Here is a 52,659-nt window from a genome sequence, read left to right as displayed (position 1 = left end):
CGGTCCGACTCCGAGGCGTGCTCCACGAACAACCGCCCCGCCAAGCCCTCCAGCGCCGACCGGATCTGGTACAACTGCTGCGCCTCGGCCACCCCCAGGCTCGTCACCACCGTGCCCTGGTTCGGGATCACCGTCACCAGGCCCTCGGCCGCCAGCTCCCGCAACGCCTCCCGCACACTCGATCGGGAGACACCGGTGAGCTCGATCAGCTCCCGCTCGATCAACCGCTGCCCCGGCACCAACCGACGATCGATGATCGCCTGCCGCAGGTTCTCCAACACCTGCGCACGGATCGGCGAGGGATTGCGCTCGATGCGCATGATCTCGGCCATCACGCCCCCACCCATGCCTGGGTGATCGAGCCGATGTCGTCGAGGTCGTCGATGCCCTCCAGCAACCCGAGCAGGTGGGTGGCCCGCTCCGGGCCGAGCACCTCCCCGACGATCCGCTCGAATTGCTCGGTGATCTCGCGACGCCCGAGCCGGTAGTCACGAGGTTCGTCGTCCAGATCCACCTCGTGGACACCGGATCCGGTCCGTACGACGAGGCGTCCGTTGCCCATCCCGGCCGACGCCACGGCCGTCGTGGCTCCGCACAGGCGGAGGACCTCCGGGTCGTTGCGCTCCACGGTCTCGCGCAGGGTGACCCGTCCGGTCGCCAGCATGGTCGCCACGCCAAACTGCGTGGAGGCCAGGGCGTTGCACCGGTAGGTGAACGGCGGCCCGTCGAGGCCCCCCGAGCGCCGCGCGAACTCGTTGACCGCCAGGTCGATGGAGACGATATCGTCGGCCGCGACACCCTCGTGCTCGCGCAAGTGCTTGGCCGCGTCGATGAACGGCATGTTGAACCAGTTGGCCGGGTAGGGCTTGTAGACGAGGTCCAGGATCGACCAGGTGGACGCCTGCTTCACCACGTCGGCCGCCACGTCGAAGGCCTTCAGCCGGTCCGGGTCCACGCCGAAGAACATCCGGAAGAAGCCACCCGGCCCCTCGAAGGCCGACGTGGCCGCCTCGGCACCAGCCGCGGCGAGCTGGACGGCGGTGTGGGCATGCACGCCCACGAAGCCCTTGAGGTAGTGGTACTCGCCGGTGCCCTTCACGATGGACTCGGAGAGGCCGGCCGAGAACATCGCGGCCAGCCCGAGCGTGTGCGTCGTTGTCGGCTCGTCGAGGCCGAGCAGCCGCGCCGCTCCCGCCGCCGCGCCCACGGTCCCCAGCACAGAAGGCGCCTGACAGATCTCGTAGCGGATCGTCGGCATGAGCTCCATGGCCCCCAGGCCCATGGTCACCTGCATCCCGATCAGGAGTGCGTCAACGACCTCCTGGCCCGAGCTGCCCAACTCCTCGGCCATGGCCAGCACGATGGGGACGGTCGTCTCCGCGGGGTGCGTGGCGGTCGCCGCGTGGGTCTCCTCCTGGCCAAGCGCATTGAGGATCACGCCGTTGGCGAAGGCGGCCATGCCGGGGGCCAGCCGGGCACCGTCGACGATGACCGAGGCCGGGCCGGGGGCGGCGTTGCTGTGGGCGTACTGGACCGCGTTCTGCGCCGTGTCGACCGTGAGACCCCCGATGCCCGTGCCGACCGAGTTGACGAGGGCCGTGACGACGGCCTCCCTCACCCGAGCCGGCACCTGCGACCGGTCGAAGCCCACGATCCACGCGGCCAAGGCCTCCTGGACGTTCGACGTTCGCGTGCTCACAGCGCCACCACCGACTCGATCTCGGTCCGGTCCTGCCGGAACACCTCGGCATCCTTGGTCCACATCGGGGAGCCGCTGACCAGGCCGACGATGGAGTCCGCGAGCGCCAGGGCGAAGTCGATGTTCTGCTCGGCCACGACCATGGCCATGCCGGTGGCCCGCTTGAGGTTGAGCACGACCTCGAGAACGTCTTGCCGCGCCACCGGCGACAGCCCTTCCGACGGCTCGTCGAGCAGCAGCACGCGCGGACGCATGGCCAGGCCCCGGGCGATGGCGACCAGCTGCTGCTGGCCGCCGCTGAGTTCACCGCGCTTGCGGTCCAGCCACGGCGCCACGGCCGGCACCAGATGGAGCACCCAGTCGACCCGCTCGGCGGCCGCCTTTCGCCCGACGACCTCCTCGGCGCACAGACGCAGGATGTGACCGATCTCCAGACGCGGGAAGAGCCGGCGGGAGTCGGGCACGAGCGTGACCCCGGCCCGCGCGACCTCGTAGGTCTTGGCGCGGGACAGGTCGACCGTGGCCGCGGCACTCTCGAGCACGACCGATCCGGTCGCCCGTCCACCGAAGCGCATGATCCCCTGCAAGGTGGAGGTCTTGCCGGCGCCGTTGCGACCCACCAGGGCCACGGCCTCGCCGTGCCGGACGGTGAAGGTCATGTCGCGAAGCGCCCGGACACCGCCGTAGGACACGTTCAGCCCACTCACGCGGAACTCGCACCTAGCATCCTTGCCCAGCTTCTCGTCCACCGCGGCCGCGGTGAAGCGTCTCCGTGGCATCACGGGCGAGCCTCCTGTCTCGTCGTCGCGTTCATGCGCCGGCGTGGTATCCCAGGTAGAGTGCCCTGACCTCACTGTCGGCGCGGACGTCGTCGGGCGTGCCATCGGCGATCACCCGGCCCTGGTGCATGACGATCGCGCGTTGGGCGACCCGGAAGACGACGTCCATGTTGTGCTCGATGAGGATGATGCTGAGGCTCGGTCGCAGCGCGACGATGGTCTCGATGACCTCGCACACGTTCTCGGCCTCGCGGCTCCCCATGCCCGCCGTAGGCTCGTCCAGGAGCAGGATCTGGGGCTCGGCGCACAGCGTGGCGGCCAGCTCGACGAGCTTGAGGTCGCCCTGCCCCAGCTGCGAGACGCGCTGGGTGAGCACCTTCCGCAGCCCGAGCAGGTCGATGACCTTGGCTTCGGCATCGGTCAGCTCGAACTCCGACTTGACCTCGCGCAGCCAGCGACCCACACCGCGCCTGCGGGCGATCCGCGCCAGCGCCAGGTGCTCGAGCACCGTCATGCCGGGAAAGACCTGCGCCACCTGGTAGGTGCGACCAAGGCCCATCCGGGCGCGCACGTGCGGTCGCCGGCGGGCCACCGAGCGCCCCTCGATCCGCAGGTCGCCGGTGACCGACGCCTTACGCCGCAGGTCGCCGCAGATCGCGGAGACCAGGCTGGTCTTGCCGGCGCCGTTGGGTCCGATGACGGCCAGCCGCTCGTTCCGGGCGAGGGAGAGGCTCACGCCGCTGACAGCCTGGAACCCGCTGCGGTAGCGCACGTCGAGGTCGCTGACCGCCAGAACCTCCTCACCCGCGGTCACGAGCCCTCCCCCACGGCCTCGGGGGCTCTCGGCTCGGACGACTCCCGTCGCCGGTCGACCCGGGCCCGGCGTGTCATCCGCCGGCCGAGACTCCGGCGGGCGGAGTCCAACCCGCCCATCAGCCCGTCGGGAGCCAGCAGCACGATGATCACGACGCCCACTCCCAGCACGAGGTCCCATCCCACCGATCCCAGCGTGGATCCCGCCAGCTGATTCTGCGCGAGCGCCAGGATCGTGAACCCGATGAGAGGCCCCCAGTAGCTGTTGACCCCGCCGATCATGGCGGCCACGATCGCCGCGCCCGCGAACTGGAGGCCGAGGTAGCCGGTCGAGAAGAACGACTGCTGCTGGGCCAGGAGCACACCCGCCACTCCGGCAACCGCACCGGAGACCCCGAACATCGTCACCTGGATCATCACGACGTTCAGGCCCAGTGCCTCGGCCCGCTGACTGTTGAGACGTGCCGCGCGACCCACCATGCCGAAGCCGCTCACGTAGACGACGGCGAGGACGAGCATCACGACCGTCGCAACGATCAGGGAGTAGATCGTGAACGGCCACTGCATGAGCAGGTCCTGGCCGAAGACCGATCCCCGCGGGATGCCGGCGATGCCATCGGGACCACCGAAATGGCTCGACTTGTTGCCGTACTCGAACAGGAACTGGCCGAAGGCCAGCGTCAACATCGCGAACCAGAGGCTGGTGCTCCGTCGCAGCACCAGCGCTGCGAAAACCCACGCGGCGAAGCCGCCGACCACGCCTCCGAGGACGACGACCGACAGGGGCGACAGCTCCTTCTCCCGCAGCAGCGCCGCCGTGAAGCCGCCCATGCTGAAGAAGGCACCCTGGCCGAACGTCACGAGCCCACACCAGCCGTAGGAGACGCCCATCGCGAGCGCGAAGAGCGCCCCGGGGATGATCAGCATGAGCACGGACCCCAGGCCGGTGTTGACCCCGACGTTGTCGATCCAGGCCACGTACAGGCCCGCCACCACGACGATCAGGACCATCCGCACCCACAGGCTCTCGCCGGGGTGTGCCCACCAACGCGAGGGCACCACCGGCCTACTCACTGTGTCTCGCTCCGAAGAACCCGCCCGGCTTGAGCAGGATGGCCAGGCCCATCACCGAGTAGAGGACGTAGGGCTGAAGGTCGGCGGCGTACAGGCTGAACATCGCCACCAGGATGCTGAGCAGGAGGCACACCACGAGGGCTCCCCAGATCGACCCCAGTCCCGCCACCACGATGACGACGAACACCTCGACGACGATGCCGGCCCCGAGCCCGGAGTCGAGCGTGACCAAAGGGGCGAACAGCGCCCCCCCGAGACCGGCCAGGGCCGAGCCGAGAGCGAAGGCGAGCATCCGGATCGACCCGCTCCTCACGCCCGACGCCTCGGCCATGTCGCTGTCGTCGGACACGGCCTTGACCCGGCGGCCGAAGCCGGTGGAGTTCAGCAGCCACGCGAGGAAGGCAGTGATGACGGCGGCGACGACGATCAGGATCAGGTCGTAGAGAGGGACCACGACTCCCGAGCCCAGCGTCACCGTCCGGTCGATGGACTTCGGTAGGGAGGACGACAGCGGGAGCGTCCCGAAGAGCAGCGGGACGGCTCCGGTGATGGCCAGCAGGAGCCCGAACGTCGCGAGCAGGACCGGGACCTCGTCTAGCTTGACCAGGCGGTGGACGAGGATCACGTCGAGCAGCACCCCGAAGACCGCCATGGCGAGCGTCGTGATCATCACCGAGAGCACGAAGGCCGGGATCGTCGGCTGGAACTGCCCGAAGAGGGCCGAGTGGAAGATGAAGGCGCCGAGCATGACCATCGCGCCCTGGGCGAAGTTGATGATCCGCATGACCCCGAAGACCAGCGTCAGCCCGGAGGCCGCCAAGAACAGCAGGGCTCCGGCGCTGAGGCCGGAGATGACTGCCACGATGAAGGAGGACATCGAGCCTTCCTGACTTGTGATTCTCGGACCGGGAGCCGGCGGCTGGGGCGGGTGCCAGAGACCCGCCCCAGCCGGAACGGCCTGACTCAACCCTTGAGCTGCTCGGAGTCCTCCTCCGGCTGCCAGAAGTTGATGTCGTCCTGGGCCGGCACGAGCACCGACTTCAGCACCTTCAGCCCTTGCGGGGCCGACGGGTCGCCCACGGACTTCCAGACGACGACCGGGGTGTTGTACTGGTTGAGGCCGTCGATGTTGTGGATCTCGCCCGCCGGTGACTTGACGGTGACCTTGCCGAGCGCGTCGATGAGGCCCTTGGCGTCGGTGTCCCCCTTGGTCTCCTCGAGAGCCGCGATCGCCACCTGGACGGCCGTGTATCCCTGGTAGGCGAATCCGCTCGGCGGGCCGTCGTACTCGTCCTCGTAGGCCTTGACGAAGGCGGCGTTCTCCGGGGTGTTGACGGCGCCGTAGTAGTAGGTGAAGCCGTTCCACATCTGCGGCGAGGTGCCCTTCAGGGACCACGCGGTGAGGTCGAAGGCGCCACTGGTCGCGACGGCGGCGTACTTGTCGGTGAGGCCGTAGGGCTCGGCCCCCTTGAGGAAGGTGGTCGTGGCCGCTCCGAACGTTGACAGGAACAGACCCTTGCTCGACGCGTCACCGGCACCGGCGGCCAGTTGCGAGACCTGCGTGCGCGTGTCGGTCGCCGTTGGGTCGACGAGCACCTGCTGGTCGAGGCTAACGTCACCGCCCTCCGCCTTGATGCCGTCGTACACGCTGTTCCAGATCTGGAACCCGGTCAGGTTGTTGGTGCAGTAGAGGTCCCAGGTGTTGACGTCGGGGAACTCCTGCTTCATCGCCCGGCCGATCGAGCTGCCGATGGAAAAGTTGGTGCCGAAGATGTGGAAGGCGTTGTCCCGCTTGAGCGTGCTGACGATCTCGTTCGGCGAGCAGCCGGCGTAGATGGTGGGCTTGCCCGTCTGCCCGATCGCGTCGGCGGCACCCGCGCACGCCGCGCTCAGCGACCCGCCCATCAGAATGTCGCTGTCCTGCAGTGCGCGGACCGCGTTGATGGTGCCCGAGACCGACCCGTCCTGGTCGTCGTGGGTCTTCAGCTCCAGGTCGCGCCCGTCGACGCCCCCGTCGGCGTTCGCCAGCTTGACTGCCAGCTGGGCCCCCTGCAGGGTCTGCTGTCCGAAGCCTGCGTTGACGCCGGACAGGCTGTGGAAGAAGCCGATCGTGATGGGACCATCATCGTCGGAACCACTACTGCCGTCACCGCCGCCGCACGCACCCAGGGCGCCCACTGCGGTAATCGAGGCGAGCGCGAGGACGGCCCGCTTCCTGAGCTTCATGTTCGGTTTGGCCACAACGACCTCCAGGTTTCTTTCCTTGCGTGGGTGGTGCCTGACCCGAGCGGCGCGACGGACGAGTCGGTCTACGTCCGGTCGCTTACGGCGAACAGCGGCAACAACGGCCCATCCGGCCAGCGGGCGATGCGGAGATGGACCCGCTCGCCGGCCTTCAAGGAATCCAGGTCAGGCTCCTCCGGGTCGTCGGAGCTCGCCTTGACCAAGTTGGTGATCAGCTGGGGGCCCTCGACGAGCCGCACCAGTGCCACGTTGTAGGGGAGCCGGTCGTGGAAGTTCGGTCCGTACTCCATGTGGTAGATGACCCAGCTCATGACCTCGGCCTCGCCACCGGCGGTCTGCCACTCGAAGCGGCCGCTGAGGCATCGCGGGCAGTGGTCGCGCGGCGGCAGCCAGCGGTTCTCGCATTCCTGGCAGGCCTGGAACCGGAGGCTGCCCTCCTCGATCGCGGCCCAGTACTCGTCGCGCGGGGAGCGCACTGCAGCGGCCTGCTCGCTCATCGGCCGAGCACCAGGGTCGAGTGGGTCTGCATGATGCCTCCCTGGTTGCTGACGACGGCGAGGGCGGCGTCCTTGACCTGGTTGACCGAGGTCCCCCGGACTTGGCGCACCGCCTCGATGATGAGCTGCATGCCGGGCATCCCGGTCTCGGAGAGCAGGCCGCCGCTGGTGTTCACCGGGAGCTCGCCTCCCGGGCCGATGTTGCCGCCCTCGACGAACTTGCCGCCGTGCCCGGGCGGGCAAAAGCCGTAGGACTCGAGGGTGATCAGCAAGCAGATGGTGAAGCAGTCGTAGAGCTGGGCGACGTCGATGTCCTTGGGCGACACACCAGCCATCGCGAACGCCGTCTGGGCCGATACCACGGCTTGGGTCGTGGTCAGGTCGGGACGGGTGCGCACCTCCCACCCCGTATGGCCCTGGCCGAAGCCGAGGACCGGGACGGGATCCGGGACGTTCAGCTGGCGCGCGCGCTCGGCCGACATGACGACGATCGCCGCACCACCGTCGGAGACCAGACAGCAGTCGTCGCGGTGGAGCGGGTCCACCACCATGCGCGAGGCCTGGTGGTCGGCGACCGTGATCGGGCGACGCAGCTGGGCGTTCGGGTTGTTTGCTCCGTGGGCCCGACAGGTGACCGCGATCTCCGCGAGCTGCTCGCTCGTGGTGCCGTAGCGCTCCATGTGCTGGCGCGCGACCATGGCGAACCCGCCGGGCGGACCGATCCAGCCGAACGCCGCGTCGTCGCCCTGGGCCTGTTGGTAGGCGCTGCGCACCCCTGACTTCGGGTTGTCGGCGAAGCTGATGAGTGCGACGTCGCACTGCCCGGACTCGATCGCCATCGCCGCGATGGCGACGTGTCCGATGTTGGAGGCCCCGGCCTGGTCCATCACGCCGGTGATCTTCGGCTGGAGGCCGAGCGCCTCGGACAGCTTGTGCCCGTACATGTGCTCGAACTTCGAGGTCGGGAACTTGACCAGGACGCAGTCGACGAGGTCCTTCTCGATGCCGGCGTCCTGGAGCGCGGCGCGGCAGGCCTCCACGTTCATCGAGATGGTGCTGCGTCCCGGCAACGCGCCGAAGGCGGTGTGTCCCACCCCGGCGATGACGATCGAGCCTCGAGCAACGCTGATGACGCCACCTCTTCCCTGAGACGATGTGTCGGACGCTCAGTTTGTCTGACCGCCATACAAACTGACTGACGGACACATTTAACCCACCTGCAACTTGGCCGTCAATAGGCCGACACGAACCCCGCTCTCACCGGGGCCGGAGGGCCTGCGTCAGGTCCTCGATCGGCAGCGGCCGCTGCGCCCCGAGTACGATGGCCAACCGGCGGGGCGCGTCGCGCGGCCAGGCGCCGGCGGCCAGCGCCTCGAGCTTGGCGAGCATCGCCTCGACCGTCGCGCGGTGACGCCCGCTCCAGTCCACCTCCGCGGCTCGTGTGCTCCCGTCCCGCGAGGTCACCTCGATCAGCGAGAGCACGCGGCCGCTCTCCCCCTGCACTTCGACCCGTCCGGACAGTTCGGCGACCACCGGATCGGCGTACCGGTCGACGACGGTGGAGAGCGCGTCCATGGGAAGGCCGGCGAGTGCGGCGGCGACGCAGAACTGGATGCTCTCCTGCGCCTGGTACATCGAGGCGTAGGGGCCGGCCTTGTCGGCCGGCGGGAAGTTCTTCACCCAGTCCGGTACCACCACCCGCACCCGGACCACGTCTTCGACCCGCACTCCTTGCTCGACGAGGGCAAGGGCACTGTCGACGGCGGTGATCTTCCCACCGCTGATCGGGTAGGGCTTCGCGGCGACACCGAGGACCAGCCAGCCCGTCGGCCGGGTCAGCGGTACCTCGCCCGTCACGTCCGCGACCGCGCGCAGGAAACCGAGGTCGCCCTCGAACGCCGTCGGTGCCGCGTCCACACCCGATGCGGCGAGCAGGGCGCTCACGAGGCCTGCCTGGCTGGCGTACCCCGCCTGCAGGTAGGGCTCCTCGGTCCCCCCGATGAACCCCTCCATGTGCCCGGCACCGGCCGTGCTCGCCAGGGCCAGCGCCGTGGCGACCTGGTCGGCGTCCAACCGCAGGGCCCGAGCCGCAGCGGCAGCTGCCCCGACGGCACCCAGGATCGACGTCGTGCGCAGACCGCGGCGCATGATCCCCTCCGCGGCCAGGGTCCCCAGCCACAGGTGCACCTCGTAACCGGTGAGCACCGCCGCGAGCAGGTCGTGCGAGGTCGCCGCCCGGGCGGTGACGGACTCCGCCGCCTCGACGGCGGCGAGGGCCGCGGGCACCACCACGGCGCCCGGATGGTCACCACTGCTCAGGTTGACGTCCTCGTAGAGCAGGGCATGGACGGCGACGGCATTCACGAATGCGGCCGCGGCCGGGCCGCTCGGGCGATCCTCGACCAGCACGGTGCACTGACCCAGCCCGGGCGCGGCCCACGCCATGGCCTCGACGGCCCGCCGGGTGACCGGTGTCGAACGCCCGGCAAGAGCGGTGCTCACCGCGTCGAGGACTCGGCCCCGGACGCAGTCCCGGACCTCGCGGGGTACGTCGTCCCACACCAGTCCGCGGACGAACCCGGCCATCTCGTGGGCGAGGGTGCGCGTCATATGGTCCCGGCGTCCCGCAGCCGCCGGACCTCCTCCTCGCCAATTCCGAGCCACTCGGAGTACACGAGGTCGTTGTCCTCGCCCAGCCCGGCCCCGGTCCGCCACACCTGGCCGGGGTGCTGGGCGAGCCGAGGGATCACGCCCTGCATGCGGACTGGCCCGAGATCGGGATCCTCGACGGTGATGACGTCACCGAGCTCGGCGTAGGTGGGGTCCTCGAGGATGTCGACGACCGAGAAGACGCGGGAGGCGGTCACGCCGGCCCGCGTCGTGGCGGCGAGGATGTCGTCGGCAGTGTGCCCTGCGACCCAGGCGCGCAGGAGGTCGTCGAGCCGGTCGCGGCGCTTGAGCTGCATCGTCACCGTCGCGTAGTCCTCCACGGGCTCGCCGAGGAGCTCGGCCACGTTCCGGACCGCGCGCGCGGTCCCGGTCGTGACGGTGATCCAATGCCCGTCGGACGACTGGTAGGTGTTGATCACGGCGGCGGGACCAATAGCCAGCTGGTTGCCGGCCCGTCCCGGCAGCAGCCCCAGCTGGTCGTAGACGATGACTTGCCACTCGATGAGCCGGTAGAGCGGCTCGAACAGGGCCAGGTCAATCCACTCCCCGTCGAAGTCCGGATCGACCGACCGGCGGTACAGCGCGGCCTGCACCGCGAACGCTCCGGCCAGACCGGTGACGGAGTCGGCGTGCGAGAAGCCGGTGTGGACCGGCGGGCCGTCGGGGAAGCCCGTCAGGTACACCACGCCGCTCATGGCCTCCCCGACCTTGCCGAAGCCGGGCCGGTCTCGCTGTGACCCGGCGGCGCCGAAGCCGGTGATCTGCAGCATGACGAGCCGAGGGTTCACCGCGTGCAGGCCCGGCCAGTCCAGACCCCAGCGCTCCAAGGTCGAGGCCCTGAAGTTTGTGATGACGACGTCGGCCCACTCGGCCAGCCGCCGGGCCAGCGCCTGCCCCTCCTCCGATCGCAGGTCGAGGGTGACGCAACGCTTGTTGCGGGCCGACACCTTCCACCACAAGGGCACCGAGTCCTTCTTCACCCCCGAGTCGCGGTGCGGATCCCCGTGGACCGGGTCCTCGACGTGGACCACGTCGGCACCGAGATCGGCCAGGAAGCTGCCGGCGACCGTGCCCGCGATCACCTGGGTGATCTCGAGGACCTTGAGACCGGACAGGGCGGCGGTGCCGTTCATGCGGAACCTTCCGGGACGAGGGGCGAGGACGTCGACAGGACGGGCGCGACCGACGACCGGAGGTCGGCCAGCAGCGCGAGCTGGTCGGGTTCGTTGCTGATCGGGGTGAAGACGAAGCCATCGACGTGACCTATGTCGGCGCTCAGGCCCGCGAGCCTCTCGGCGACCTCGTCCGCGGAGCCGATGACGTAGGTCCGCACGGCGTCGTCCCAGTCGCCGGTGAAGTACGCCGAGAGCGCCCGGCGGCAGCGGTCGCGGGAACCGGCATCGGTGAGGACGTAGACCCACTCGGACTGGATCACCTTGACCGCCGACAGATCGCGTCCGGCCTCGTCGGCTCCCGCGCCGACCAGTGCCCAGGCGGCCGCGGCGTCCCGCGACGACAGGTGTCTACGCGCCGAGGCGGAGTAGGTCATCGGGACCCAGGCGTCGGCCAGGCGCCCGACGCGGCGCAGGGCCCTGGCGATGGCTGGGGAGATGCCCGACGAGAAGTCCAACGAGTGGCTGGGGGCGAACGACGCCATCCAGATGGGCGGTCCTCCGGGCATCGGTGATGCGGGAGCGATCTGCACGTCGTCCAGGCGCCAGCGCCCACGATGGGTCACGACGTCCCCGCACCACAGGCTTCGCAGCAGCGGGATGGCCTCCTCGAACAGGCGACCGCGCTCGCGCATCGCGATGCCGAGCGCCGCGAACTCCGCCTCGCTCCAGCCGAGGCCCGCCCCGAAGATGAGCCGTCCGCCGCTCATGACGTCCAGGGAAGCGAACGACTTCGCCACCTGGATCGGATGCCGGAAGGGGACGTTGTAGATCAGGGTCCCGAGCCCGAGACGGGTCGTGCGAGCAGCGATAGCCGAGAGAGTCACCAGGGGGTCCAGCCCCGATCCGTTGTAGACGACCTGGGAGCGCGATCGCGCCTGGGCGAGCAGTCGGTCACCGATGAAGACGGCGTCGAAGCCCAACGCCTCGGCCCGCTCGGCCCAGGCCAGCAGGGCGCGGACATCGGTCTCGACCTCGGCCCGCGTCAACATGGGTGGCCGCACCGAGAACCGGGGCGTCGGCCGCGCGGCTGCACCGGCCGGAGCCGGTGCGGCCGCGGGACGGGTCACTTGAACGAGCCGCCGATCAGCTCGCGCGCCATGATCAGCCGCTGCACCTCGCTGGGGCCCTCGCCGATGCGCCGGATGCGCAGCTCGCGGTACCACCGCTCGAACGGGAAGTCCTTGGTGACGCCGGCGCCGCCGTGGATCTGGATCGCACGGTCCACGACACGACCGGCCGCCTCGGTCGCGGCGAGCTTGGCCATGGCCGCCTCCATGCGGAACGGCTCACCCCGGTCGGCCTTCTGTGCCGCGTCCAGCACCACCCAGCGGGCCTGGCGGATGTCCATCTCGTTGTCGACGATCATCCACTGGATCGCCTGCTTCGAGGCCAGCGGTGCGCCGAAGACGTGGCGGTCCTTGATCCACTGGATGCACATCTCCTGGGCCCGAATCGCGGGGCCGAGCGAGAGCGCGGCGTACGGGAGGCGCTCCCGCAGCAGAGAGCCCGAGGCGAGGCTGAAGCCCTTGCCCACCTCACCCAGCACGTTGGCCGCTGGTACGCGCAGGTTCTCGTACTGCAGCTCGGTCGCGTAGTGGCTGCTGCGCATGGTGTGGACGACCCGGCGCACGTGGAAGCCTGGCCAGCCCGACTCGATGATGAAGCAGGTGATGTTGTCACGGCTCTTCTCCGACCCGGTGCGCGCGAACGTGATGCCGAAGTCGGCCTTGTCGGCACCGCTGATGTAGAGCTTGGAGCCGTTGAGCACCCACTCGTCGCCATCCTGCACCGCCCGGGTTTCGATCGCGCGGGCGGGGTCGCTGCCGCCCGACGGCTCGGTGAGCGCGAAGAAGCTGGTCAACTCACCACGGAGCAAGGGTTCGAGGTACTTCTTCTTCTGCTCCTCGCTGCCGGAGAAGAGGTGCAGGAGACCCACGCCCCCGAACGTGCCGTAGCACGGCGCGTAGAGACCGGCCCGATGCTGGGACATCTCGAACGCCATCGCCGCCCGGGTCACCAGGTCCAGACCCGGCCCGCCGAACTCCTCCGGCACGTCCAGGGCGTACAGGCCCATCGCCCTGACCTTGTCGCTGAGGCGTTTGAAGTCCTCGTGAGGCAACTCGTCGGCATCGGGGTCGAGGCCCATCTCGAGCGGCACGACCTCCTCGCGGACGAATCGCCGCACGTTGTCGACGACGGCCTGCTGCTCTTCGTCGAGCTTGAAGTCCATGGGGTGTCTCTCCTGATCTCTAGACGGTGCGCGACGAGGGCCGGGCGGCGCCGTCGTTTCCGGGGTGGGGACTGATGCGCCCGAGCTGGGCCGCCTGCTCCTCCGAGCAGCCCTCGGGCAGGTGTCCGTGGTCGTGGAGCGCCAGCATGAGCAGCTCCTGATGCCGGCTCCAGTAGCCGAGGTTGACTTCGAAGCGGAAGTACCTCCCCCGGTCACCCCATCTCTCCAGCGCCTGCGTCAACTCGCCGCGCAGGCCGAAACGGGTCCCCCCGCCGGCCCGCCCGATGTCGAGGAGCTGTCGGTCGGCGTCGGCGATCTGGTAGACGCCCATGTGGCCCGGCGCGTCGGCCACCTGCTCCGGCGTGAACGGGAGCCACTCCTTGTCCATGCGGATGCTCATCGCTCCATCACTCCTTCATCGCTCTTGGTCATCGCTCTTGGTCATCGCCCTTGGTCATCGCCCTTGGTCATCGTCCGTGGAACTCCGGTGGCCGCTTCTCGCTGAAGGCGGCCGGGCCCTCCTGCGCGTCGTCGCTGAAGAAGAGCAGCTGCGAGAACATCTCCTCGAGCCGGAAGCCGCCGTTCCAGCTCATCTCACGGGCGCGCAGAGCCGCCTCCTTGGTCGCCTGGATGGCGAGCGGGGCGCCGGCGGCCAGCTGGCGGGCGTAGGAAATCGCCCGGTCGAGCAGCTGGTCGCGCTCGACGACGTCGTTGATCAGACCCCACCGCTGGGCCTCCTCGGCGCTGATCGCCTCCCCCGTGAGCAGCAGCTTCATGGCCACTGCATACGGGATCTGGCTCAGCAGCCGCTGCGTCGCACCGTTGCCGGCGAGCAGCCCGCGCTTGACCTCCGACAGCCCGAACGTCGCCTCCGGCACCGCCACCCGGATGTCGGTCGCCAGGAGCAGCGTCATGCCACCTCCCAGGCAATAACCGTTGACCGCGGCGATCACCGGCTTCCAGATCTCCAGGCCCCGGTTCAGCAGCAGGCCCTGCTGGGTCTTGAACAGCTGGCTCAGGTCTCGTCGGTCACGGAACTGGCTCTTCAGGTCGGCGCCCACCGAGAACGAGCGGTCGCCGGCCCCGGTGATCACCGCGGTCCGGATGTCGTCGTCGTCGCGGACCCGGCACCAGGCCTGGGTCAGCGCCTCGTAGGCCGGCTGGTCCATCGCGTTCAGGCGCTCCGGCCGGTTGATGGTGATGACGGCGACGCCTGCGTCGACTTCGAGGTCGATGGCCATGCTCTCGCTCCTTCTCGTCCAGCGGTGGAATCAGCGGGGTCCGGGCGCGAGGCTCCGGCCGCGGGTCACTTCACGACTCCTCGCCGTCGCAGGTCCGCGATCTCGTCGTCGGTCAACCCGAGGTCCCCCGAGAGGACAAGTCCGGTGTGCTCGCCGATGTACGGCGCACGCGTGATGGCGCGTCGCTCGCTCGCGCTCAGCCTGATGGGGCTCCCGAACGCCCGCGCGTCGTGCAGCGTCGGATGGGGAACGTGCTCCAGCATCCCGCCGTCGCGGCGGAACCACTGGCTCTCGAGCAGGTCCGAGACGTGCAGCAGCGGCGCACTGGGGATGCGGGAGGCGTCGAGGATCTCGAGGATCTCCTCGACCGTCCGCACCTTCGTCCACGACTCCACGACCGCATCGATCTCGTCCATGCGCGCGGCCCGCCGCGGCATCGTCGCGAACTCCTCACCGCCGAACCGGTCGCGCTCGCCCATGACGTCGAGCAGCTTGTGCCAGTGCGGCTCGCTCACGCAGAAGATCGCCACCCAGCCGTCGGAGGTGGGATAGACGTTGTACGGCGCCACCGCCAGGCCGTTCTGCCGGTTGCCGGTGCGCTCCGGGAGCGTGCCGCCGGTCTCGAGGTAGCCCGCGATGTTGGACGCCAGCGCCGGGATGACCGCGTCCTGCATGGAAACCTTGACGTGTTGCCCCTCGCCCGTCCGCGACCGCTGGTGCAGGGCCCCGAGGACGCCGACCGCGAGGGTGACGCCGCCCATGATGTCGGCGATCTGGGCGCCTGCCTTCACCGGTGGCATGTCCGGGAAGCCAGTAACAGACATGACAGCGGTCATCGCCTGCACGGTCAGGTCCATGGCCAGCCGGCCGGCCCATGGCCCCTCCGGATCGAAGCCCTTCCCGGAACCGACGATGATGCGGGGGTTCACGGCGGCCAGCGCGTCGTAGCCGATGCCGAGGCGCTCCATCGTGCCCTCGGCGTAGTTCTCGATCACCACGTCGGCCTCGGCCACCAGGCGCATGAAGATGTCGTGCCCGTCGGGGTCCTTGAGGTCGAGCGCGAGCCCCTCGCGGTGGGAGTTCATCAGGACGAACGCAGGGATCTCCTCCCCCGGCAGGCGTTGCCGCATGCTCTCGCCGTCGGGCGGTTCGATCTTGATCACCCGCGCTCCCATGTGCGCCAGCAGCAGGGAACAGTAGGGGCCGTTATAGATCTGGCCGAGGTCCAGGACCACGAGGTCGTCGAGGGCCATGCTCACGTGACTCTCTCCAGTCCTTGCGTCTCGGGCATTGCGTCTCGCCGGCCAGGGGTCAGTACGGGCCGTCGTGGCCGAGCACCGCCATGGGGTTGCGCACCAGCATCTGGTCGATCTGCTCCTGGGCGACGCCGGCCACGGCCAGCGCCGGTAGCACCACGCGGGAGATGTGGCTGTAGTCCCAGTCCCCGAGCCGCTCACGAGTCGCGGGCTCGAAGCTGTGCGAGTAGGTCGAGCTGTCGTGGGAGAGCACCAGCCGGTCGGCGTACCCCTGGCGGCAGAGCTCGGCCACGACCTCGGCGCGGTCCTCGTCGGGCAGGAGATGGACCAGGCCGAACCGGTCCAGGCCCACGTAGGCGCCCCGGTCGAGGAGCTCGCGGTGGTAGTCCAGGTCCCTGCTGTCCCCGCAGTGCCCGATGACCACCCGGGAGAGGTCCACGCCCTCGCTCTCGAAGATGTCGAGCTGGGCCAGGCCCTGCCGCAGCGAGGCGTTCGCGTGCGTCATGATCGGCACACCCGTCTCCCGGTGCACCTGGGCCGTGGTCCGCAGCATCCGCTCGACACCGGGAGTGACACCGGGCTCGTCGGTGGCCACCTTGAGTACCGAGGCGCGGACGTCGGTGCCGGCGATGCCTTCCTCGATGTCGCGCTTGAGCAGGGCGCCGAGAACGTCCGGGCCACCGTTCATGGAGCCGGGCCCTCGTTGGGTGACGTAACGAGGCAGCTCGTTGAAGGTGTAGACACCGGTGGCCACGACGAGCTGGACCCGCGTCCGCTCGCCCACCTCCCGCACCAGCTCGACGTCTCGACCGAGGCCGATTACGGTCAGGTCGACGACCGTCCGGATCCCGTGGTCGTAGGCCCGGTCCAGCTTGCGGACGGCCAGGTCGACCTGCTCGGCCCGGTCCCAGCGGCGCACCCAGTTGCGCTCCAGCTCGGCGTCGAAGACGAACAGGTGCTCGTGCATGAGCGTGGGGCCCAGGCCGGTGACCGGGACCTCGCCGGTCGTCGTGCTCACGGTGCGCTCGTGCGTGTCCGTCATGCGTCTCCCGATTGCTATATCGTCTGACCGCCACACCACCTGACAGTCGGTCAACTGATTCTGGCCCAGCGCTTTCAGCGCGTCAAGCACCCCCCGAGGGCCGGACGCGTCACGGTGACACTTCGCGCGTGTTGTATGATGGTCGTACAATTTTTCGCGATCCAAGGAGGATCTCGCCATGCAGGTCGTCGCGTGCATTAAGCACGTCCCCGACGCGACCGCCGATCGGAGGTTCACCCCCGAGCGCACCGTCGACCGCAGCGTCGACGGACTGCTGTCGGAGTTGGACGAGTACGCCGTCGAGCAGGCGCTGCGCCTGAAGGACCGGGCGCCGGCGCCCGACGACGTGGTCGTCGCGGTCGTCTCGATGGGGCCGGCTCGCGCAGTCGAGGCGATCCGCAAGGCACTCCAGATGGGTGCCGACCGCGGCGTCCATGTGATCGACGACGCCTTGGCGGGTTCGGACGCGCTGGCCACCTCCCTGGTCCTGGCCGCAGCCGCCCGGTGGGCGGCCGGCGGCGAAGTGCCGGACCTGGTCGTGTGCGGGATGGCCTCGACCGACGCCGGCATGGGGGTGGTCCCGGCCATGCTCGCCGAGCGTCTCGGCCTGCCCCAGGTGACGCTCGCGTCTCTCGTCGAGGTGCGCGATGGCGAGATCCGCGCCCGCCGCGACGGCGACCACGCCCGCGAGGTGATCGGTGCGACGCTGCCGGCGGTCCTCTCGGTCACCGATCAGTCGGGCGAAGCCCGGTACCCGTCGTTCAAGGCGATCGTCGCGGCCAAGAAGAAGCCGGTCGACGTCGTCTCGTTGGCCGACCTCGACGTCGACGCCACCCTTGTGGGCGCCGCGGCCTCGTGGTCGGTGGTCGACGACGTCGCACCCCGGCCGCCGAGGTCCGCCGGCGTCGTCGTGCGAGACGTAGACGGTGCCGGCGTCGACGCGCTAGTCGGCTTCCTGACGTCGAACCGTTTCATCTGAAGGAGGCTGCAATGCCAGAGGTCCTCGTCCTCGTCGACCACCTCGACGGCGTCGTCCGACGCTCCACCCTCGAACTGCTCACCATCGCACGACGGCTCGGCGAGCCGTCCGCGGTCTACGCCAGTCCCGACCCCCTGCCCGACGAGACGGTCCGGCTCCTGGGCGAGCACGGGGCGCGGGCTGTCTACGTGGTCCAGGACGAAACCGTCGAGCAGTTCTCGGTGGCACCCCTCGCCGAGGCGCTGGAACAACTCGTGCGCTCGACGACTCCGACCGTCGTCCTCATCGGCTCCACCCCGGAGGGAAAGGAGGTCGCGGCCCGCCTGGCGGTGCGCACCGACTCCGGCCTCCTCACCGACGCCGTCGGCGTCGACGTCGTGGACGGCGCCGCGGTGACGACCCACTCGGCGTTCGGCGGTGGCTACGAGGTCCGGGCCCGCGTCACTCGGGGAACCCCCGTCATCACGGTGAAGCCCAACACGGTCGAACCCGTGGCCGAGCCTGCGCACCCCGAGGTGAGGCCGGTGACCACGACGTTCTCCGACGCGGCTCGCTCGGCCCGGGTCGTGGCTCGGCAGCCCCGGGAGCGGTCGGCGCGTCCCGAGCTCACCGAGGCCTCGGTCGTCGTGTCGGGCGGACGCGGGACGGGCGGCGACTTCGCGCCCGTCGAAGCGCTCGCGGACGCGCTTGGCGCGGCCGTCGGGGCTTCGAAGGCGGCCGTGGATTCCGGCTGGGCCCCGCACTCCTTCCAAGTGGGTCAGACGGGGAAGACCGTCTCGCCCCAGCTCTACGTCGCCGCGGGCATCTCCGGCGCGATCCAGCACCGCGCCGGGATGCAGACCTCACGGGCGATCGTCGCGGTCAACCGAGACCCGGACGCGCCTATCTTCGAGCTCGCCGACCTCGGGGTCGTGGGAGACCTGCACACCGTCCTGCCCGCCGTCACCGAGGAGATCCGACGTCGTGAGCGCTGACCTGCCCGTGCTCGGCCACTAGACGGCCGACGGGTCGCCCGCCGTCTCGTCCGAGCGGTACGGCGAGATCACTGACCCCCGCGACTGGCATAGTCTCGGCCCGGGTCGCCCTGGCGTTCCGGTCCGACGTCGAGGCCGTCGTCGCGGAGGCCGCCCGCGTGTTCCCGGCCTGACGGAAACGTCGCTGGCGCGGCGTACGCAGGTCCTCTCGGCTTCCGCGAGCTGCTCAACGAGCGGCAGGACGAGCTCGCCGAGATCATCACGGCCGAGCACGGCAAGGTCGTGTCGGACGCCCGCGGGGAGGTGTCGCGCGGCAAGGAGGTCGTGGACCTCTCGTGCGGGATCGCCCACCTTGTGAAGGGATCGTTCACCCAGGACGCCTCGACCGCCGTTGACGTCCACTCGGTCACCAGCCGCTGGGGACGGTGGCCGTCGGACCCGGGGTCGCGCACCGACTTTGCCGCGCAGCTCGCTGAGTACAAGGAGGGCGTGCCGGCGGAGTTCGGCGGCCCGACGGAGAAGGCACTCGCCGAGCCCGGCGTCAAGCTGGCCCTGATTCCGTGTTCGGCCGCGCTGACCGGGTGCCAGATCACCCGTCGACGCAGCCGATGAGGCAGCAGCGCCACCCGTGTGCTGCCGTGAAGCGGTGTCCCATCGCTCCCCGGCCTCCTTCACTGGGCTCGCGCTCGTCCCAAGCGGCGTGGTGACTCTTGATCCAGGCGGGTCGTGGCGAGGGTCGATGGCACCAGAATCACGGCGACCAGCGCCGCCAGACTGGAAGCCGAGGAACGCCCAGCCATACCGCCCCGGTCCGATGGCGAGCGCCATGACGGGCGGGGTTGCCGCCGTGGTGACGTACTGGAGGTGCAGCCCCAGGGCGCGACCGGCCCAAGATGGTCCAGCGGTCTCGGCGACGGCAGTGAAGGCCAGGCCGTTCCACGCCGAGCTGACTGCGGCGGCAAGCAGCAGCACGACCAGCGCGGTCGCCGCGCCCACCAGCATCAGCACAGCCATGAGTGGCACCACGGCGAAGGCCAGCAGGGCGATCCTGCGCATCGGTCCGATGCGATAGCCGGCACGGTCCGACCAGCTCCCTGCTAGCAGGCGGCACACGGCTCCGGACGCCAACGCGACAGCCATCCCCTCCCCCGCCCTCGATGAGCTCCAGCCGGCGACGTCGACCAGGTAGATGAAGGCGAAGGAGGCGACCGCGATCTGCGGGATGACGAGGAGGGCACTGGCGCCATGCAGCAGCGACAAGGGCGGTGTGCAGTACGGCGATGAGGAGCTCGGCGTCGATCTGGCGGCGCGCTTCGCAGCTGCGCCGATGACGACCAGGGCCACGCACGCGGCGACCGCGCAGATGGCGGCGGGCGCCAAGAGCGCCGGACCATAGCCGTACGTCGACCCGAGTCGGGGGGAGCAGCAGCGCGGCAAGGCCCATCCCGATCAAGGGCGATGTCTGGCGGATCCCCATCGCCAGGCCCCGTGCGCTCGGATCGAAGGAGCGCAGGACCACCCGTCCGCTGGTCACGTTGACCGAGGCCCCGCAGGCGCCGGCGACGAACAGCAAGGCGCCGAGCTCAGGGCCGGTGTCGATCAGCGAGACGGCGGCCAGGCAGGCGCAAGCGCCGAGCAGCCCGCTCACCATGACCGGCCGGTCCCCCAGTCGATCGGCCGCCCAGCCCCACAGCGAGGGTGGCGATCATGCCGGCCGTGGGCGCAGCCACGAGAAGCGCACCCTCGAAGAGCGAGACACCGAAGGCGGCCCGCAGCTGCCGGAGCAGGTAGGGGATCCCGAACTGGTAGAGGCTGGTCCCACTCTGCGCCCCGACGCTGGCGCCGAGGAGGACCCAGGCCGATCGCGGTGGTGGCCTCCTCCTCCTCACCGGCCATGATGCTCATCATGTGGTGGGCCTGACGGATCGCGAGGGCCGAGATCGTCAGCGACGGGTTCTCTGCCGTCGACGTCGGGAACACGCTGCCGTCGGCGATGAAGAGGTTCTCCACGTCGTGGGCGCGCCCGTAGCGGTTGACCACCGACGTCGCTGGGTCGTCTCCCATCCGGCAGGTGCCCAGGAGGTGGGTGTCCGGGAACGGAGGCACCTCGAGGATCTCCTCGGCACCCGCGGCCTCGAAGATCTCCTTCGCCTTGTCCCAGCCCCGGCGCCGCATCGCGACGTTGTTCGGGTGGTCGTTGTACTCCAGCACCGACACCGGCATCCCGAACGCGTCCTTGGCCGTCGGGTGCAGCGTCACGCCGTTGTTCGGATTCGGCATGTCTTCACCGACGAAGTGCAGACCAGCAAGGTGGGTGTAGTTGTCCATCAGACGCACGAGGTCCGGGCACCAGTTGCCCCGGCTGCCGGGCTTGGAGATCAGGCTTCCGGGCTGGGCGAAGATCGACAGCGTCGCCATCCCCATCGAGACGGTCACAAGATTGAAGCCGCCGACGTACCCGACATCGTCGGGCGCGTTGCCCGAGAAGTCGTCGATCATCCCCGTGGTGGTGATGCCCTTGTAGGCGTGCACCTCGTGCGGCATCAGCGCTGTTGAACATCCAGCTCGAGACCGTGTCCGGTCCGCTGAAGGCCGCGCCGGCATCACGGTCATCGACTTGAACAATGGCGACCCGTCGGCCGAATTGCAGGCTGGCGTGTTCGCCCACGTTGCGGCGGAGTTCTCCGAGGACGGCAAGAAGATTGCCGACTGGATGCTGGCTGACTCCAAGTGCAACGTCCAGCTCGGCACCTTCACCGACCCCACGATCACGGTCGTGGACCTCATGATCAAGGGCGCGATCGGCGAGATCGTGGAACTGTGTGGCGACGCCTGCACGATCACCGAGAGCGAGTTCAGCTACAGCAGTTTCTCCACCAAGCTAGCGCCCCTCGCCCCAGACAGTCATTCGGCGAGCCCCCCACCTCAACTACCTCTACCCTGCTGCCGACGCGTTCGCCAGTGTCATCAGCCCGGTACTCCAGCTGGCCGGTTCTGAGATCGCCCTGGCAGGACACGATGCCAACTCCTCCACCCTGGAGGCCATGGCCGCGAACAACACCCTCCAGCGAGTGACCATCGCCAACGGGCCGGCTCCGTACATCGGGTGGGCCCTTGTCGACCAGTTGGGCCGCGGAATGGCGGGAGCTGAGCCCTCGGACTGGGGTCTTCCCGGCCAGATCATCGACAGCACCAATCTGGGGAGCTGCACCGAGGCCGAGATCTACCCCGAGTTCGACGGCTTCGAGTCCGTCTTCACGAAGGCTTGGGGAATGTAAGGACATGCGGGCGTCATTCAAGAGCGCTCGGCAGGGGGATCGACAGGTTGAGGCCACCGCAGTCGCAGTCCGCACTTCCGATGTGACGGACGGCGACCGCAGACGGCGGCGCAGCCCGTACGTCGTGGCGAGGGGCGGGGTCAACGAGGTGCAGCGCTCAAGGTCGCGGAACAGTACGGCTTGGTCGCAGTGCTCGTCGCGTCCTTTGCAGTGTTCTCCGTGATGCTTCCCGACACGTTCGCAACGGTGGGCAACGTCAAGGCGATGATCAACTCTCAGGCGATCATCCTGCTGCTGGCACTGGCGCTGACGCTTCCTCTTCGTTCGGGAGACTTCGATCTCTCCATTGCTGGACTCATGACGGCCTGCGGCGCCCTCGCCGCGCAGTTGACCGTCGACGGGCGCGGCTTGGCTGCCGCACTCCTCGCCGTCGTCGCGCTCAGTCTCGGAGTCGGGTTCATCAACGGTCTCCTGATCGTCAAGGTAGGGATCGACTCGTTCATCGCCACCTTGGGCATGTCGACCGCGCTGGTGGGTGTCGCATACGCCATCACCAACAGCTCGATCATTCCCAACATCCCGCCCGAGGTGCTCGCGCTCGCACGAACCGACCTCATCGGGTTCCCCAGTGTGGTGTGGTTCGGGTGGGTCCTGGTGGTCGCACTCTGGTAGGAGTACGAGCGCACCCCTCTGGGTCGGTACCTGTTGTTCATCGGTGGAAGCCGTGACTCTGCCCGTCTCGCGGGGCTCGATGTCGACCGCCTCCGGATCGGCGGATTCGTCATGTGCTCGCTCATCGCCGGAGCGACAGGGATCCTGCTGGCGGGCAACGTGGGCCAACTCGACCCCAGCATCGCTGGTCAATTCCTGCTCCAACCCTTTGCCGCCGTCTTCCTCGGCGCGACAGCGATCACGGTCGGTAGGTTCAACGCCCTGGGCACCGTCATCGCGCTGTACCTCTTGACCATCTTCGTCAACGGACTGCAGCTCCTCGGCGCTCAGCCGTGGGTTTCGGACGTGTTCAACGGGGTCGCACTTGTCATGGCGGTCACGTTCGCCCGGCTGGCGGCCCGATTGAACGGCCGACGGTGAGTGCGGGCTCCGGTCTGGTCCTCAGCGGGATCAGCAAACACTTCGGCGAAGCCTGTGCGCTCGCGGGAGTGGACTTCACTGCCTCAGCTGGTGAGGTGCACGCTCTGCTGGGTCAGAACGGATCGGGGAAGTCGACTCTCGTCAAGATCATCACCGGTTCCATGCCCCCGACGGCGAGGCCACCATGGAACTGTGGGGCCGTCAGATCACCTTCCCCATCAGATCTGCGCACGAGCACGGAATCGCCGTGATCCACCAGGACCTCGGTCTGGTGGACGGGATGACTGTGCTCGAGAACATGGGCATCACCTCCGGCTACGAAGGCCAGGGCTGGGTCGGCAACCGTCGACAACGTCGATGTCTTGTCGTGCTCGATCTCAAGGACCATCGACCTCGGCGTGAGCCTGGTGCCTGGCAACCGTCACCGAGACGGGGTCTGGCCCGAGGCGACGACGACGGAGAACCTCGCGTTGCTCGCGAATCGCCGTCAGATGGCCTTTCAGCCCCTGCGAAAGCGATACGAGCGCGTGTACTCAGCGCAGAAGCTGAGGCAGTTCGGTGTCCGCCCCCTGACCCGGACCACCGGGTCAACCAGTTCTACGGGGGAACCAACAGAAGGTCGTAATCGCGAAGTGGATGGCCGAAAGACCACGCGTCCTGCTTCTCGACGAGCCCACGCAAGGGATCGATGCGGGCGCCAAGTTCGACATCCTGCAGATGATCTGCGAGGCAGCACGAGGGGGCGCGGCGGTCCTGGTCGCGTCCGGCGACTACGAACAGCTTGCCCACCTCTGCCACCGCGTGCTGGTCCTCCGATACGCACGCATCGTGGCCGAGCTCGCGGGGCCAGAGGTCTCAGAACTCGCCATCGCCAACTGCGCCCAAGGTCAGCTGGGTACGAACCAGGCAAGCTGACCATGGTCGGGTCTCATCAGCGGGTCGAGATCTGAGAGTCCCTCTACGTCCCGCCCTCGCCGCGGGCGCCGCTGTTGGCGACGCTGGCGAGCCCGGCCGTCGCGAGCACGACGACGATGAAGCCGAGTGAGGTCAAGATGCCGATCTCGGGAAGCGGGATCCGTCCCAGGTGGTCGATGTGCGACCCGTGGAGGGCCTCGATGATCAGCTTGACCCCGATGAACGCCAAGATCGCGGACAAGCCGAGGTTGAGGTAGATGAGTCGTTCGAGCAGCCCGCCGACGAGGAAGTAGAGCTGGCGAAGTCCCATCAGCGCGAAGGCGTTGGCGGTGACGACGACGAACGGGTCCTGGGTCAGCCCGAAGATCGCCGGGATCGAGTCGAGCGCGAAGACCACGTTGGCGACTCCGATCGCCGCGATGGCGATCACCAGCGGGGTCGCGTGCCGACGGCCCTCGTGACGGACCAGCAGCCGGCCACCGTGGTAGTCGCGCGTCAGCGGCAGCACCCGGCGCAGCGAGCGGATCACCCGGTACTCCTGGAAGTCCGGCTCCCCGTCGTCGTCACGCAGCAGAGTGACGGCGGTGTAGATCAGCAGGATGCCGAAGACGTAGAAGGTCCACGAGGCAGCGGCGATCAGTGCCGCGCCGGCGAAGATGAACACCGCCCTCATCACCATGGAGAGCACGATCCCGATGTAGAGCGCCTTGTCCTGCGCGTGCGGCGGTACGGCGAACCGCGACATGATGATGACGAAGACGAACAGGTTGTCGACCGAGAGGCAGTACTCGGTGACGTACCCGGAGAAGTACTCCGCGCCGGTGCGGCCGCCGATGGAGAGCGCCACTGCCGTGCCGAAGGCGAGCGCCAGGGCGACGTAGAAGGTCACCCATCGCACGGACTGCGCCAGCGTGACCTGGTCGCTGCGTCGAGCGATCACCCACAGGTCGAGCACGACGATGGCGAGCAGGAGGCCGAGGGTGGCCACCCAGACGGCCAGAGGGACGGTGTTGATCACGAGCTGTCCGCCGTCTCCTCGTCCCTCGCAATGTCCCCCGGAATGTCCCCCGGAATGTCCCCCGGCATATCAGCGCAAGACAGGGCGCTGCTGGAAGCGTAGGGCGTCCCGACGCTCGAACCCGGACCGACTGAGCCGGAATCACTGTCGGCGATCGGTGGTTTGCTGTTCCAAGCAATTTTCGTGAGCAGCACCACGATCCCAGGAGTCACGATGAGTGAACCCGTTCGCGCAACCGGAACCAACCCAGAGCAGACCGTGCCGGACCCGGGCCGATGGTGGGCGCTGGTCGTCCTGGCGGCGGCCCAGCTGATGATCATCCTCGACGCCTCGATCGTGAACATCGCGCTGCCGTCGGCCCAGGCAGACCTCGACATCAGTAACGCCGACCGACAGTGGATGGTCACGGCCTACACACTGGCCTTCGGCGCGCTGCTGCTGCTGGGCGGTCGGATCGCCGACTACACCGGTCGCAAGCGCACCTTCATCATCGGGCTCATCGGGTTCGCGGCGGCCTCGGCGATCGGCGGGCTCGCCCCCAACCAGGAGCTGCTGTTCGGCGCGCGAGCACTCCAAGGCGCCTTCGCCGCCTTGATGGCGCCGGCCTCGCTGTCGATCGTCACCGTCACCTTCACCGAGCCCAGGGAGCGCGCCAAGGCGTTCGGCGTGTTCGGTGCGCTGTCCGGCGGCGGTGCCGCGATCGGCCTGATCGTCGGCGGCGTCCTGACCGAATACGCCTCGTGGCGCTGGTGCCTGGGCGTCAACGTGCCCTTCGCCATCGTCGTGGCGGCCGCAGCGATCCCGCTGGTCAAGGAGAGCAAGGCCCACGGAGACACCAGATACGACGTGCCCGGCGTGCTGCTCGCCACTGTCGGCTTGTTCTCGCTGGTCTACGGCTTCACCGAGGCGGCGCGAGCCAAGCACCCCGACGACCCGACATCGACCGCGGTCCAGGGCTGGGGCGCGCCGAGCACGCTGACGTTCCTGATCCTCGCGGTGGTGCTCCTGGTCGCCTTCGTGCTCTGGGAAGGCCGGGCCCGCAACCCGATGCTGCCGCTGCGCGTGGTGTCCGACCGCAACCGCGGCGGGTCGTTCCTGGTGTTCTTGTTCGTGGGTGCCGCCCTCTACGCGATGTTCCTGTTCTTGACCTACTACTTCCAGGTCAACCTCGACTACACCCCGTTGAAGGCCGGGTTCGCGTTCTTGCCGTTCAGCCTCGGGATCATCTTCGCGGCTGGTTTCGTCTCCCAGCTCCTCCCCCGGTTCGGGCCCAGGCCGCTGATGATCCCTGGGCTCGCGATGGCGATCGTGGGCATGTTGCTGCTGACGCAGATCGACCAGGACTCCAACTACTGGCTGCTGGTCTTCCCGGCGATGGTGATCATGTCGGTGGGCCTGGCCGGGGTCTTCATCCCGGCCGCCAGCACCTCCTTGATCGGGGTCGGCAGCCACGACGCGGGCGTCGCCTCGGCCGTGCTCAACACCTCCCAGCAGATCGGCGGCTCGCTCGGCACCGCGCTGCTCAACACCCTGTTCGCGGGCGCGGTCACGGCCTACTTCACCGACCATCCGCCGAGCAGCCCCGACCAGGCGCAGCAGATCTTCCCGCTCGCCTTCATCCACGGCTACCACGTCGCGTTCCTGTGGGGCGCGATCCTGTTCGCCGCCGCCCTGATCGCCACGCTGGTCTTCATCAACGCGCACAAGGAGGACATCCCCGCCGAGGGGCCGGCGCCGGTCGGCTGACCCACCGGCTACCGGCTACCGGCTACCGGCTACTGGGCAGCCTCCACCGAGATCACGTCGATCACGAACCAGAGCGTGGCGTTGGCGGGGATCGAGCCGCTGCCCTGCGCGCCGTACCCGTAGGCCGGCGGGATCTGCAGCAGCACCCGGCTGCCAACCTTGACGCCCGTCAGGCCGATGCTCCAGCCCTGGATCAGGCCACTGAGCGCCGAGGTCAGGGGCTGGCCCTTGGAGAAGCTCTCGTCGAACGGCGTCTTCGCGTCGTAGGTCGAGCCGAGGTAGTCGACCTTCAGCGTGTCGGTCGCCTTCACGGCAGCGCCGGTGCCCTCCTTGAGGACCAGGCGCTGCACCGGGGTGTCGAGCTCGGGCTCGTCGATGCCGGAGAAGTCGAGACCGGTCGGCTTGCCGTCCTTCTCGACAATGGTCGGCTGGGTGTCCTGGGTGGCGTCGTGGGCGGTGTCATCGGTGGGCGTGGGCGCGGCTTCCTGCTTGTCCACGAAGTCGGCGACGACCACGACGGCGTCCTCGGCCGCCAGTCCGAACTGGTTGCTCTCCACCTGGGCACCGAAGAGCTCGGCGGCCGTCGTGACGGCCACCACGCGAGAGCCGTAGGTCGCGCCCTCGAAGAGCTTGACGAAGACGTCGCCGATCTGGTCGCTGTAGGGGATCGCCTCGGCCGCGCCGTTGTCGTAGTCGCTGAACAGATCCTTCTTGGCCGACCCGTTGCCGAGGTACAGATACGTGTTCACGGTGTCGCCGTCGGCGATCTTGTCGCCGTCACCCTTGACCAGCGTCGTCACGGTCGTGGACTTCGGGGCCTCGACCTTCGACTTCCACGACGCCTTGAGGCTCTTGCCGACCTCACCTGTGAAGGAGACCTCGGACAGCTCCCCTGCGCCCGCGCCCGCCGACGACGAGCTCGCGTCGGGGTCGTCGGCGGCACTGGACCCCTCGTTGCCGCAGGCGGCGAGGACCGGTAGGAGGAGGGCCGCGCTCAGCGCGGCCACAGGGCGACGAAGTCGTCGAAGCACAGGTACGAGGCTTTCTGGTCGAGAAATGGGGGCGGATGCCCCGGGTCACGGTAGCGACCGACCCTATGCGGACCCTGTGACCGCTCAGGGACCGGTCAGCCAGCATCTCCCCTAGGCGGGCCGGAACGAGTCGTGTTCCGGGGGAGCCGCGTGGCGCAGCATCACGTGGTGGGCGACGGTGTACTCGGCCAGCGACTCCTGGCTCATGTCCTTGCCGAAGCCGCTGGCCTTGACGCCGCCGTGCGGGGCCTCCGAGGCGATGGGCAGGTGGTCGTTGACCCAGGTGACGCCGGCCTCGATCCGGTGCGCGACCCGCAGGGCGCGCTGGACGTCGCGCGTCCACACCGAGGAGGCGAGGCCGTAGGCGCTGTCGTTGGCCAGCGCCACCGCCTCGTCCTCGCCGTCGAAGGGCAGCGCGACCACGACAGGGCCGAACACCTCCTCCTGCACGATCTCGGAGTCCTGCGCCGCACCCGTCACCAGCGTGGGCGGGTAGTAGAACCCTGGCCCTTCCGGCAACACTCCGCCGGTGACGACGGTCGCACCGGCTGCTCGGGCGCGGGTCACGAACCCGTGGACGCGCTCGCGATGCGCACCGCTGACCAGTGGACCGATGTCGGTGTCCTCGTCGTACGGCGCGCCCACGCGGATGGCGGCCAGCTGCTGACCCAGGGCGGTCACGACCTCGTCGTACGCCGACCTCTCGACGTAGATGCGGGTGCACGCAGTGCAGTCCTGGCCGGAGTTGTAGGTGACGCCCATCGCCAGCCCGCGGACGGTGGCGGGCACGTCGACGTCGGCGAACACGACCGCCGGCGCCTTGCCGCCCAGCTCGAGGTGCAGGCGCTTGGTCGTCGGCGCAGCGGCCGCCATGACCTCGCGGCCGGCTCGCGAGGAGCCGGTGATCGAGACCATCGCGACGGTCGGATGGGCGACCAGGGCAGCTCCGACGTCGTTGTCCCCGGTGACGACGTTGAGCACACCGGCCGGCAGGCCAGCCTCGTGCGCGATCTCGGCGAGCCGCAGCGTGGTGGACGGAGTGTTCGGTGCAGGCTTCAGCACCACCGTGTTGCCGGCGGCCAGCGCGGGCCCGAGCTTCCAGACCGCCATGATGAACGGGAAGTTCCAGGGCGCGATGCCCGCGACCACGCCGACCGGCCGGCGGACGACCAGCGAGGTGTACCCACTGGACAGCTGCCCGGCCGAGCTGCCTTCCAGCGACCTCGCGGCGCCTGCGAAGAACCGTAGGTTGTCGATGCCGAACGGGAGCTCGCCGTCGGCGAAGACCGCACGAGGCTTGCCGGTCTCGCGCACCTCGAGGTCGACCAGGTCCTCGGCGGCAGCGAGGGCGTCGGCGACCTGGGCCAGCACCAGGGCGCGCTCACCTGGAGTGCGCGCCGACCAGCCCGGCAACGCGTCCGCGGCAGATCGCACGGCGCGGTCCACGTCTGCGACGGAGCCCTGCTCGAAGGTCGCCGTCACTGCGCCGCTTGCCGGGTCGAGCAGCTCGACCTGCTCGCCGTGCCCCTGCTCGGGGCGCCCGTCGATGAAGCAGCCGTGCATACGCGGTTCCTCTCAGGAGTTGAAGCCGACGCCGAGTCTGTCGAGCGCCTTGAGCCAGGGCCCACGCCTGCCGGTGCGATCCTCGCGGGCGAGGGCTGCCCTCGTTGCCTGCACACCCAGGTAGCGCACCGGCTCCGGTGGGAACGGCACGGGCCGGTCGCCGAGGAAGCCAGGCACCGGCACGCCGTCGAGTGCGTCGAGCATCGTGCGCGCTGCCAGGCGGCTGTAGGCGACCCCCAGACCGGTGAAGCCCAGCGCGTGGGCGACCGAGCCGGAGCGGTCGGTGCCGACGAAGGGCGTGAACCGGCTGGAGGTGTCGATCAACCCGGCCCACCGGTGGGTGAACCGCACCTCCCCCAGCTGGGGGAACGTCTCGTGGAAGTGCCGCGCCAGCAGCCGATGGGAGGCATCGCGAAGCTGCCGGCCATGGTGCGGCGCCAGCGCTCCCTGGCCGCCTCGGTCCTGGAGCCGAAGTAGTAGATGGCGTCGTAGCCGCCCCAGAGGATCCGACCGTCCGCGAGCGGTCGGTAGTAGTGGAACTGGTTGCCCGAGTCGGTCACCCCCTGCCGGTCCGTCCATCCGAGCGAGGCCCACTGCGCCGGGCTGAGGGGCTCGGTGACCAGCACGTGGTCGTAGACAGGCACGACGTACTTGCGCAGTCGAGGCACCGGGTTGCGGAAGGCGTTGGTGGCGACGACGACCTGACGCGCTCTCACCCGCGCCTGGGGCGTCACCACCTCTCCCCCGTCCAGACGCACGACCGGCGTCTGCTCGTGCAGCCGGACCCCGAGACGCAGCGCCCAGTCGCGCAGGCCCGTCGCGAGCGCGACCGGGTCCATCACGCCGCCGCCGGTGCGCACCCGGATGCCGGCGAGGTACGTCGGGGAGTCGACGTCGGCGCGTACGCCGGCGGCGTCGAGCAGCTCGGCGTCCTCGCCGTGCCGGTCCAGCAGCGCAGCCAGTGCGGGCAGCGCGTCCGCCTGGTGAGCCGTGGTCGCCACGACCGTCTTGCCGACCAGTCTCAGGCCTGCCTCGACGCCACCGGCGCCCAGGTCGGCGCTGAGCCCTGCGAGGTTCTCCCGGCCGAGCCTCAGCAGCTCGGCGATCTCAGCCGGCCAGCGGGCCAGTCCGTGGGAGAGACCGTGGGTGAGGGAGTCGGAGACGAAGCCGCCGTTGCGTCCCGTCGCCCCGAACCCGACGTGCTCGGCGTCGAGCAGCACGACGTCGCGCGCCGGCGTCCGCCGCTTGGCCAGCACCGCCGTCCAGAGCCCGGTGAAGCCGGCGCCCACCACCGCCAGGTCGGTCTCGGTGTCAGCACCAGGTGGGCCGGTCACCGGCCCAAGCGCGTGCAGGTCGTGCCAGTAGGAGCCCGGGCGCGCGTCCCTCAGCGGATCCTGCGGAGCGCCGAGCGTCACCTCACGCCACGATCCTGGCGACGGACTCGCTCCACGACAAGTCGACCTCGTCGCCTCGCTGCAGCGTCGAGAAGCCCGGCTGCGTGACCAGTAGCGGCTGGCCCGAGACGGTCGCGACCCCACCGGGCGTCACGGCCACCGTCGTGGTGCCGCCGCTGAACTGGGTCTCGAGCACGCGCCCGGTCAGCACGCCGCGGGAGCCGGAGGACCGCACCGAGACGGTGACGTCCTCGGGCCGCACGACCAGGAAGCGTCCCTCGCCCTGCCCCGGAAGTGTTCCGGCACCGGCGACCGCGAGGCCGCCCGAAGCGGCCACGCCCTCGAAGATGTTGCTGCGCCCGATGAACTCGGCCACGAACCGGTTGGCGGGGTTGCGGTACAGCTCCTGAGGTGCGGCGACCTGCTGGACCTGGCCGTCGCTCATCACCGCGACCCGGTCGGCCATCGACAGCGCCTCCTCCTGGTCGTGGGTCACGACCATGAACGCGATGCCGACCTCGTGCTGAAGGCGTTTGAGCTCCAGCTGCATCTGGGCCCGCACGTTGCGGTCGAGGGCCGAGAGCGGCTCGTCGAGGAGCAGCAGCCGCGGCTGGTTGACGATGGCGCGGGCGAGCGCGACCCGCTGCCGCTGCCCGCCCGAGAGCTGGCTGGGCCGGCGGCGCTCGAGTCCGGTCAGTCCGACCGTGTCGATGACCGCGGCCACGCGTGCGGCCACCTCCTGCTTGGGCAGACCGGCGCGCGCCGGACCGTAGCCGACGTTCTTCTCGACGCTCAGGTGCGGGAACAGCGCGTAGGACTGGAACATCATGTTCACGGGCCGCTGATGGGCCGGCAGGGCCAACAGGTCCTGCCCTGCCAGCTCGACGGAACCCTCCTCCGGGAGCTCGAAGCCTGCGACGGAGCGCAGCAGCGTCGTCTTGCCGCAGCCCGAGGGTCCGAGCAGCGCGAAGAACTCGTTGTCGCCCACGTCGAGGTCGACGCCTCGCAGGGCGTGCACGTCGCCGTAGTGGGCACTGAGCCCGCGGACCTTCAACAAGGGCTCGGTCATCGCTCTCTCTCCGTACGCCGGAAGGCGACGGCGCCTGCCACCACGGCGACGACGCTCACCAGCAGCAGCAGGCTCGCCAGTGCATTGATCTCGGGCGTCACGCCGAAGCGGACGCGCGAGTAGATCTCGATGGGCAGGGTCGGGCTGTCGGGCCCATTGGTGAAGAACGCGATCACGAACTCGTCGAGCGAGAGGGTGAAGGCCAGCAGGGCACCCGCCAGCACGGCCGGCGCCACCGACGGCAACGTGATCCGGACGAACGTCGTGGCCCACCCCGCGCCGAGGTCCTGGGACGCCTCCTCCAGCGAGCCGTCGAGCTGCACGAGCCGGGAGCGGACCACAGCCACCACGAAGGCCGTGCCGAATGCCGCGTGGGCGATCGTCACCGTGCCCAGACCGAGGGGCAGACCGAGCCAGGTGAAGAACGCCAGCAGGCCGATCGCCAGCATCAGGTCGGGCAGGATCGCCGGCGCCATCACGAACGCGTCGAGCACCGTCGAGCGCGCGAACCGCACCAGGCCGACCGCGAGCATCGTGCCCACCACGGTCGAGAAGACCGTGGCGCCCACGGCCACGGTCAGCGAGTTGAGCAACGCGTGCCCGAGGTCGGGGTCGTCGAACAGCTCGCCATACCAGCGCAGCGAGAGTCCCTTGATGTTGAGCGCTGACTTGCCGCTGTTGAACGAGGTCACCACGACGGTCGCGATCGGCACGTAGAGGAACAGCAGGCAGCCGACCAGCGCCACCCAGAGGAACCCGAGCCCAGAGCGCCTCATCGGCCGGCCTCCACCGAGAAGCGCCGACTCACGACGGACTGGAGGGCGAAGAGCGCCACGAGGAGCACGACCATGATGAGCGCGAGGGTGGCGCCGAAGGGCCAGTCGCGAGCCTTGAGGAACTGGTCGCGAACCAGGTTGCCCACCATCACCGTCTTGCCGCCGCCCAGCAGCTCGGGCACCACGAAGTTCCCGAGGCTCGGCACGAACACGAAGATGCAGCCGGTGACCACCCCCGGCAGCGACAAGGGAAACGTGACCCGCACGAAGGTCGCGAACCTGCTGCCCCCGAGGTCGGCCGATGCCTCGGGGAGCTCACGCTCGAGCCGGGCCACCGACGCGTAGATCGGCAGGATCATCAGCGGTAGGTAGACGTAGACCAGACCCGCGACCACGGCGCCGCGGGTGTAGAGCAGGTCGATCCGCTCGTCCACGAGCCCGAGGCCCACGAGCGCGTCGTTGAGCACTCCTTGGGTGTTGAGCAGCACGATCCAGGCGTAGGTGCGGATCAGGAAGTTGGTCCAGAACGGGATCACGATCAACACCAGCACCAGCGAACGCCAGCGCTCGGGCAGCTTGGCGATCGCGTAGGCCACCGGGTAGCCGATCGCCAACGCGATGGCGGTCGCCGCCGCTGCGATGCCGAGCGAGCTGACCAGCACCTTGCGGAAGGTCGGCTCGAAGGCGCGCGTGAAGTTGTCCAGCGTGAAGTCGTACTCGACACCGCCGAACCGCCCGCGGTCGAAGACGGTGTAGCTGAGCACGAGCAGCACCGGCACCGCGACGAAGACCGCCGTGAAGGCCAGCCCGGGCCCGAGGAACACCGCGCTGGTCGCCCAGCCGTGGCGGCGTCCTCGGGCTCGTGCCGAGGGGGACCTCACGAGGCAGTAACGTCCGTGGTCAGCTCGGTGTACTTCGTGGAGTCCTCGCCGAGGTCGATCAGGCCCTCGTTCTCGGCGAGCTGCTCGGGCGTCACGTCGAGCTGGGGGAACTGCTGCTTCAGCTCGGCCGGCACGAACTCGGCGGCGGCCTCGTTGGGCACGTTGTAGTAGACGTTGTTGGTCACCCACGCGTGCATCTCGGGATCGAGCATCATGTTGACGAACGCGAAGGCGGCCTCCTTGTTCTCCGAGCCCTTCAACACCACCATCGTGTCGGTCCAGAGGTCGCTGCCCTCGCTCGGCACGACGAACTTGATGTCGGGGTTCTCGGCCATGCCGTAGCCGCACCAGCCGTCCCAGGCCTCGGTCATCACGGCCTCACCGGAGATCAGCTTCTCGTAGAAGGTGGTGTCGTCGTAGCCGAGCAGGTGCTTCTTGGCCTCGACCAGCTTGTCCTTCATCGCCTCCAGCTCGGCGTCGTCGGTGGTGTTGACCGAGTAGCCGAGGGCCTTCTGAGCCGGAAGCGCCAGCCACCGCTCCGTGGAGAGCATGGTGATCTTGCCGTCGTAGGCCGGGTCGGGGTCGAGGATGTCGTTCCACGAGGTGGGCGCGGGGTCGACCAGGTCGGAGCGGTAGCAGATGCCGGTGGTGCCCCAGGTGTAGGGCACCGAGTAGTGGTTGCCCTTGTCGTATGCCAGCTCGCCGGCCTGCGCGTAGAGGTTGTCGAGGTTGGGGACGAGGTCCTCGTGGATGGGCTCGAGCAGGCCGGCCTCGTTGAGGGCCTGGGCGTACTGGCCGGAGACGAAGGCCACGTCGATGCCGGAGTCACCACCAGCCGTCAGCTTGGCCATGATCTCCTCGTTGGTGGCGTGCTCGGTCGCCGAGAGCGAAGCGCCGGTCGCCTTCTCGAACTGGTCGGCGATGTCCTCGGGCATGTAGCCGGCCCAGTTGGAGACCGTGATCGACTGCTTGGTCAGGTCGGCACTGGCGTCGAGCTTCTCGGGTTCGGCGCCGCTGTCCTCGCCTCCGCAAGCGGCCAGTGCGGCCACGACGACGAGCGATCCGAGCCCGGAGAGTTGGCGGGCCCAGGGACGACGGGTGAGCGTGCTGTTGCTGGCCATGGGGCCTCCTCGGCTACCGAGAGCGGGTCGATGGCGGCCTACTTTGCACGCATGTTCAGAATTCGGCAAGGGGTCTCATGACTGGTTTCAGCATCATGTGCTGGCTCGTCGACCACCGAGCGGCAATATTTTGAACTCCTCTTCAGATTCTGCTGGCGTCATGCCAAGGTAGGCGCATGTCTCGGTCCACCGGTCGACAGGCCCGCCGCGATGCGCTCGTCGGAGCTGCCCAGCGAGCCATGCTCGAGCACGGAGCCGACGCCAAGCTGGTGCACGTCGCCGAGGCCGCGGGGCTCACCTCGGGTGCCGTGCTCTACCACTTCCCCGACGTCCAGGCGCTGCTGCTGGAGGCCAACAGGGCCGGCATGGAGCGCTTCTACGACCTCCGCGTCGCGGCGCTGGCAGCACTCGACGACCCGGTCGAGAAGCTGGTCGTCACGGTGCGCACCGGCCTGCCCGTCGACGGCGACGACGCGTCGGTTCGCCTGCTCTGTGAGCTGGGCGGGGCTGCCGGGCGCCAGCCGGTGTACGCCGCGCTGCTCACCTCGCTCTACGACCGCCAGGTCGCGATGTACGAGGTGATCTTGGAGCAGGGCTCCGCGCGCGGGATCTTCCACCTCACCCACGGCGCCCGCACCATCGCTCGCAACCTGGTGGCGCTCGAGGATGCCTACGGCTACCGCATCATCGCCGGACACCCCAACATCGACACTCTCGCGGCGGCCGAGCTCATCCTCGACTACGCCCGCGTGGCCACCGGTCACTCCCTCGCGCTCGACCAAGGAGGAACATCTCGATGAGCGACCCGACCACTCAGCTGACGGTCCTGTTCATGCCCGAGTCGGCGCACGGACCGACCAACCAGTGCATCGGCATCGGCAAGGTGCTCCTCGACCGCGGTCACAAGGTCGTGTTCGCCGCCGAGCGGTCGTGGGAGGGCAAGCTCGCGCCGCTGGGCTTCGTCGAGGCTCTCGTCGACCTCGCTCCGCCGGACCCTGGTGCGACCGACGAGGCCGCGGGCCAGTTCTGGATCGACTTCATCAACGAGACGTCACCCGAGTTCCGCAAGCCGACGCTGGAGCAGCTCGCCTCGTTCGTGCAGCCGACGTACCAGGCGTTGATCGACGGCGCCAGGTACGCCGAGCCCCAGCTCAAGGCGATCATCGAGGAGCACCGCCCCGACGTCCTGGTCGAGGACAACGTCGTCGCGTTCCCGGCGCTGGTGACATCCGGGGCGCCGTTCGTGCGGATCGTGTCGTGCAACCCGCTGGAGATCCGCGGCCCGGGCATCGCGCCGGTCTTCTCCGGATATGCCGCGGCGGACCCTTCGGGTTGGGAGCCGTTCCTGGCGGAGTTCGACCGCACCCACCAGGAGACGTGGGAGGCGTTCAACGCGTGGGTGCAGGAGCAGGGCGCACCACCGCTGCCCGCCCGCGACTTCGTCCACACCTCCGAGGTGGCCAACCTCTACGTCTTCCCCGAGGAGCTCGACTACACCGACGCCCGGCCCCTCGGCGCGACCTGGCACCGGATGGACTCGAGCCTCCGTGAGACCGACGCGGAGTGGGAGATGCCCGACTCGTTCGCCGCGCGACCCGAGGGTGCAGCGCTGATCTACCTGTCGCTGGGCTCGCTGGGCGGGGCCGACATCGAGTTGCTGCAGCGACTGATCGACGTGCTCGGCACCACCGAGCACCGGGTGGTCGTGAGCATGGGACCGCGGGCCGACGAGATCCGGCTGACCGCCAACATGGTCGGTGACGCGATCGTCCCCCAGACCAAGATCATTCCCCAGGTCGACCTGGTCATCACCCACGGCGGCAACAACACCACGACCGAGTCGCTGCACTTCGGCAAGCCGATGATCGTGCTGCCGCTGTTCTGGGACCAGTACGACAACGCGCAGCGCGTCGACGAGACGGGATACGGCGTGCGGCTCTCGACCTACGGCTTCACCGACGACGAGCTGCTCGGCGCGGTCGAGCGACTGCTGGCCGACACCGAGCTTCGCGCCCGTGCGGCTGCCACCGGCGAGGCGATCAGGAGCCGCGGTGGCCTGCGGGTCGGCGCCGACGTGATCGAGCGGGTCGGCCTCGATCACGTCCGAGGTCGTGGCTGAGCCGGTGGACCTCCCCCTCGTCGTCGAGCTGGCAGACGGCGGCCATCGGGCACGGCCCCTCGGTCCGGACGCGAGCTCGCGGCTGCTCGAGTGCTGGGCGACCGGCGTCGACCTCCCCGACGGCTTCCGCTGGGCCCACGGCTCGCACGCATGGGAGACGGTGCCGCCGGGTGAGCGCACGATCGACGTCGACCAGACCAACTCATCGGTGGTCGTGGGCGACCGTGTGGTGGTCAAGTGGGTGACGACCCCACTCGTCGGTCCCCACCCGGCACCCGAGCGCCTGCACCGGCTGGTCGAGGCCGGCTTCGAGTCGATGCCCGAGGTGTGGTTCGACCTCGAGTGGCTGACGCCCGATGGACATTGGGTGCCCGTCGTCACGGCCGTGGCACTGGTCCGCGATGCCACCGACGGCTGGACCTGGTGCCTGGACGAGGCACGGGCCGCCGTCGGTGTCCTGCCGGGTCCCGGCCTCCCGTTCGCGCACAGGCTCGGCGAGGTCACCGCCGCCATGCACCTCGCCCTCGCCGACTCCCCCACTGGCCCGGTCGCGACCCACGGCGACTTCCACATCGGGCAGGTACTGCGCGACCCGGCCGGCGAGCTCTACGTCATCGACTTCGACGGCAACCCGACGGTGCCACCGGCCGAGCGAGTGGCGCACCGCCCAGCGGCGTACGACGTCGCCGGGATGCTGGTCTCGCTCGAGAACGTCGGGCACGTGGTGCAGCACCACCACCCCGAGGTGTCCGAGGACGCAGTGGTCGCCTGGACCGACGACGTGCAGACCCAGTTCCTCACCGCCTACCGCGACGGAGCCGGCGAGCTGCTCGAGGAGTCGCTGCTGACGACCTACGTCGACGACCAGATCCAGCGCGAGCTCGACTACGCCGACGCCTACCTCCCGCGCTGGCGCTACGTGCCCGAGGCCGCCCTCCGTCGAAGGGGACGGTGGTGAACCCAGAGCTGTTCCTCGCCGATCTGGCCGAGAAGCCCCCACGCCTGCGGGCGCTGGACCTCACCAGCGCCTGGGGTTTCGTCGAGCAGCCGCGACGCGTCGTACTGCTGGGGATGGGCTCCTCCCACTACGCCAACCTGGTCGGTGCGGCCAGGCTCCGCGCGGCGGGCGTCGACGCCGTCGCCGAGCTCGCGAGCTCCGACCTCCTGCCGGCGGTCGGGCCAGGCGACCTGGTCGTCGCGGTGTCCGCATCAGCGGGTTCGGCCGAGACCCTCGACGCCGTGGAGCGCCTCGACACCGAGATCGTCGCGATCGCCAACAGGCCCGGCCCACTGACCGAGCGGGCCTCGCGCACGGTCTGGATGGAGGCAGGCGAGGAGCGCGGCGCAGTGGCGTGCCGGTCCTTCCAGCACACGGTCGCCCTCCTGCTCGAACTCGTCCGTCACCTGACCGGTGGCCCCGAGGTCCCGCTGTCGCAGGCGGCCGAGGCGAGCGAGCACCTGTTGGAGACCGAGGATGAGTGGCGCCCCCGGCTGGCAGGGCTGCTCCTGGGCCCCCATGGCACGCACGTCGTGGCGCCGGCTCGCCGCATCTCCTCGGCGTACCAGTCGGCGCTGATGCTCCGGGAGGGACCACGCCTCCAGGCCTACGGCTGCGAGACCGGCGACTGGAGCCACGTCGACGTCTACCTCACCAAGACCACCGACTACCGGATGCTGCTCCTCGGCGGCTCGCGCTGGGAGGCGCAGCTGCTCGGGTGGACCTCGCAACGAGGCAGCACGGTCGTCGGTGTCGGTGCCGAGGTGGCCGGCGCGTCACACACCCTTCGCTACCCACACGACGACAACGACGACGTGCGGCTGCTCACAGAGACTCTCGTCGCCGAGCTGCTCGCGGCCCGGGCGTGGCTGGCTGCCCCCACCTGACCCCACCTGACCCCCAACTGACCCGCCCGGTGCCGGTCTGATGCAACCTTTACCCACCGACCGGCGTCTCCGGGGCCGTGGAAGGACGAGTGGGCACGATGCGACCCGACCTGAGGGCCGGACCCGAGGGCTTCGAGGAGTGGGTCAACGCGACGGCGCCACGCATGCGCCGGCTGGCGTTCCTCCTCGCAGGTGACCCGGACACCGCGGCCGACCTGCTGCAGTCGGCGTACGCGAAGGTCTATCCCCGTTGGGACCGGGTCGGTGCGATGGCCTCGCCCGAGGCGTACCTGCACCGCGTGATGGTGAACCTGCGGACCTCCTGGTGGCGTCGGCACCGCAACCGCGAGTACGCCGTCGCCGAGGTGCCGGAGAGCGCGTGGGCCGGCACCCCATCACCGACCGACCGTGTCGTCGAGTCGCAGGCCCTGCTGACCGCCCTCAAGGCGATGCCGGACAAGCAGCGGGCCACGGTGGTGCTGCGCTACTACTGCGACCTCTCGGAGGCCGAGACCGCCGAGGTCATGCACTGCTCCCTCGGGACCGTCAAGAGCAACGCCTCGCGCGGCCTGGCGTCACTGCGCGTCGTGCTGGCCGCCCACCACGAGAACGAGAAGTGATCCCATGACCAACCACGACGTGCACGAGGTCCACGAGGCCCTCGAGCGGCTGGCTTACGTAGCCGGCCACGACCCGATGCCGAACCTGATCACGGGCATCCGCGCCGAGGCCCGGCGCAACCGCAACCGTGCGGCGGCCCTGACCGGTGCCGGGATCGCTGCCGCACTTGTCGTCGGGTACGCCGCCTGGTCGGCTGCCTCGGGTCCCGGCCGTGCCAGCGAGCCCGATGTCGCGGTGCCGTCCTCGGCGACCCCGACCCCGACCCCGACCCCGACACCATCACCGGCCCCCGACCTGTCGCCCATCGACACCGGCACGGCGGACGTGGACGACGACGGCGCTCCAGACAGCGTGCGGCTGATGGTGCCGCGCGGCACTCCGGGTGGCGACCCGGCCGAGCAGACCTGGCTCGAGGTCCGGACGGCCACGACGACTGACAGGGTCCAGCTCACCGACACCCCGACGTACGTCGGCTTCCTCGACCCCGGACTGGTCGACCTCGACGACAACGGCGGCGCCGAGATCCTCGTCCTGGCCAGCGGCGGTGGCGAGAACGGCTTGATCAACGTCTGGACCTGGTCGAGCGGCCGGCTGACGCGGGCGACCCCCGACCCGGGACCGGAGACCCACTTGGCGAGTGAGGCGGGTCTCTCGACCGGCAGCGAGGAGCTCGGTGCGGTCTTCCAGGACGGCCAGCTGTTGAGCTGGCAGGTCGTGACGGCCGGCCACGAGGTCAACGTGTGGCGCTGGACCCTCGACGGCGTGACGTTGCGCGCCACCCGCCTGCCCGGCACCCGGTGCGTGTCGCTGGGCGTGCTCAAGCCGTGCTGAACGCGCAGATCAGCGACTGTGTCCCACTGGTCGTGGGCGACGGGCCGATACGACAAGATCGCCATGCCCGCAAGGGACGGCGCGCCACGCCTCGGTCATGGCGCTCAGCTGAGGATGCGCGCCCGCTCCGGGTCGAAGAACGGCTTGAGCGAGACCTGTGCCGGCACCCGCGTGCCCGCGACGTCGACCTCGAAGGACCCAGCTGCGAGGTCCGCAGGCTTGATGCCGTCCTCGCGACTGATGCCGGCGATGCCGCACGCCGCACCGAGCGAGTGGCCGAAGCCGCCGCTGCGGATGTGGCCGACGGGAGCGCCATCCCAGTAGACGGGCTCGTCGCCGTAGAGGTCGTAGTCGGGTGAGTCGAGCAGCACGTTGACCAGCCGGTTGGTGAGCGGACCCGACTCCTTCTGCTTCAGCAGCGCGTCGCGTCCGACGAACCCGCCCTGCTTGTCCCACGCGACCGCGAACCCGAGCCCTGCTTCGAGTGGGGTATCGGTGGAGTCGATGTCGTGTCCCATGTCACGGAAGGCCTTCTCGAGCCGCATCGTCTCGAGCGCGCCGACGCCGGTCGGCTGGAAGCCGAACGGGGCAGCGGCCTCGCGCAGCTGGTCGTAGAGCGTCGCCCCGAACTCCGTCGGCACCAGGAGGTCCCAGCCCAGCTCTCCGACGTACGTCACGCGCAGTGCCCACAACGGCGTGTAGCCCAGCTCGGTCCTGCGCGCCGACAGATAGGGGAAGGCCTCGTCGGACCAGTCGTCGGGGCTGATGCTCTGCAGCACCTCACGCGAGCGCGGGCCCTGCACCGACAGGAGTGCGTAGCCGCCGGTCACGTCGGTGACGGTGACGAACTCGCCGTCGCGCGTCTGGCGGCGGATCCAGGCCGGCACGCGGCGATGGATGGTGTCGCCGCTGATGACCATGTAGGCGTCCTCGGCCTGCCGGGTCACGGTGAGGTCGGCGATGATGCCGCCGCGCTCGTCGAGCCACTGGGTGTAGACGATCCGGCCGACCGGCACGTCGACCTCGTTGGCGCACACCCGGTTGAGCACCGCCATGGCGTGGGGCCCCTGCACGAGATGGTGCGACATCAAGGTGAGGTCGAACATCGCGAGGCTCTCGCGTGCCTGCAGGTGCTCGGCGCGCACGCGGTCGAAGTGCTCGCCTCGCTCGAAGCCCCACTTGACGGTCGGGGTCACCCCGGCGCCGGCGAAGTAGTCGGGGTACTCCCAGCCGCTCGTCGCCACGAAGTGCGCGCCGTCGGCGACGTGCTGGGAGTGGTACGGCGAGCGACGGACGTTGCGTGCGTGCTCGTTCTGGGCGTTGGGCCAGGACAGGTCGTTGAGCAGGAAGCCCAGCCGCTGCACCGTGCGCTCCTCGCGGAACTGGCGCGTGGCCTGGAACTCGTGGGCCCGGTCGACGCCGACGGAGGTGAGGTCGAGGGGTGGGAAGCCCTCGATCAGCCACTGCGCCATCATGTGGCCGAGCCCGCCGCCGGACAGGATGCCGACGGAGTTCAGGCCGCACGCCAGGTAGAGGCCGTCGACCTCGGGCGACTCGCCCAGCATCGGCGACAGGTCGTCGGTGAAGCTCTCGGGCCCGCAGAACAGCGTGCGGATGCCGACGTCCTCGAGCGCCGGGAAGCGCTTCATGGCGACCTCGAGGAACGGCCCCATCCGGTCCCAGTCGGGCGGCAGCACGGCGAAGGCGCTCTCGCGCGGGGTGCCGTCGAGTGCCCATGCCTTGGCGACGGGTTCGAACATGCCGACCAGCAGGCCGCCACCCTCCTCGCGGTAGTAGCCGTAGGCCTCGCCGTCCTCGATCACGGGCACGCTCTCGGGAGTGACGCCGGCGATCGGCTCGGTGAGCAGGTAGTAGTGCTCGGCGGCCTGGAGCGGCACGGTGACGCCGGCCTTGGCGGCCAGCTCGCGACCCCACAGGCCCGCGGACAGCACGACCTTCTCGCACTCGATGTCACCGCGAGGCGTCGTGACGCCCGTGACCCGGCCCTTCTCGATCGTGAACCCGGTGACCTCGGTCTCCTCGAAGATCCGCACTCCCCGTTGCCGCGCGCCCTTGGCCATCGACATGGTCACGTCGACGGGGTTGGCCCGGCCTTCGTCAGGCGTCCAGAACCCTCGGACCAGGTCGTCGGTGCGCATCAGCGGCACCATCTCGGCGACCTCGCGCGGCGAGAGCACCTCCTTGGTCATCCCGACCGAGCGCATGTACGCCGTCTCGCGGCGCAGGCTCTCGTCGGCCCGCGCGGTCGTGGCGAGCTGGAGGTAGCCGCACTGGCGAAAGCCCGTCGACAGCCCGGTCTCCTCCTCCAGTCGCGCGTAGAGCTCGGCGGAGTAGCGCGCCATCCACAGCGCGTCCTCGGTCGTGCCGCCCGAGACGATCTCGCCGGCCGCGTGCCACGTCGTACCGGAGGTCAGCTGCTTGCGCTCGAGGAGAACGACGTCGGTAGCGCCCAGCAGGGCCAGGTGGTAGGCGATCGAGGTGCCGATCACTCCCCCGCCGACCACGACGTACTGCGCGCGGCTCGGCAGGTCGCCGGTGGACTGGCTGCTCGCCTCGGCGCGGGCGGCGGACGGGTTGATGGCACTGGCGTCGAGCGACATGGACGCATGGTGCCACTGTTTGACTGGTTGTTCAATCAAAGCCGTTGGTGCGCGAGTCGGCTCGTCGACGAAGGTGCGTCAGGCGTACTCACCGGGGCACCCATCCGCGCCCACTGCGGTCGTGGCCGGGTTCAGCGCGGCAACGGGTTCGGTCCCGTCGCGGTCACGAGCCGCTGGGGGACCCAGTCCGCGACGTGGCGGAAGCCGTCCGGGAAAGGTCCGGCGTCCTGCTCGACCGATGCTCGCAAGGAGAGCCGGTAGAACTTCACGTGCGTGAAGTCCTCGAACAGGATGTAGACGGGGTCGGGATTGCTGCTGGGCCCCTGGAACTGCTGCCCGGTCAGCACCGGCTTGTTGGTCTCGACGAAGTCGTCGAAGCCGTCTCCGACGACGACTCCGAGATGTTCCAAGCCCATCTTGTAGACGCGCTGGTGCACGGGAGGGATGAGCTCGATGAGCGGAACCTGCTTGCCATCGAGGACCACGAGGGGCTCGGCGAGCACGATCAGGGAGATCGGCCGGCCGTTCCAGACGTTCTCGCTGTTGATGACCGCGTGCTTCTCGAGCTGATCTCGCACGCGCACATAGTCATCCCACTCGGAGACACGGACGGCGAGGTGGCTCAGTGCGTAGGAGCTGATGTCGATGCCCCGATCGAGCAACCTCGCTTGCTGCTTGGCTGCGAAGGCACGGTAATCCCCGATGATGTCCCCTACTCGATCGGCCACAGCGTCCTCCTCTCGGCCGAAGCGTAAAGCGCACGTGTGCCGCTGACCACCGCTGGAACTACTCAGGAGGTGTGCTGTCCTCGGAGGCCAGGCCGGCTTGGCGGGCCTTGACGATCGCCTCGATGCCGTGTCGGCTACGTGCGGCTCTGAGCTGACAGGTTGCCTGCGATCAGCGCGGCGTCCTCGTTGTGGGGATCGAGGTCGAGGGCGTGCTGCAGGACCCGGCGAGCCTCGTCGACGTCACCGTCGACCTGGTGCGCCCAGCCGGTCATCGTCCAGGCGGTGGAGGAGTCGGGGCGTACGCCGGCCCACACGCGCAGCAATGGCCAGACCAGGTCCGTGCGGTGCAGCTCGATCGCTCCCCAGACCGCCTTCTCGAACTCGTCGTCGTCGAGGTCGAAGCGAGGGGGTTCCTCGGCTGCGAGACGGTCGTACTCGGCGACCGCAGCGTCGTGGCCCGACCTCGCGAGGGTGCGGGCGACGGCACTGACGACGGGAGACGGGCCTCGCAGCGCGACCGCTCCGTCGCCGGGACCACCAGGAACGTCCAGGGCGATGTCGAGAGCCACGGACGCGATGGCCGAGGTGAGGACGGTGTTGGAGTTGGCCAGGACGACCACGCCCGTGCGACGGTCGGGCACCAGCACGAGACGCGTTCCGAACCCGGGATCAGCGCCGCTGTGACTGAGGGTGCGGTGGCCGGCGTACGTGCCCAGCGCCCAGCCCAGCGACTGCTCCTCGTCCCACGGGGCCTCGCCGATGTGGGCCACGGGCCGGGACATCAGGTCGACCAAGGATGCGGCGAGCCCGCCTGGTTCCCAGTGTGCCCGGACCCACCGGACCAGCTCGACCAGGTTGGCGTGCATCGTCGAGCTCGGCGAGTGCCGCCGCGTGTAGGGATAGGCGGCATCGGGCACCGTCAACGGCATCCCCACGTGCGGCGAGGACGCGAGCTCGCCAGGCACCTCGCCACGCACGAAGGTGCTGGCGGCCATGCCCAACGGCGAGAGCAACCGCTGACGCATGGCGTCCTCGAACGTCGTACCGCTCACGCGAGACAGCACCAAGCCAAGCAGCTCGTAGCCGGCGTTGGAGTAGGAGAACCTCGAGCCCGGGTCGGTGGCCAGCCGCCACTGGGTCAGGCTCCTTGCGAACTCGCTCAGTGCGTCGTCGCCCAGCTGCGGGTCGTGCCAGCCGTACTCCGACACGTCCGGCAGCCCGCTGGTATGGCTCAGCAGCCCTCGCGCCGTGACGTCGTCTTGCCGGCCATCGGCGAGGGTGAGCTCGGGGACCCACGCGGTGACCGGCTCGTCCAGGTCGAGACGTCCCTCATGAGCGAGCGAGACCACCGCGGTGGCGACGAACGGCTTGGAGACCGAGGCCAGGTGGAACATCGTCTCGGGTGTGACCGGTTCGCCCGAGCGGAGGTCCCGGACGCCGAAGCCGCGCACCACGACCTCGTCGCCACGCACGAGCGCGACCGCCAGCCCGGCCACCTCGTGGGTCGACCCGAACTGCTCGACCAGCGGCCAGACCTCCCGTTCGACCGCGCCGCGCAGGCCCGCCGTGCCGTCGCTCACGCCTGGACCCTACGCCCGCGAGCACCGCTCGATGGTCGGGTACTCCATACCGCCGAAGCCTGGGTAGTCCCGTGCAGTTGACGGGTGATTTGGGGGTTTTGACCCGTCAACTGCACGGGAGTACCCGCCGACAGCGGACATCTTTCTGATTGAATGATCAGTCAGAAACCCGCCTTGGCCCTAGCTGGGTGCGTCATGCGCAACATCGAGCACCATCCGCAACGTCGCACAAGCCAATTGCGCCTGGGCGGACTAGTATGTGTCGACCGCCACACTCCTCCTTCGGACCCACTGAGGGGCAGCCTCATGACGACCGCCGCCGCGACCGACAGGGTCGCGCTGGTCCGTGCCATCGCCCAGCAGCACCTCACCGAACGCGGCCCGCTGCTGCCGGTCCTCCACGAGGTGGTCGAGGAGCTCGGCCACGTCGCGCGCGAGGACGTCGAGGCCATCGCGGACGTGCTCAATCTGTCCGTGGCCGAGGTGCACGGAGTCGTCAGCTTCTACCACGACTTCCGCACCACACCGCCGGCTGCGCACCGGGTCGCGCTGTGCCGAGGCGAGGCCTGCCAGTCGGTAGGTGCCGAGGAGCTGTACGCCGAGACGCGAGGCCGGTCTGCCGACCTCGGGGACGGCGTCGAGATCGCCGAGGTCTTCTGCCTCGGCAACTGCGCGCTCGGTCCGTCGGGCACCGTTGACGGCCGCCTGCACGGCCGCCTGTCTGCCGACAGGATCGACGCACTGACGGAGGGATGGCGTTGACGAAGGTCTTCGTGCCCGGCGACGCCGCGGCGGTGTCGGTCGGTGCCGACGAGGTGGCCGCAGCCTTCGAGGCGGCCGGCGCGAGCGTCGTACGCAACGGGTCGCGCGGCATGCTCTGGCTCGAGCCGCTGGTGGAGGTCGAGAGCGACCGGGGCCGCATCGGGTTCGCCAATGTCGAGGTGGCTGATGTTCTCGACCTGGTTTCGAGCCGGTCGCACAGCGACCTCCTCAACCATCCGGGCTGCGTCGGCGTCGTCGACGAGCACCCGTGGCTGACCTCGCAGCGCCGCGTGAGCTTCGCGAGGGTCGGCGTGGTCGACCCGGCCTCGATCGCCGACTACGAGGCGCACGGTGGCTGGGCCGGACTGCGGCGGGCCCTGTCCCTGTCGCCTGCCGAGGTCGTGCAGGAGGTCACCGACTCCGGGCTGCGTGGCCGCGGCGGCGCCGGCTTCCCCGCCGGTATCAAGTGGAAGACGGTGCTGGAGACCGCGTCGGAGCTGAAGTTCGTCGCGTGCAACTTCGACGAGGGCGACTCCGGAACCTTCGCCGACCGCATGGTCGTGGAGGGCGACCCGTTCACGCTGATCGAGGGCATGACCATCGCGGCCCACGCGGTGGGCGCGACCGAGGGCTACGTCTACGTGCGATCCGAGTACCCCCACGCCGTGGCCGCTCTGCGCCGGGCGATCGACGCGGCCTACACCCACGGCTACCTCGGCGCCGACGTCCTCGGCTCCGGACACTCCTTCGACCTCCACGTGCGGGTGGGCGCCGGCGCCTACATCTGTGGCGAGGAGTCCTCGATGCTCGACAGCCTCGAGGGCAAGCGCGGCGAGGTGCGGGCCAAGCCGCCCATCCCCGCGATCAGCGGCCTGTGGGGCAAGCCGACCGCGGTCAACAACGTGTTGACCCTCTGCGCGGTGCCGATGATCCTGGCGGACGGCGGCGCCGCCTACGCCGCGCTCGGCACCGGCCGCTCGCGCGGCACCCAGGTCTTCCAGCTCGCCGGCAACATCAAGCAGGGCGGCATCGTCGAGCTGCCCTTCGGGGTCAGCCTGCGCGAGCTCGTCGACCATTACGGCGGGGGGACGCTGACGGGCCGTCCGGCACGAGCCGCCCAGGTGGGGGGCCCGCTCGGCGCCTACGTACCCGCCTCCGGGTTCGACGTACCCATGGACTACGAGGCGATGGCCGAGGCCGGCGCGATGCTCGGCCACGGCGGCATCGTGTTGTTCGACGAGACCGTCGACATGGCGCGGATGGCGCGGTTCGCGATGGAGTTCTGCTCGATCGAGTCGTGCGGCAAGTGCACCCCGTGCCGCGTCGGCTCGACACGCGGCGTGGAGACGATCGACCGGATCATCGCGGGTCAGGACGTGCAGGCAAACCTGGTGCTGCTCGACGACCTGTGCGACACCATGACCAAGGGATCCCTGTGCGCGATGGGCGGGCTGACGCCGATGCCGGTGCAGAGCGCCATCAAGCATTTCCCTGAGGACTTCGAGCGGGAGGTTGCACCCGGATGACCGCACAGATGGACCTGCCGAGCATCTGGGACCCGGAGGTCGACTTCGGCACCCCGGCGATCCGAGCGGCAGTCGACACGGTGTCGGTGACCATCGACGGCCGCTCGGTCGACGTACCCGCCGGCACTTCGGTGCTGCGCGCGGCGACCGAGGCCGGGGTCAGCATCCCCAAGCTGTGCGCGACCGACTCCCTCAAGGCGTTCGGGTCGTGCCGGATGTGCCTGGTCGAGGTCGACGGGGCGCGCGGTGTGCCGGCCTCCTGCACCACACCGTGCTCGGACGGCATGGTGGTCAGCACCCAGTCCGAGACTGTGCGCGACCTGCGCAAGAACGTCATGGAGCTCTACCTCTCCGACCACCCCGAGGACTGCGACGGCTGCGCGCGCGGCAACTGCGAGATCCAGGCGATGGCCGTGCAGGTCGGTGCCGCCGAGGTCCGCTACGGCCGGCCCGAGACCCGCACCGATGTGGCCCACGTCCATGCGGTCGACGAGTCCAACCCCTACTTCTCCTTCGACTCCTCCTCGTGCATCGTCTGCTCCCGTTGCGTGCGGGCGTGCGCCGACATCCAGGGCACCTTCGCCCTGACCGTCGAGGGACGCGGTTTCGACTCCAAGATCTCCGCCGGTGGCACCGACTTCCTGGCCTCCGAGTGCGTGTCGTGCGGGGCTTGCGTGCAGGCCTGCCCGACGTCCGCGCTGCAGGAGAAGTCGATCGTCCAGCTCGGCATGCCGACCCGGTCGGTCGAGACGACCTGCGCCTACTGCGGCGTCGGCTGCTCGTTCCGCGCCGAGGTGCAAGGCGAAGGCGCCGAGTCCAAGGTCGTGCGCATGGTGCCGTCCAAGAGCGGCGGCGCCAACGAGGGCCACAGCTGTGTGAAGGGCCGGTTCGCCTACGGCTACGCCGCCCACAAGGACCGCCAGCTGTCGCCGATGGTGCGCGAGAGCATCGACGACGAGTGGCGCAAGGTCTCCTGGGACGAGGCGATCGCCAAGATCGCCGAGGGCTTCAAGGCGATCCAGGCCGAGCACGGCGTCGGTGCGATCGGCGGCATCTCCTCCAGCCGTTGCACCAACGAGGAGGTGTACGTCGTCCAGAAGCTGGTGCGGGCGGCCTTCGGCAACAACAACATCGACACCTGTGCCAGGGTCTGCCACTCCCCCACCGGCTACGGCCTCAAGCAGACCTTCGGTACCTCGGCCGGCACGCAGGACTTCCGCTCGGTCGAGAAGGCCGACGTGATCCTGCTGATCGGCGCCAACCCCACCGACGCCCACCCGGTCTTCGCCTCCCGGATGAAGAAGCGGCTGCGTGAGGGTGCGCGGCTGATCGTGGCCGACCCCCGCCGTATCGACCTGGTCCGCAGTCCCCACGTCGAGGCCGAACACCACCTCCCCGTCCTGCCCGGGTCCAACGTCGCCTTCGTCAACGCGATGGCCCACGTGATCGTGACCGAGGGCCTCCACGACGAGGAGTTCGTGCGCGAGCGCTGCGAGGACGCCGACGACTACCTCGCGTTCATCGCCGACGCGTCCAACTCGCCCGAGGCGACGGCCGAGATCACCGGCATCGCGCCCGAGGAGCTGCGAGCCGCCGCCAGGCTCTACGCGACGGGCGGCAACGGCGCCATCTACTACGGCCTCGGCGTCACCGAGCACTCCCAGGGCTCGACGATGGTGATGGGCATGGCCAACCTGGCCATGGTCACCGGCAACATCGGGCGCGAGGGCGTCGGCGTCAACCCGCTGCGCGGCCAGAACAACGTGCAGGGCTCGTGCGACATGGGGTCCTTCCCCCACGAGTTCCCCGGCTACCGTCACGTCTCGCTCGACGACGTACGCGGCATCTACGAGAAGCTCTGGGGCAGGACCCTCGACCCCGAGCCCGGACTGCGCATCCCCAACATGTTCGACGCAGCGCTCGCCGGTACCTTCCGCGGCCTCTACATCCAGGGCGAGGACATCGCGCAGTCCGACCCCAACACCCAGCACGTCGAGGCCGCGCTGCGGGCGATGGACCTCATCGTCGTCCAGGACCTCTTCCTCAACGAGACCGCGCGCTTCGCCCACGTGTTCTTGCCCGGCACGTCGTTCCTCGAGAAGGACGGCACGTTCACCAACGCCGAGCGCCGGATCAACCGCGTGCGTCCGGTCTTCCCCACGAAGGTCGGCATGGACGAGTGGGAGATCACCTGCGCGATCGGCCGGGCGATGGGCTACGAGGACATGCGCTACGACTCGGCCGCCGAGATCATGGACGAGATCGCGGCGACGACCCACACGTTCTCCGGCGTCTCGTTCGCCCGGCTCGACGAGGTCGGCTCGATGCAGTGGCCAGTCTTCGACACGACCTCGACCGGCACGCCGATCATGCACGTCGACGGCTTCGTGCGCGGCAAGGGCCTGCTCGTCGAGACCGTCTTCGTGCCGACCACCGAGCGCTCCACCCGCAAGTTCCCGTTGATCCTGACCACGGGCCGCATCCTGAGCCAGTACAACGTCGGCGCCCAGACCCGACGCACCGAGAACAACACCTGGCACCCCGAGGACGTCTTGGAGATCCACCCCGCCGACGCCGAGATGCGCGGCATCTCCACCGGTGACCTCGTCGACCTTGCGAGCAGGGTCGGGTCGACCACCCTGCGGGCACAGGTCTCGGAGCGGATGCCGGCGGGCGTCGTCTACACGACCTTCCACCACCCGGTGACCGGTGCCAATGTGGTCACGACCGAGAACTCCGACTGGGCCACCAACTGCCCCGAGTACAAGGTGACGGCCGTCCAGGTCGGTGTCGCCAACGCCCGCGGCGACGAGGCGGTCGCGCAGACCCGCGAGCCGGCCGAGACCCACGCATGATGACGGTGCCGCCCGAGGTGCGGATGGGCAACCAGATCGCACAGCAGTTCGCCAACCTGCCCCCCGCCGAGGCGGCTGCGGCGATCGCCCGCCACATCGAGAACTTCTGGGAGCCCCGGATGCGCCACACCCTCGAGGCCCTCGTGGCCGCCGGCGACGACAGCCTCGAGCCGCTGCTCGTCGACGCGGTCGGCCGGCTGGTGGCCGGCTGAGCCGAACCCGCTGGGTAGGTTCGAGGAGATGGCTTCCTACGACCCCCTCGACATCGTCGACTGGCGACGCCGGGTCTTCGCGATCTACGCCGCCGTACGCGCTGACCCGGATCCGGAGTCCGCGCACAGCAGATGGCGCGAGGAGCGCGACGAGCTGTTCGCCCATCACCCTGCCTCTCCCGTGCCCCTCGAGGAGCGCCAGGGGTTCCGCGGTCTGGACGTGGCGCCGTACGACCAGGCGTGGCGCTTCGAGGTCGAGCTGCGGCCGAGCGAGCCGACGCCCTGGGAGGTGCAGACGGGCACGGATGGGGTGGTGCCCTTCGTGCAGCTCGGGACCGTGAGCCTGCCCGGAGTCGGCGACCTCTCGGTGTGGAGGCTGACGTCGTATGCCGGTGGGGTGTTCGTGCCCATGCACGACGGCGGGTGCGGCAAGCCGGGCGGCGGATACGGCGGCGGGCGCTACCTGCTCGACACCGTCAAGGGCGCCGACCTCGGCAGCAACGGCGACCAGCTCGTGGTGGACCTGAACTTCGCCTACGCGCCGTCGTGTGCCTATGACCCGGCCTGGGCCTGCCCACTGCCTCCGCCCGGCAACCGCGTCCAGACGGTCGTGCCGGTGGGTGAGCTGCACACGCGGACCACGGCAGGCGTCAAGGCTGTCTAGCGCACCTCGACGCTGCGAGCGGAGCGCGACAGGATCCACAGGCGACTCGGCGCTCATCGCACGGCGGAGGCTGTCCACCCGTCCGAAACCCCGGAGGTCGCTGATGTCTGCTCGCCGCGTCGTTGCCCTTGTCCTGGCCGTCCTCGCCTCCTCGACACTTGCGGCTCTGCCGGTGACGACCGCCCAGGCCGTGCCGGACACCACGACCTACCAGGCGACCGGTGGCGAGCAGGTGTACTACGTCCCTCAGGGGACCCAGGCGCTGGTCATCCACGCGGTGGGCGCACCGGGTGGCTGCCCCAACCCTGGCGGCGGCTTCTTCTACGGCGGTGACGTCACGGCCACGATCCCGGTCCAGGGCGTCGATGTGCTCTACCTCGAGGTCGGCGGACCGGGAGGCACCGCCGACGAGGTGAGCGGCGCAGGTGGCGCGGGTGGCTTCAACGGTGGTGGCGCCGGCGGCTTCGGCGCCCACGGCGGCGGCGGTGCCACCGACGTGCGGCTCGCGCCCGCAGACGAGGTCGGCTCCTTGGACACCCGCCAGGTCGTGGCCATGGGCGGTGGTGGCGGCGGCGCCAACGAGGTGTGCGTCAACGCATCGGGGAGCGCGGGCAACGGCGGCGAGGCAGGGCAGGAAGCCGGGGGCACAGGAGGCACGTCGACCGGTTGCGCAAACGGTGACGACGGTGGCGTGGGCACGGGCGGCGCCGGTGCCGGCGACGGGCTCTGCGCTGATGCCGGTGGAGGTGGCGGCGGTGGCGGTCTCTACGGCGGCGGTGGCGGCGGCGCAGGGTCGGTCGGCGCCGCGGGTGGCTCGGGCTCGAGCGCGGCCCCGGGCGACCCGTCGGCCGTGATCACGACGGACACGACCGGCGTACCCCTCATCGAGATCACTCCCGTGGTGGCCGTCGCCGAATGGACCCCCGGCTCCGTGGAGTTCGGGACCGGCACGGTGGGCCGCCTGGGCGACCCCCAGGCCATCACGATGCGCAACATCGGAACCGCTCCGCTCTTGATCAGCGGCCTCGGCATCGGCGGCCCGCAGGCTTCGGACTTCTTCGTCTCCTCCTCGACGTGCGGAGCACAGGTGGCCCCGGGTGTCACGTGTTCCATCGGCATCTCGTTCCGGCCCGGTGCGGCCGGTCCCCGTGAGGCCACGCTGGTGCTGACGATGAACATCGGCGAGTACGAGCTGCCGATCACGGGCACCGCCGTGAGCAACCAGTTCAGCTTCGTCAAGGTGACGCGCAACAAGCGCGAGGGCACGGCCAAGCTGTTCGTGGCGATCCCAGGCCCGGGAGTGCTCGAGCTCCGCGGGAACGGCATCAAGCACAAGGGCAAGGTCGTCAGCGGTCCGACGACCAGCCTCTCCGTGGCGCTCAAGCCCTGGATGTATGCCCGACTCGCGCTCCTGGGAGAGCTACCCGTCAGGGCGAGGGTCACCTTCCAACCCGACGACGGGCTTGCGCGTACGAAGTGGAAGTGGGTCAAGCTGGTCCTGCAGCGCTGACCGGCGACCGGGGTCGCTGGTCGCGCTAGCGCCGTCTCCCCGGTGGTTGAGGAGGGCGCGCTAGCGCCGGCTCCGCTGGTTGAGGAGGGCGCGCTAGTGACCCGGATTTGAAGTTCGTCGTATAAGTCGTCCGAGCTTGGCGAGGATCTCGTCGGCTGTCTTGGTCCACACGAAGGCTTTGGGGTTGGC

51 protein-coding genes and 2 pseudogenes are annotated in these 52,659 nt (G+C 69.5%); 22 read left to right on the top strand and 31 right to left on the bottom strand.

Annotated features, from left to right (window positions below; genetic code table 11):
* From ISU10_RS18605 to ISU10_RS18525, 17 genes are all read right to left on the bottom strand, one after another.
* Positions 1-320: GntR family transcriptional regulator (locus ISU10_RS18605; RefSeq protein ID WP_228501307.1), on the bottom strand; the 320-nt coding region annotated here is incomplete at its 3' end.
* A gap of 11 nt (positions 321-331) precedes the next feature.
* The gene (locus ISU10_RS18600) at positions 332-1,699 is read right to left on the bottom strand and encodes an MmgE/PrpD family protein (RefSeq protein ID WP_194697926.1); all 1,368 of its coding nucleotides are present in this window, start codon (positions 1,697-1,699) and stop codon (positions 332-334) included.
* Positions 1,696-2,478, bottom strand: a complete 783-nt coding sequence (locus ISU10_RS18595; RefSeq protein ID WP_194697925.1) for an ABC transporter ATP-binding protein — start codon at positions 2,476-2,478, stop codon at positions 1,696-1,698. The genes ISU10_RS18600 and ISU10_RS18595 overlap by 4 nt, the downstream gene beginning before the upstream one ends.
* Before the next feature lie 31 nt (positions 2,479-2,509).
* Complete coding sequence (locus tag ISU10_RS18590) at positions 2,510-3,292, bottom strand: ABC transporter ATP-binding protein (RefSeq protein ID WP_194697924.1); 783 nt, start codon at positions 3,290-3,292, stop codon at positions 2,510-2,512.
* On the bottom strand, positions 3,289-4,365 hold the full coding sequence (locus tag ISU10_RS18585) for a branched-chain amino acid ABC transporter permease (RefSeq protein WP_194697923.1): 1,077 nt from the start codon (positions 4,363-4,365) through the stop codon (positions 3,289-3,291). The genes ISU10_RS18590 and ISU10_RS18585 overlap by 4 nt, the downstream gene beginning before the upstream one ends.
* Positions 4,358-5,242, bottom strand: coding sequence for a branched-chain amino acid ABC transporter permease (locus ISU10_RS18580; protein WP_194697922.1), 885 nt, complete (start codon positions 5,240-5,242; stop codon positions 4,358-4,360). The genes ISU10_RS18585 and ISU10_RS18580 overlap by 8 nt, the downstream gene beginning before the upstream one ends.
* A gap of 86 nt (positions 5,243-5,328) precedes the next feature.
* Positions 5,329-6,591 (bottom strand): ABC transporter substrate-binding protein, encoded by a 1,263-nt coding sequence (locus ISU10_RS18575; protein ID WP_194697921.1) that lies wholly within the window; start codon positions 6,589-6,591, stop codon positions 5,329-5,331.
* 83 nt (positions 6,592-6,674) lie between these two features.
* The gene (locus ISU10_RS18570) at positions 6,675-7,106 is read right to left on the bottom strand and encodes a Zn-ribbon domain-containing OB-fold protein (RefSeq protein WP_194697920.1); all 432 of its coding nucleotides are present in this window, start codon (positions 7,104-7,106) and stop codon (positions 6,675-6,677) included.
* Positions 7,103-8,200, bottom strand: a complete 1,098-nt coding sequence (locus tag ISU10_RS18565) for a thiolase family protein (RefSeq protein ID WP_228501306.1) — start codon at positions 8,198-8,200, stop codon at positions 7,103-7,105. Before ISU10_RS18565 ends, ISU10_RS18570 begins: the two co-directional genes overlap by 4 nt.
* Before the next feature lie 163 nt (positions 8,201-8,363).
* Positions 8,364-9,716, bottom strand: coding sequence for an MmgE/PrpD family protein (locus tag ISU10_RS18560; protein ID WP_194697919.1), 1,353 nt, complete (start codon positions 9,714-9,716; stop codon positions 8,364-8,366).
* Positions 9,713-10,909, bottom strand: a complete 1,197-nt coding sequence (locus ISU10_RS18555) for a CaiB/BaiF CoA transferase family protein (protein ID WP_194697918.1) — start codon at positions 10,907-10,909, stop codon at positions 9,713-9,715. Before ISU10_RS18555 ends, ISU10_RS18560 begins: the two co-directional genes overlap by 4 nt.
* Complete coding sequence (locus ISU10_RS18550; RefSeq protein WP_194697917.1) at positions 10,906-12,018, bottom strand: TIGR03619 family F420-dependent LLM class oxidoreductase; 1,113 nt, start codon at positions 12,016-12,018, stop codon at positions 10,906-10,908. Before ISU10_RS18550 ends, ISU10_RS18555 begins: the two co-directional genes overlap by 4 nt.
* Complete coding sequence (locus ISU10_RS18545; RefSeq protein WP_194697916.1) at positions 12,015-13,181, bottom strand: acyl-CoA dehydrogenase family protein; 1,167 nt, start codon at positions 13,179-13,181, stop codon at positions 12,015-12,017. Before ISU10_RS18545 ends, ISU10_RS18550 begins: the two co-directional genes overlap by 4 nt.
* A gap of 19 nt (positions 13,182-13,200) precedes the next feature.
* Positions 13,201-13,581, bottom strand: a complete 381-nt coding sequence (locus ISU10_RS18540) for a DUF7508 domain-containing protein (RefSeq protein ID WP_194697915.1) — start codon at positions 13,579-13,581, stop codon at positions 13,201-13,203.
* A gap of 67 nt (positions 13,582-13,648) precedes the next feature.
* Positions 13,649-14,422 (bottom strand): enoyl-CoA hydratase/isomerase family protein, encoded by a 774-nt coding sequence (locus ISU10_RS18535; protein WP_194697914.1) that lies wholly within the window; start codon positions 14,420-14,422, stop codon positions 13,649-13,651.
* A gap of 65 nt (positions 14,423-14,487) precedes the next feature.
* Positions 14,488-15,675: a CaiB/BaiF CoA transferase family protein gene (locus ISU10_RS18530; RefSeq protein ID WP_228501318.1), complete on the bottom strand. Its 1,188-nt coding sequence runs from the start codon at positions 15,673-15,675 to the stop codon at positions 14,488-14,490.
* A 58-nt stretch (positions 15,676-15,733) separates the two neighbouring features.
* Positions 15,734-16,720 carry a phosphotriesterase family protein gene (locus tag ISU10_RS18525; protein ID WP_194697913.1) on the bottom strand — a complete coding sequence of 329 codons (987 nt, stop codon included), beginning with the start codon at positions 16,718-16,720 and terminating at the stop codon, positions 15,734-15,736.
* Between the two features lie 178 nt (positions 16,721-16,898).
* Here ISU10_RS18525 and ISU10_RS18520 point away from each other — a divergent pair, with 178 nt between their 5' ends.
* The 4 genes from ISU10_RS18520 to ISU10_RS23280 all read left to right on the top strand — a co-directional run bounded on the left by ISU10_RS18520 (position 16,899) and on the right by ISU10_RS23280 (position 20,069).
* Entirely contained in the window at positions 16,899-17,699 is an 801-nt protein-coding gene (locus ISU10_RS18520) for an electron transfer flavoprotein subunit beta/FixA family protein (RefSeq protein ID WP_194697912.1), read from the top strand.
* An 11-nt stretch (positions 17,700-17,710) separates the two neighbouring features.
* Positions 17,711-18,673, top strand: coding sequence for an electron transfer flavoprotein subunit alpha/FixB family protein (locus ISU10_RS18515; protein ID WP_194697911.1), 963 nt, complete (start codon positions 17,711-17,713; stop codon positions 18,671-18,673).
* Positions 18,674-18,895: 222 nt separating this feature from the next.
* A complete protein-coding gene (locus ISU10_RS23285; protein ID WP_228501317.1) occupies positions 18,896-19,285 on the top strand; it encodes an aldehyde dehydrogenase family protein in 390 nt (129 codons plus the stop codon).
* A 577-nt stretch (positions 19,286-19,862) separates the two neighbouring features.
* On the top strand, positions 19,863-20,069 hold the full coding sequence (locus tag ISU10_RS23280) for a hypothetical protein (protein WP_228501305.1): 207 nt from the start codon (positions 19,863-19,865) through the stop codon (positions 20,067-20,069).
* Positions 20,070-20,156: 87 nt separating this feature from the next.
* On the opposite strand, the pseudogene ISU10_RS24215 reads toward ISU10_RS23280, so the two are convergent.
* Positions 20,157-20,324 (bottom strand): annotated as a pseudogene (locus ISU10_RS24215) (MFS transporter); the annotation flags it as partial.
* Positions 20,318-21,217 carry a GMC oxidoreductase gene (locus ISU10_RS18500; protein WP_194697910.1) on the bottom strand — a complete coding sequence of 300 codons (900 nt, stop codon included), beginning with the start codon at positions 21,215-21,217 and terminating at the stop codon, positions 20,318-20,320. The gene ISU10_RS18500 and the pseudogene ISU10_RS24215, both read right to left, overlap by 7 nt.
* A 73-nt stretch (positions 21,218-21,290) precedes the next feature.
* Between ISU10_RS18500 and ISU10_RS18495 the strand changes: the two genes are divergently transcribed.
* The 5 genes and pseudogenes from ISU10_RS18495 to ISU10_RS18470 all read left to right on the top strand — a co-directional run bounded on the left by ISU10_RS18495 (position 21,291) and on the right by ISU10_RS18470 (position 23,958).
* Complete coding sequence (locus ISU10_RS18495; RefSeq protein ID WP_194697909.1) at positions 21,291-21,671, top strand: hypothetical protein; 381 nt, start codon at positions 21,291-21,293, stop codon at positions 21,669-21,671.
* A 46-nt stretch (positions 21,672-21,717) separates the two neighbouring features.
* Positions 21,718-21,951: a hypothetical protein gene (locus ISU10_RS18490; protein WP_194697908.1), complete on the top strand. Its 234-nt coding sequence runs from the start codon at positions 21,718-21,720 to the stop codon at positions 21,949-21,951.
* Between the two features lie 222 nt (positions 21,952-22,173).
* Positions 22,174-23,043 (top strand): annotated as a pseudogene (locus ISU10_RS23275) (ABC transporter permease).
* Positions 22,956-23,294, top strand: a complete 339-nt coding sequence (locus tag ISU10_RS24210) for an ATP-binding cassette domain-containing protein (RefSeq protein WP_370865663.1) — start codon at positions 22,956-22,958, stop codon at positions 23,292-23,294. The pseudogene ISU10_RS23275 and the gene ISU10_RS24210 overlap by 88 nt, the downstream one beginning before the upstream one ends.
* A 385-nt stretch (positions 23,295-23,679) precedes the next feature.
* On the top strand, positions 23,680-23,958 hold the full coding sequence (locus ISU10_RS18470) for a hypothetical protein (RefSeq protein ID WP_194697905.1): 279 nt from the start codon (positions 23,680-23,682) through the stop codon (positions 23,956-23,958).
* 43 nt (positions 23,959-24,001) lie between these two features.
* Here the strand turns inward: ISU10_RS18470 and ISU10_RS18465 are convergent, their stop codons facing one another.
* Positions 24,002-24,976, bottom strand: a complete 975-nt coding sequence (locus ISU10_RS18465; protein ID WP_370865660.1) for a TerC/Alx family metal homeostasis membrane protein — start codon at positions 24,974-24,976, stop codon at positions 24,002-24,004.
* Positions 24,977-25,189: 213 nt separating this feature from the next.
* On the opposite strand from ISU10_RS18465, the gene ISU10_RS18460 reads away from it, so the two are divergent.
* Positions 25,190-26,722: an MFS transporter gene (locus ISU10_RS18460; RefSeq protein WP_194697904.1), complete on the top strand. Its 1,533-nt coding sequence runs from the start codon at positions 25,190-25,192 to the stop codon at positions 26,720-26,722.
* 29 nt (positions 26,723-26,751) lie between these two features.
* On the opposite strand, the gene ISU10_RS18455 is transcribed toward ISU10_RS18460, so the two are convergent.
* The 8 genes from ISU10_RS18455 to ISU10_RS18420 all read right to left on the bottom strand — a co-directional run bounded on the left by ISU10_RS18455 (position 26,752) and on the right by ISU10_RS18420 (position 34,557).
* Entirely contained in the window at positions 26,752-27,729 is a 978-nt protein-coding gene (locus ISU10_RS18455; protein ID WP_194697903.1) for an FKBP-type peptidyl-prolyl cis-trans isomerase, read from the bottom strand.
* 135 nt (positions 27,730-27,864) lie between these two features.
* Positions 27,865-29,316 (bottom strand): aminobutyraldehyde dehydrogenase, encoded by a 1,452-nt coding sequence (locus ISU10_RS18450; protein WP_194697902.1) that lies wholly within the window; start codon positions 29,314-29,316, stop codon positions 27,865-27,867.
* A gap of 12 nt (positions 29,317-29,328) precedes the next feature.
* Positions 29,329-29,640, bottom strand: coding sequence for a hypothetical protein (locus ISU10_RS18445; RefSeq protein ID WP_194697901.1), 312 nt, complete (start codon positions 29,638-29,640; stop codon positions 29,329-29,331).
* Positions 29,637-30,731, bottom strand: coding sequence for an NAD(P)/FAD-dependent oxidoreductase (locus ISU10_RS18440; RefSeq protein WP_194697900.1), 1,095 nt, complete (start codon positions 30,729-30,731; stop codon positions 29,637-29,639). The genes ISU10_RS18445 and ISU10_RS18440 overlap by 4 nt, the downstream gene beginning before the upstream one ends.
* A 1-nt stretch (position 30,732) precedes the next feature.
* A complete protein-coding gene (locus tag ISU10_RS18435) occupies positions 30,733-31,779 on the bottom strand; it encodes an ABC transporter ATP-binding protein (RefSeq protein ID WP_194697899.1) in 1,047 nt (348 codons plus the stop codon).
* Positions 31,776-32,555: an ABC transporter permease gene (locus ISU10_RS18430; RefSeq protein ID WP_194697898.1), complete on the bottom strand. Its 780-nt coding sequence runs from the start codon at positions 32,553-32,555 to the stop codon at positions 31,776-31,778. Before ISU10_RS18430 ends, ISU10_RS18435 begins: the two co-directional genes overlap by 4 nt.
* Entirely contained in the window at positions 32,552-33,436 is an 885-nt protein-coding gene (locus ISU10_RS18425; RefSeq protein ID WP_370865656.1) for an ABC transporter permease, read from the bottom strand. The genes ISU10_RS18430 and ISU10_RS18425 overlap by 4 nt, the downstream gene beginning before the upstream one ends.
* Positions 33,433-34,557, bottom strand: coding sequence for a polyamine ABC transporter substrate-binding protein (locus ISU10_RS18420; RefSeq protein ID WP_194697897.1), 1,125 nt, complete (start codon positions 34,555-34,557; stop codon positions 33,433-33,435). The genes ISU10_RS18425 and ISU10_RS18420 overlap by 4 nt, the downstream gene beginning before the upstream one ends.
* Before the next feature lie 176 nt (positions 34,558-34,733).
* Between ISU10_RS18420 and ISU10_RS18415 the strand changes: the two genes are divergently transcribed.
* The 6 genes from ISU10_RS18415 (at position 34,734) to ISU10_RS18390 (ending at position 40,012) form a co-directional block, all read left to right on the top strand.
* On the top strand, positions 34,734-35,357 hold the full coding sequence (locus tag ISU10_RS18415; protein WP_194697896.1) for a TetR/AcrR family transcriptional regulator: 624 nt from the start codon (positions 34,734-34,736) through the stop codon (positions 35,355-35,357).
* Positions 35,354-36,676 (top strand): glycosyltransferase, encoded by a 1,323-nt coding sequence (locus ISU10_RS18410; RefSeq protein ID WP_194697895.1) that lies wholly within the window; start codon positions 35,354-35,356, stop codon positions 36,674-36,676. The genes ISU10_RS18415 and ISU10_RS18410 overlap by 4 nt, the downstream gene beginning before the upstream one ends.
* A 4-nt stretch (positions 36,677-36,680) precedes the next feature.
* The gene (locus ISU10_RS18405) at positions 36,681-37,634 is read left to right on the top strand and encodes a phosphotransferase (RefSeq protein WP_194697894.1); all 954 of its coding nucleotides are present in this window, start codon (positions 36,681-36,683) and stop codon (positions 37,632-37,634) included.
* On the top strand, positions 37,631-38,560 hold the full coding sequence (locus tag ISU10_RS18400; protein WP_194697893.1) for an SIS domain-containing protein: 930 nt from the start codon (positions 37,631-37,633) through the stop codon (positions 38,558-38,560). Before ISU10_RS18405 ends, ISU10_RS18400 begins: the two co-directional genes overlap by 4 nt.
* A 98-nt stretch (positions 38,561-38,658) precedes the next feature.
* A complete protein-coding gene (locus ISU10_RS18395; protein WP_194697892.1) occupies positions 38,659-39,180 on the top strand; it encodes a SigE family RNA polymerase sigma factor in 522 nt (173 codons plus the stop codon).
* 4 nt (positions 39,181-39,184) lie between these two features.
* Entirely contained in the window at positions 39,185-40,012 is an 828-nt protein-coding gene (locus ISU10_RS18390) for a hypothetical protein (RefSeq protein ID WP_194697891.1), read from the top strand.
* Between the two features lie 104 nt (positions 40,013-40,116).
* Here the strand turns inward: ISU10_RS18390 and ISU10_RS18385 are convergent, their stop codons facing one another.
* The 3 genes from ISU10_RS18385 to ISU10_RS18375 form a co-directional block, all read right to left on the bottom strand.
* Entirely contained in the window at positions 40,117-42,633 is a 2,517-nt protein-coding gene (locus ISU10_RS18385) for an FAD-dependent oxidoreductase (protein WP_194697890.1), read from the bottom strand.
* 131 nt (positions 42,634-42,764) lie between these two features.
* Positions 42,765-43,361 (bottom strand): VOC family protein, encoded by a 597-nt coding sequence (locus ISU10_RS18380; RefSeq protein WP_194697889.1) that lies wholly within the window; start codon positions 43,359-43,361, stop codon positions 42,765-42,767.
* Positions 43,362-43,495: 134 nt separating this feature from the next.
* Positions 43,496-44,941: a serine hydrolase gene (locus ISU10_RS18375; RefSeq protein WP_194697888.1), complete on the bottom strand. Its 1,446-nt coding sequence runs from the start codon at positions 44,939-44,941 to the stop codon at positions 43,496-43,498.
* 306 nt (positions 44,942-45,247) lie between these two features.
* Between ISU10_RS18375 and ISU10_RS18370 the strand changes: the two genes are divergently transcribed.
* From ISU10_RS18370 to ISU10_RS18345, 6 genes are all read left to right on the top strand, one after another.
* The gene (locus tag ISU10_RS18370) at positions 45,248-45,703 is read left to right on the top strand and encodes an NAD(P)H-dependent oxidoreductase subunit E (protein ID WP_194697887.1); all 456 of its coding nucleotides are present in this window, start codon (positions 45,248-45,250) and stop codon (positions 45,701-45,703) included.
* Entirely contained in the window at positions 45,700-47,229 is a 1,530-nt protein-coding gene (locus tag ISU10_RS18365) for an NADH-ubiquinone oxidoreductase-F iron-sulfur binding region domain-containing protein (protein WP_228501304.1), read from the top strand. Before ISU10_RS18370 ends, ISU10_RS18365 begins: the two co-directional genes overlap by 4 nt.
* Positions 47,226-50,084: a formate dehydrogenase subunit alpha gene (gene fdhF, locus ISU10_RS18360; RefSeq protein WP_228501303.1), complete on the top strand. Its 2,859-nt coding sequence runs from the start codon at positions 47,226-47,228 to the stop codon at positions 50,082-50,084. The genes ISU10_RS18365 and fdhF overlap by 4 nt, the downstream gene beginning before the upstream one ends.
* Positions 50,084-50,296, top strand: coding sequence for a formate dehydrogenase subunit delta (locus tag ISU10_RS18355; RefSeq protein ID WP_194697885.1), 213 nt, complete (start codon positions 50,084-50,086; stop codon positions 50,294-50,296). Before fdhF ends, ISU10_RS18355 begins: the two co-directional genes overlap by 1 nt.
* 28 nt (positions 50,297-50,324) lie before the next feature.
* Positions 50,325-50,960 (top strand): DUF1684 domain-containing protein, encoded by a 636-nt coding sequence (locus ISU10_RS18350; protein WP_194697884.1) that lies wholly within the window; start codon positions 50,325-50,327, stop codon positions 50,958-50,960.
* 103 nt (positions 50,961-51,063) lie between these two features.
* Positions 51,064-52,470 carry a choice-of-anchor D domain-containing protein gene (locus ISU10_RS18345; protein WP_194697883.1) on the top strand — a complete coding sequence of 469 codons (1,407 nt, stop codon included), beginning with the start codon at positions 51,064-51,066 and terminating at the stop codon, positions 52,468-52,470.
* The last annotated feature ends 189 nt before the right edge of the window (positions 52,471-52,659 follow it).

It is taken from the genome of Nocardioides agariphilus, assembly GCF_015352445.1.
GTDB classification, from domain to species: domain Bacteria; phylum Actinomycetota; class Actinomycetes; order Propionibacteriales; family Nocardioidaceae; genus Nocardioides; species Nocardioides agariphilus.
This window is presented reverse-complemented; position numbering and strand designations above follow the sequence as displayed.

Bases quoted from the DNA above. Each gene is read 5' to 3' on its own strand.
- ISU10_RS18490 (WP_194697908.1), top strand. From the start codon at position 21,718: ATGGCCGCGAACAACACCCTCCAGCGAGTGACCATCGCCAACGGGCCG.
- ISU10_RS18535 (WP_194697914.1), bottom strand. From the start codon at position 14,422: ATGGCCATCGACCTCGAAGTCGACGCAGGCGTCGCCGTCATCACCATC.
- ISU10_RS18395 (WP_194697892.1), top strand. From the start codon at position 38,659: ATGCGACCCGACCTGAGGGCCGGACCCGAGGGCTTCGAGGAGTGGGTC.
- ISU10_RS18370 (WP_194697887.1), top strand. From the start codon at position 45,248: ATGACGACCGCCGCCGCGACCGACAGGGTCGCGCTGGTCCGTGCCATC.
- ISU10_RS18430 (WP_194697898.1), bottom strand. From the start codon at position 32,555: ATGAGGCGCTCTGGGCTCGGGTTCCTCTGGGTGGCGCTGGTCGGCTGC.
- fdhF (WP_228501303.1), top strand. From the start codon at position 47,226: ATGACCGCACAGATGGACCTGCCGAGCATCTGGGACCCGGAGGTCGAC.
- ISU10_RS18575 (WP_194697921.1), bottom strand. From the start codon at position 6,591: ATGAAGCTCAGGAAGCGGGCCGTCCTCGCGCTCGCCTCGATTACCGCA.
- ISU10_RS18580 (WP_194697922.1), bottom strand. From the start codon at position 5,242: ATGTCCTCCTTCATCGTGGCAGTCATCTCCGGCCTCAGCGCCGGAGCC.
- ISU10_RS18515 (WP_194697911.1), top strand. From the start codon at position 17,711: ATGCCAGAGGTCCTCGTCCTCGTCGACCACCTCGACGGCGTCGTCCGA.
- ISU10_RS18345 (WP_194697883.1), top strand. From the start codon at position 51,064: ATGTCTGCTCGCCGCGTCGTTGCCCTTGTCCTGGCCGTCCTCGCCTCC.
- ISU10_RS18540 (WP_194697915.1), bottom strand. From the start codon at position 13,581: ATGAGCATCCGCATGGACAAGGAGTGGCTCCCGTTCACGCCGGAGCAG.
- ISU10_RS18390 (WP_194697891.1), top strand. From the start codon at position 39,185: ATGACCAACCACGACGTGCACGAGGTCCACGAGGCCCTCGAGCGGCTG.
- ISU10_RS18530 (WP_228501318.1), bottom strand. From the start codon at position 15,675: ATGGCCCTCGACGACCTCGTGGTCCTGGACCTCGGCCAGATCTATAAC.
- ISU10_RS18560 (WP_194697919.1), bottom strand. From the start codon at position 9,716: ATGACGCGCACCCTCGCCCACGAGATGGCCGGGTTCGTCCGCGGACTG.
- ISU10_RS18525 (WP_194697913.1), bottom strand. From the start codon at position 16,720: ATGACGGACACGCACGAGCGCACCGTGAGCACGACGACCGGCGAGGTC.
- ISU10_RS18410 (WP_194697895.1), top strand. From the start codon at position 35,354: ATGAGCGACCCGACCACTCAGCTGACGGTCCTGTTCATGCCCGAGTCG.
- ISU10_RS18555 (WP_194697918.1), bottom strand. From the start codon at position 10,909: ATGAACGGCACCGCCGCCCTGTCCGGTCTCAAGGTCCTCGAGATCACC.
- ISU10_RS18385 (WP_194697890.1), bottom strand. From the start codon at position 42,633: ATGTCGCTCGACGCCAGTGCCATCAACCCGTCCGCCGCCCGCGCCGAG.
- ISU10_RS18470 (WP_194697905.1), top strand. From the start codon at position 23,680: ATGGCCGAAAGACCACGCGTCCTGCTTCTCGACGAGCCCACGCAAGGG.
- ISU10_RS18415 (WP_194697896.1), top strand. From the start codon at position 34,734: ATGTCTCGGTCCACCGGTCGACAGGCCCGCCGCGATGCGCTCGTCGGA.
- ISU10_RS18520 (WP_194697912.1), top strand. From the start codon at position 16,899: ATGCAGGTCGTCGCGTGCATTAAGCACGTCCCCGACGCGACCGCCGAT.
- ISU10_RS18355 (WP_194697885.1), top strand. From the start codon at position 50,084: ATGACGGTGCCGCCCGAGGTGCGGATGGGCAACCAGATCGCACAGCAG.
- ISU10_RS18350 (WP_194697884.1), top strand. From the start codon at position 50,325: ATGGCTTCCTACGACCCCCTCGACATCGTCGACTGGCGACGCCGGGTC.
- ISU10_RS18570 (WP_194697920.1), bottom strand. From the start codon at position 7,106: ATGAGCGAGCAGGCCGCTGCAGTGCGCTCCCCGCGCGACGAGTACTGG.
- ISU10_RS18545 (WP_194697916.1), bottom strand. From the start codon at position 13,181: ATGGACTTCAAGCTCGACGAAGAGCAGCAGGCCGTCGTCGACAACGTG.
- ISU10_RS18450 (WP_194697902.1), bottom strand. From the start codon at position 29,316: ATGCACGGCTGCTTCATCGACGGGCGCCCCGAGCAGGGGCACGGCGAG.
- ISU10_RS18500 (WP_194697910.1), bottom strand. From the start codon at position 21,217: ATGCCGCACGAGGTGCACGCCTACAAGGGCATCACCACCACGGGGATG.
- ISU10_RS18435 (WP_194697899.1), bottom strand. From the start codon at position 31,779: ATGACCGAGCCCTTGTTGAAGGTCCGCGGGCTCAGTGCCCACTACGGC.
- ISU10_RS18460 (WP_194697904.1), top strand. From the start codon at position 25,190: ATGAGTGAACCCGTTCGCGCAACCGGAACCAACCCAGAGCAGACCGTG.
- ISU10_RS18420 (WP_194697897.1), bottom strand. From the start codon at position 34,557: ATGGCCAGCAACAGCACGCTCACCCGTCGTCCCTGGGCCCGCCAACTC.
- ISU10_RS18595 (WP_194697925.1), bottom strand. From the start codon at position 2,478: ATGCCACGGAGACGCTTCACCGCGGCCGCGGTGGACGAGAAGCTGGGC.
- ISU10_RS23280 (WP_228501305.1), top strand. From the start codon at position 19,863: ATGAAGGCGAAGGAGGCGACCGCGATCTGCGGGATGACGAGGAGGGCA.